Origin of the sequence: Nonomuraea sp. B19D2, assembly GCF_040137845.1 — a bacterium.
Lineage (GTDB): Bacteria > Actinomycetota > Actinomycetes > Streptosporangiales > Streptosporangiaceae > Nonomuraea.
This window is the reverse complement of record NZ_JBEFAK010000052.1, coordinates 1-55,969: the sequence shown is the minus strand read 5'-3', so window position 1 is coordinate 55,969 and position 55,969 is coordinate 1. Positions and strand designations below refer to the sequence as shown.

Genomic DNA, 55,969 nt, shown 5'->3' with positions numbered 1-55,969 from the left:
GGCGGAGAAGACGCCGGCTTCGCGAAGACGCTCGGCGACGCACGGAAGATCGTCGTGTCGCGCCAGCCCCTCGAGTTCACCTGGCGGAACTCCGAGCTGCTGCAGGGCGACCTGGCCGAGGCCGTGACCGCGTTGAAGAACGAGCCGGGCGGGCGCATCGCCATGAGCGGCTCGGTCTCGGTGGTCCGCCAGCTGCTGCAGGCGGGGCTGCTGGACGAACTGCACCTGCTGGTGCACCCGATCGCCGTCCGCAAGGGCGAGCGCCTGTTCGACGAGGGGGAGAACCCCGTCCCTCTGGAGCTGATCAAGTCCGAGACGTTCACGACGGGTGTGCTGTACCTGGTCTACCGGCCTGCCAAGGCGAGCGGCGACGCCTCCTACGACGACGCCAAGGCCCACCTGCCCCAGGGCGAGCAGTAGGGCCTCGTACACCCTGCGGCCGTCGACCCGCCAGGCCGTTGGCCGCCTTCCACGCTTTCGACTTCGACACGAGCAAGCGTGTGTGCGCCGTCTGCGGCACCTCCACCCGCGTGCTCGCGCTGCACGGAGCAACTGGGCGCGTGCGAGATCACGCCCGACTCCGCCCGCCTCGACCTCACGGTCTTCGACTCCCGTCCTTGACGGGACTCGAACCGAGGCCCACGGTCACGGCGGCGTGCGTCCTGGGCGTCGTCGTGTGGTTCGTCGGCGAGTACCCGGGCTGGGCCGCGGGGATCGGCCTGCCCGCTCGCTGTGTTGTTCGTAGGCGGGCTCGTCCTCCGGAACCGCATGACCCAGGCGGAGAGACGGCGGTTTCTGGCCGCCGACGTCGAACTAGGCCCTGGGCGCACGAGAGCCGCTGATCCTGGTCGAACGCGACCGTCTGGCGGGCTGGCCCGATGCGACGATGGTGATCACACGTTGCCCAGCACGCGCGTCACCTGGATCTCCACGACCACCCGCGACGGGTTGGGCCTGGGCGGCTTGTAGCGGGAGGCGTAGCGGCGCTCAGCGTCGGCCACCTGCTCCGGCTCGGTGCGCAGCACGGCCCGGCCCTCCAGCGTCGACCACCGGCGGCCGTCCACCTGGCAGAGTGCGACGAGCACGCCGGAGGCGCCGATGAGCCTGGCCTTGTACGACGACCCCGAGGTGATCACGCGGGCGATGCCGGAGGCCAGGTCCAGGGTCGCACCCACCGGCACCACGTGGGGCGGGCCGTCGGAGCGGGCGGTGGAGAGCGTGCACAGGTGCCGTTCCTGCCAGAACGCGGCGAATGCGTCGCCCAGCTTGACCAGGTCCACGGTCCTCCTCTGGTGAATGGCGAGGCACATCGTATATCCGCCCCCCTTGAGGACGGTGTCGAGGTTGGAGGCAAGCTCCGCCACATTCCGGACGCAGAACATCCGGAATAGGGCCTACGGTGGCGGACATGACCAACAGCGATCACTGGTGGGAACCGCCCCTCGCCGGCACCGAGGCCGAGCACCTCGTCGGCGCGCTCGACCGCCTGCGCACAACCTTCCGCTGGAAGGCCGACGACCTCGACGCGGCCGGGCTGCGGACCCGCATCGGCGCCTCCTCGCTGACGCTGGGCGGCCTGCTCAAGCACCTCGCGTGCGTCGAGGAGCAGATGTCCAGCACCAAACTCAGCGGCGCGCCGCTCGGCGCGCCGTGGAACACCGCGGACTGGGACAGCGACCCCGGCTGGGACTTCAACTCGGCCGCCCATGACACCCCCGAAGACCTCTACGCGCTCTGGGACGCCACCGTCGAACGGTCCCGGGCGACGTTCGGCGCGGCCCTGGCCGCCGGCGGACTCGACCAGCTCGTCCACGCCGCCTACTCCGACGGGCGCCACGTCAGCCTGCGCCGGCTGCTCTGCGACCTGATCGAGGAGTACGGGCGGCACACCGGGCATGCCGATCTGCTCCGCGAGGCCGTGGACGGGTTGGCCGGCGAGGACCCTCCGGCTGGATGGCACGCGAAGTCCGCCGGGCCACGCCGGCGCAGCTGACCGGCGTACCGCAGCGACGCCTTCCGCGCCATGTGGGGCGCCGACGGCGGCACGGAGCCGGGACGACGGCGGCACGGAGCCGGGACGGCGGCGGCACGGAGCCGGGACATCGCGGCCGAGGGCCGGTCTATGGGCGCAGGAGCACCTTGATGGCGCGGCGTTCGTCCATGGCCCGGTAGCCCTCGGCGGCCTGCTCGAGCGGCAGCTCGAGATCGAAGACCTTGCCGGGGTCGATCCGGCGGTTCCAGATCAGGTCGATGAACTCCGGCAGGTATTGACGGACCGGAGCCGGCCCGCCGTGCAGATGCACGTGGGAGAAGAACAGCTCCTCGCCAGGGAGTTCGACGCCGTGCGAGACGCCGACGAAGCCGACGTGCCCTCCGGGCCGGGTCGAGCGGATGGCCTGCATCATCGACTCCTGCGTGCCGACCGCCTCGATGACCGAGTGCGCGCCGAGCCCGCCGGTGAGCTCCTTGATCTTCGCCACGCCGTCGTCGCCCCGCTCGGTGACGATGTCGGTCGCGCCGAACTCGCGGGCGAGCCTCTGCCGCGGCTCGTGGCGGCTCATCGCGATGATCCGCTCCGCGCCGAGCTGCTTGGCGGCCAGCACCGCGAGCAGGCCGACGGCGCCGTCGCCGACGACTGCGACCGTCTTGCCGGGGCCCGCCTCGGCGGCGACGGCGCCGAACCAGCCGGTGCCCAGCACGTCAGACGCGGCCAGCAAGCTGGGGATCAGGTCGTCCGAGGGGGTACCCGGCGTGGCGACGAGCGTGCCGTCGGCCAGCGGGACGCGCAGCCGCTCGGCCTGGGCGCCGAGCGAGCCGATGGGCTCACGGCGGATGCAGGAGCTCTGGTAGCCGGCCTGGCAGATCTCGCAGGTGTTGTCCGAGGCGAAGAAGGACCCGATCACGAACTGGCCGGGCTTGATCGTCTTCACCTCGCTGCCGACCTCCTCGACGATGCCCACGTATTCGTGGCCCACCGGGGACGGCCCGTCGATGGCCTCGATCCCTCGGTACGGCCACAGGTCCGACCCGCAGATACAGGTCGCGGGCAGGCGGATGATCGCGTCGGTCGGCGCGACGATCTCAGGGTCCTGGCGCTCCTCCACGCGGACGTCGCCGGGGGCGTGCATCACGGCGCCACGCATGATGGGCCTCCTTGCTTGAGGCCCGCATCGGCCTTCGCCCGTTGCTCCCTCGTCATGACGCGAGCTTCTCACCGGGAGCTCCGTCACTGGGCCAGCCTGCGACCATGTGTCGGGAAAGCCCGCAGACCGGCCTCAGGGTGAGGCGTGGTGACGCGCCCTCACCCTGAGCCCGATGGCGTTACCTGCGGTAATTCTTCCCGATGGGCCTGCCGGGGATCGGCTTGGCGATGAGGGCGACGGGGATGAAGAAGCAGATCTGGCCGATCGCCATGGTGAGCGTCCAGAGCGCCTTGTCGTCGTAGTGGGCCGATGCCCTGGCGTACAACTCATCGGGGACGCGCTCCCCGAACGCGTTCGGAGTGAGGACGGCCTCCACGAGCTCCAGCGCGACCCGTTCGGCGTCGGTGAAGTAGGGGGCGTCCCGCCATGACGCCACGGCGGTGATGCGCTCCTCTGTCTCCCCGGCCTTGCGGAGCAGGCCGGTTTGCCGGACGGTGTGGTACGTGCTGCCGACGATCTGCCCGGCGCGCAGGTGCACCAGGCTGACGGTGGTCTGCGGGATCGAACCGTTCAGGGTGGCCTTGGTCATGGCCCCGGCGATCGTTCCCACCTCGGGAAAGAACTGGGCGGGGTCGGGCAGACGCGACTGAAGTCCGTCCTGCTCGGCCGTCGTTGATGTGGACATGGCGAGGTCTTCCTTTCTCGATTTGAGCGGTGTTCCAGGCCGGCGACCTGGTCGGGTGGGGCTCTTCCACCAGGCCGGGGTCGCTGAGCTTGCCTGCGTGCCGGATGCTGTCTCAGGGTCCGACGACACAACCGCTGGGAATGTGAGGCGGCCCGCCAACCTCACAGTTCGGCGCTCTTTCTCGTCGAACGGGTGAGAGCAACTGCACCGAGGGAGCCGACGACACCATGACCACCGCATCCGAGCCAGGACCCGCCCGGCCCGATCCCAGCCTGAGCGCGATCATCAGTGAGCGGCGTCACCTGATCAATCTCGCCTACCGGCTCCTCGGCTCCCTGGCCGATGCCGAGGACGTCGTGCAAGAGACGTACACCCGCTGGTACGCCATGTCGCGAGAGCAGCAGGAGGCCATCGAATCGCCCGGCGCCTGGCTGACGAGGGTCGCCGGTCGCATCTGTCTCGACCTGCTCGGCTCGGCACGGGCCCGGCGGGAGCGCTATGTGGGCGAATGGATCCCGGAGCCGCTGCCCGATCGTACGGAGTGGATCAGCGGGCGGCCGGGCGCCAGCACGCTCGACCCGGCCGACCGGGTCACTCTCGACGAGTCGGTCAACATGGCCTTCCTCGTGGTGCTCGAGTCGATGACCCCGGCCGAGCGCGTCGCGTTCATCCTGCACGACGTCTTCCGCTACTCCTTCGCCGAAGTGGCCGACATCGTCGGCCGTACCCCGGCCGCGTGCCGCCAGCTGGCCTCCTCGGCCCGCCGCCGCATTCGCGCCGCGCAGTCTCCCGCGACCGCCACAGCCCAGCAGGCCGGCATCGTCAGGGACTTCAAGCAGGCCTGGGAGGCCAAGGACATCGACGCCCTCATCGGCCTCCTCGACCCCGGCGCCACGGCGATCAGCGACGGCGGCGGCCTGGTCAACGCCGCGCTCCGCCCGATCGAAGGCAGCGAGCGGATCGCGCGCTACGCCATCGACATCGCCGACAGGGTACCCAACATGACGATCTTGGAGCGTACGGTCAACGGTCAGCCCGGCCTGGTGGCTCAGCAGGACGGCGTCACCGTGACGGTGATGGCCTTCGACGTCGCAGGCGACCGGATCACGCGCATCTGGGCAGTACGCAACCCCGACAAGCTCCGGCCGTGGACGGCGGGGCAGCCGCACTGACGCGCCGCCTCACATTCCCACCGGTTGCGTCGTCGGACCTGGGACAGCATCCAGCGCGCAGGTCACGACCGTGCACGTCCCGTTGGGCGTGCTGTTGTTCGGCGTGAGCGTCCTTCAGCTCAGCCAGGTCTGGGCCGGGCGGGCGAAGCGGGGCGCCGGTGCCCGGCGGCGATGAGTCAGGCGGCGGTGATCTTGGCGGGGTTCATCATCCAGAGCACCTGGTCGATGCCCTGGTCGGAGGCGGTGACGGTGAGGACGGTGAACACCTCGCCGTCGCGGCGCAGCAAGGCGGCCGCCTGCCCGTTCACGTCGCCCCATTCCACGTCGACCCCGGCCCAGAACCGGTCCGCGAACGCCCTGACGTACTTCGCCACCCGGAACGCGCCCACCACGGGGATGCGCGAGGCCCGGACGGCGCCGCCGCCGTCGGAGTAGCTGATCACATCTGCGGCGAGGAGTTCCTCCAGCGCGGCGAGATCGCCGGTGCGGGCGGCGGCGACGAAGGCCGTCAGCAGCCTGCGCTGCTCGGCTCCGCTCACCGGTGCGCGGCGCTCGGAGACGAGGCGTTTGCGGGCTCTGCTCACGAGTTGCCGCACCGCGACCTCGCTGGCCTGGATGATGTCGGCGATCTGCCGATAGGGGTAGTCGAACGCTTCCCGCAGCACGTACGCCGCGCGTTCGGTGGGGGAGAGCTTCTCCAGGAGGAGCAGGACCGCGAAGCCGAGTGCTTCGCCTCGCTCGGCGCCGAGGTGCGGGTCGGAGCCGGTGTCGACCGGCTCGGGAAGCCACGGGCCTGGGTACGTCTCGCGGCGGACCCGCGCGGACTGCAGGGCGTTGATGGCCAGCCGTGTGGTCGCCGTCGCCAGGAACGCCGCCGGGTCGGCGACGGTGCCGCGGTCGTAGGCCTGCCAGCGCAGCCAGACCTCCTGCACCAGGTCTTCGGCCTCGGTGGAGCTGCTCAGCATCCGGTACGCGATTCCGAACAGGCGCGGCCGCACGCTCGCGAAGACCGCCGCGGCCTGGTCCAGATCGTCCGGCCCACCGGAATGGTTCGCCGGTCCGGTGTCCCCCATGGAGATGGCCCCTGTTCCGCTGACGGATATAGCTGTCCAGCCTTTCACCTGCCCGTCCAGCGGCTTCGACGAGGGGGGTCGTCCAGCACGTTGCGAGCGCCCGGCAGTCTGCGCGCACGCCGGTACTCCACCAGTTACCCCACAGTGCACATAAGTGAATAACTCTATGTTGCCATTCAACTGCGCACGGTTACTATTGCGGTGGGCCGGGAGGGTCTTCCCGCCCCTTCCCCCGACCATGGAGTGCCGCATGGAGCGAACGGTTCTGGCCGCCGTCACCGAACGTCCCGACGCCGATTCGGCACTCGCCGAGCAGCTCCGCCGCGTGTGCGCGGCGATGGACGAGCTCGGGCTCCAGGTGCGCTGGACCCACCGGGCCGAGGACGCCCTGGCGGTGGTCGGGTCGGACGCGTCGCTGACGGCGGTGCTGGCGGCCTGGGCCGCACCGGGGGCCGAGGAGCTGCTGGGCGCGGTGGCCAGGCGGTTCCGCGGCCTGCCCGTCTTCCTGATGACGCAGGAACAGGAGCTTCCGCTCTGGGTGTACGAGGTCATCCAGGGCTACGTCTTCCCGCTGGAGGACACCCCGCAGTTCATCGCCGGGCGCATCGCCTACGCGGCCGACCAGTACGCCGAGAAGATCCTTCCGCCGTTCTTCGGCGCGCTGCGGCGGCTTCAAGATCACCATCGCTACTCCTGGCACACACCGGCGCACGCCGGAGGTGTGGCGTTCCTCAAGTCGCCGGTGGGACGGGCGTTCTTCGACTTCTACGGTGAACGACTGTTGCGCACCGATCTGTCCATCTCGGTCACCGAGCTGGGGTCGCCGCTCGACCACACCGGCCCGATCGGAGAGGCCGAGCGCAACGCCGCCCGCGTCTTCGGCGCCGACCGCACATACTTCGTGGTCAACGGCAACTCCACCGCCAACCGCATCGTCGGCCACCACGCGATCGCCCGCGACGACACCGTCCTGGTGGACCGCAACTGCCACAAGTCGGTCCAGCACGCGCTGGCCATCAGCGGTGCCCGGCCGGTCTACCTCGTGCCCGAGCGCAACGGGCTCGGGCTGGCGGGCCCGATCCCGCCCGCCGCGCTGGAGGCGGGCACGGTCCGTGAGCGGGTGGCCGCCCACCCCCTTGCCGCCGGCGGGCCGACTTATGCGGTGATCACGAACTCCACGTACGACGGGGTGTGCTACGACGCGGTGCGGGTCGGCGAGCTGCTGGGCGCCAGCGTGCCGCGGCTGCACTTCGACGAGGCGTGGTTCGCCTACGCCCGGTTCAACCCGCTCTACGCCGGCCGGTACGGCATGGCGATCGACGAGCGCACGCTGCCGGGCCCCGGCCGTCCCACCGTGTTCGCCACCCAGTCGACGCACAAGCTGCTGGCCGCGCTGTCGCAGGCGGCGATGCTGCACGTCCGCCCCGCGGAGCGGGCGCCGGTCGACTACGACACGTTCAACGAGACCTACCTCATGCACGCCTCCACGTCGCCGCTCTACCCGATGATCGCCTCCCTGGACGTGGCGGCGGCGATGATGGACGGTCCCTCGGGGCCGTTCCTCACCGGTGAGGCGATCGTCGAGGCGGTGCGGTTCCGGCAGGCGATGGTGCGGCTGGCCGCCCGCATCCGCGAGGACGGCCATCGGCCGCGTTGGTTCTTCGGCGTCTGGCAGCCCCCTGCGGTCACCGACCCGCGTACCGGCCAGACCGTCCCGTTCGCCGACGCCGACCCGGCGCTGCTGTGCGCCGAGCCCCGGTGCTGGACTCTGGAGGAGGGGGCCGCCTGGCACGGATTCGACGGGATGTCCGAGGGCTACTGCCTGCTCGACCCGGTCAAGGTGACGATCACCTGCCCGGGCGCCGACGCCGCCACGGGCACGCTCGAGTGGGGCATCCCGGCCCGCGTCGTGGCCGCCTACCTGCAGCGGCGCGGCATCGTGGTGGAGAAGACCGGCGACCACACGTTGCTGGTGCTGTTCTCCATGGGGATCACCAAGGGCAAGTGGGGCACCCTGATCGACGCGCTCACCGACTTCAAGAACGCCTACGACGGCGATCTGCCCCTGGCGGAGGTGCTGCCCGGCTTCGGGCCGGACGCGATCTCGCTGCAGAAGTTCTGCACCCTGGTCCACGAGAAGCTGCGTGACTCCGAGCTCGGGAAGCTTCTCGACCAGGTCTTCACCACCCTGCCGGAGGCGGTGTCGACTCCCGCCGACTGCTACCAGGCCATGATCCGGGCCCGCACCGAGCGTGTCCCGCTGGCCGACCTGCCGGGCCGGGTCGCCGCGGCCACGGTGGTGGTCACCCCGCCCGGGATCCCCATGCTGATGCCCGGCGAGGCGACCGGCCCGGCCGGCGGCCCGCTGATGACGTACTTGCGGGCTCTGGAGGACTTCGACCGGGCCTTCCCCGACCTGGCCACCGACATCCACGGCGCCCACCGTGACGGCGACGGCCGCTACTGGGTGGAGGTCGTCAAGGACTGAGCCCGGCGGCCATGTGCCCTGCGACTCTGTGCGGCGCCTTACGGAAGTTCCGCGAGGCGCCGCGCAGATCGCACTCCTACATCTTCTCGCGCGTCATCCTGATCTGCTCCAGCACGCTGGGCCGTACCTTGCGCTCTTCGAGCTTGTGCTGCAGCTCCTCCAGTTCCCGCCGTGCCTGGTCGGAGTTGTCCGCCGCGGCGAGCATGTCGGCCCGCTTGCTCACCAGGTTGTGGTAGGCGAGGTTGAGCCGTCGCTCGTCGCTGTTCCTGTAGTAGTCCAGCGCCGAGTTCGTGAGCTCGACCGCGAGCTGCGGCTGCGCGTCGCTCACCCGCTTGAACGTCCCCTGCTCGTAGTCGGTGATGCGGTTGAACGCCCGCCCGCTCGCCACGGGATCTTGATCTACGCGTGAGTCAGCGGATGAGTGCCCTTCCAGAACCGCACCTCGCCGATGATCGTCACGTTGCACCTGGTCCAGGTGACCTGCGGTGCGTCGATGATCCACGACTCGCGGTACCTGCGCCACGTGATGGGCGGCCGGTCCGGCAGGTGGATCGAGAAGACGTCGTAGAAGTCGCCGCTGAGGCGGTAGGTGGCCGGCGAGTTGACGCCGCGCGGATCGATGTCCACGCGGCAGTCCAGGCAGCTGGTCCGGTTGGCGCCCTGGAAGCCCTGGTACCTCCCGCTGACGGGCCCGAGCCGCACGCAGTGCCACGGGGGCAGCTCCGGCAGCGCCTGCTCCTGCTCGGCGTCGACGGTGCCGCTTCGGATGCCGGCGCGTACGCGGTCATCGGGTCGGGCATGCTCTGCCCGTACTGCGGCTCATCTGATGAGATCGACATGGAACCGTTCCTAAGGACTGAGCATGAGTTGCACATGCTCGGCCGAAGGCTCCGAACGGTGTTGAGCGTTCTGGTCGCCCGCGTTCGTGCCGCGTCCGGGCGGCACGGATCGTGTCCGTGGTCCGGGTACGTGGGGGCGGGGTCCCTCACGCCCGCAGGTTTGCGTTCCGGCCTGGACGGTCCGATGCCCCTGCCCATCACTCTGGTGGGCAGGGGGCGGTGCCGTCCGACGCCGGATCGCATGCCCTTGGGCGCGTCTGCCGATCGCCACGGCGGCTGCCTCGTGGCGCGTGGTCGTACGAGTCTTTGTGGTGAGGGGCTTTTGCCAGTGCCGGGCGCCCCACTTGGAGGTGTACGCCGGGTCGGCGGCGATGATCGTGATCCCGGTGGCGTCGGCCATCGAGATGAGCCGGGCCCGCAGCTTGCTCGTGGGCATGCCGGAGATGAGCTGGCGGAAGCGTTTGCGGCGGCCGTGCTTCTCCCGGGTCTTCTCGGTCTGGAAGTCGAGGTCTTCGATGGCGATGGCCTTCACTCCGTAGGTGCGTGCCCAGTGCAGCAGCCGGGTCAGGGCGTGGCGGACCTGGGCGTCACGGTGCTCGGCGGTGCCGGACAGGTCGTAGGTGAAGCGGCGGGGGTTGCCGATCGGGTTGCCGTGCACGTCCAGATGCCAGGCGGCCAGGTGGTCGGCGTTGGTGTCCACGCCGACCACCCCGGCGGCGAGCGCGGCCGCCATGGGGATGGCCGGGGCCGGTGGGATCTGCCAGGAGGCGGTGATGTACCAGCGTCCCCGTTGCACGTCCAGGTGGATGCGGTAGGCCACGGCCCGGTTGGCCTCGATCCGATCGCCCCATTCGGTGCCCCGGTGGGCGAAACGAATTCGGGCAGCGAGGACGTAGCGGCCGTGCGGCGCGTTCGCCAGGTGCGCCAGCGGGGCGGGCAGCTTGATCGACCTTGCCCGTCGGGGGTGATGCGGATGGTCTCGTTGCCGTACCGTTTACCGGACTCGCCGTCGGCGGTCAGGAACCAGCGTGCGGCTTCCCACCGCTGCCGCCACTCGTCCTGGGTGAGTCCTGCGGCGTCCAGATGGTGGCGGGCGCGGGCGAGCCGTTTGCCGCCGCGCACCGCGCGGACCCGCCCGTCCTGCTGGTCGGCCCGCAGACGCGCCAGCCGGTCCTGCAGGAGGTGCAGGCGGCGGGACTTGGCGAACCATTCCAACTGGGAGCGGTAGCCACCCGGAGCCTTGCGGGTCCCCTTCTTCCCGACGGGCAGGGACAGGCGGCGTGTGATCGTGGCGATGGCGGCCTCAAGGTCGCGGATGTGGTCGGCCTGGCAGCGGCGGGCCAGCGCCCACTGATCATGTGACGCTTTGGTGATAGCTCCCGCCCAGCGCGCCGACGACAACGCCGTCAGCTCACGCTTGCGGGCCGCCCAGGCGTCGGCGGAGTGACCAAGCCCGTCAGCGCACCTGGTTTTCAGGTCGGCCGAGGCCAGCGCGCCCAGATGCGCGCCGACCACGCGCAACACCTCGTCATCTGCGGCGGTGAGGTGCTTGAGCCTGCCGCGGACAGCGACACCGGACGGGCCGGGCACCACGAAGGCAGGGGCAATCGGACGCAACTCAGCCATGCTCGCCGACCTCCGCCGCGATGCCGGCGCGGTCGGTGGTCGACCGATATGCACGGGCGGTTCGCGCCTGTGGATCGCGGTCGAACGGGCACGCGGGCATGACTGACACTCACCCTTCCCGGGTTTCACGTTGCGTGGCCGTAACGATACCAAGAGTTGACCCTGCCGGGCAGAACATGTGCACGAGAGTGCCGCCGGATGCGCAACATAGCTCCACAGGCCGAGCCGGAATCCGAGCAAAGTGCGCACCGGCGTGACAGCAGCATGCGGGAGGAGCGCTATCCGCTGCGCGCCACATGCCGTCGAGTCCGCACGCTGGCGATGACGTACCAGAGTCACATCATGCACGGTCATGCACACTCAAACACCAACAGTTCCGAACCCCTCCCACCCCGGCGCCTTCGCCGGGCTGCGCGGCGCGGTCAGCCGAAGCCGAATTCCGTGCCTTCTGCTGAGACGACGTGGGACAGCGCGGAACCGTCAACCGAGACGGCGATCTGCCGCCGGCCGCCGACGTGCACGTCGAGGCGCGTACGGGTGTGGCGGCGGCCGGTCAGCCGGTGGAAGCTTTCGATCCGATCCAGCACGTTCTTGACGGTGCGGACCTGTGCTCCGGCCAAGGCCCGGACCTGAGGCGCGGGGAGCCGCAGCGGGTCGACCTTCTTGGTCGGGTCGCCGCCGCGGATCAGCCCGGCGGGGGCGTGCATGATGATCCAGGAGAACAGCGCCGACAGATGGGCGAGGTGATTGTTGACCGTGGTGGGCGCCATCGCAGCTGTGGCGCCGTCGCGGCCGAGGTTGCCTTGGGCGGCCAGATGGTCGCGCCATGCGGCGACTTCGCGGGGGGGGTGACGGACGAGATGCGGTCGTGGCCGTGGGCGGCGGTGAACCATGCGGTGAATCGGCTGAGGTGCCTGGCGATCTTGCCGGTCACCTCCTCGGAGCGGACGCCCCGAACCGCCAGGTCGAGGTAGCGCTGCGTCCAGACGGTGAGGCTGTCATCGGCTTCGGCCGATCCTCGGTCAAGATCGATTATCTTTCGTGAAGTGTTTTTGCGGCGATCCTGGTCACCTGGAACCGGTATGAGGGCGCTCATGTGGTCAATTGACTTACGGAAGGGCTGTTTCCTGAAAAGATCTCGGATGGACAGACACGTGTGTTCTTCTGAATAGGGGCGTGCGCCGATGGATCCGCTGCAGCCGGGTGACCCGCGCCAGGTCGGCCCGTACCGGCTGACCGGGCGGCTGGGCGCGGGCGGGATGGGCCAGGTGTTCTTGGGGGTTTCCCCCGGCGGCCGGAAGGTCGCGGTGAAGGTGATCCGGGCCGAGCACGCTTCCAGTCCGCAGTTTCGGGCGCGGTTCGCCCGGGAGGTGCAGGCCGCGCAACGGGTGGGCGGGTTTCATACCGCGCCGGTAGTCGATGCCGACCCCGATGCCGAATCGCCGTGGCTGGTGACCGCGTTCATCCCCGGCCCATCCCTGCACCAGGAGGTCAGCGAGCACGGCCCGCTGGAGCTGGGTGCGGTGCGCGGGCTGGGGGCAGGGCTGGCCGAGGGACTGGCCGCGATCCACGCCTGCGGAGTGGTGCACCGGGATCTGAAACCAGGCAATGTGATCATGGCCGAGGATGGGCCGCGGATCATCGACTTCGGCATCGCCCGCCCGGCCGACGCCAGCTCCCTGACCTCGACCGGCGTGGTCATCGGCACGTTCGCCTACATGTCCCCCGAACAAGTGCACGGCGAGCGGACCGGGCCGGCCAGCGACGTGTTCTCACTCGGATGTGTGCTGATCTTCGCCGCCACCGGGCAGGGGCCGTTCGACGCCGCGACCATTCCCGCGATCGTGCACCGCATCATCAGCGAGGAGCCCCGCCTGGGCGGCATCACCGGCGACCTCCGCGACCTGGCCGGCGCGTGCCTGGCCAAAACCCCCACCGACCGTCCCGGAGTTGAGGAAATCCTCACCCGGCTCGCGACCCGAGCCGACCCGACCGCCAAGGCGCCGGCGACGAAGGCGCAGACGACGCCACCGGCCGGTCAGCCGGCCACCGCAGGTAGGCCGACCACACTCCAGCCAGCCCGGCCGCCGCATCATCAGCCTGGGCCGCCGGCGCGGACAGCCACCCCCACCCGGCCACTGGCCGATGACGGCGGCGCCGGGCCGGTCGACCCGGCGCAGACACCAGCACCCACGCCCACCACGTTCCCGCGACGCGCCCTCATCCTTGGCGCGCTCGGCACAGCCGGCCTCGCCGCCATTTCTTACCCGATCATCCGTGTGCTCGAACCCGACAATCCTCCCACCGCCACCCTCACCGGCCACACCCGTAGCGTCGTCTCGGTGGCGTTCAGCCCGGACGGCCGCACCCTGGCGAGCGGCAGCGTCGACGAGACGGTGCGGCTGTGGGACGTGGCGACCGGACGTAGCACCGCCACCCTCACCGGCCACGAAAGCTCCACCAAGGTGGCGTTCAGCCCCGACGGCCGCACCCTGGCCAGCGGCGGCGACGATATGCGGCTGTGGGACGTGGCGACCCGACGCAATACCGCCACCCTCAACGTTCCCCTTGATACCGCCAACCCCCACAGCATCTACTCGGTGGCGTTCAGCCCCGACGGCAAGACCGTGGCTAGCGGCAGCTCCGACGCGACCGTGCGGCTGTGGGATGTGGCGACCGGACGCAACACCGCCACCCTCACCGGCCACAAAGACGGCGTCTTCTCGGTGGCGTTCGGCCCGGACGGCCACATCCTGGCCAGCGGCGGCCTCGCCACCGTGCGGCTGTGGGATGTGGCGACCGGACGTAGCACCGCCACCCTCACCGGCCACGAAAGCGCCACCGCGGTGGCGTTCAGCCCCGACGGCCGCACCCTGGCCAACGGCGGCGACGGGATGGTGCGGCTGTGGGACGTGGCGACCCGACGCAGCACTGCCACCCTCACCGGCGCCGATGACTTCGTCAACTCGGTGGCGTTCAGCCCGGACGGCCGCACCCTGGCCGGCGGTAGTACCGACATGACCGTGCGGCTTTGGAAGATCCCCTGATCTGTCTTCATCGTCTGGCGCAGAGGGTTACGCCGAGTTACGGCTTTCGGTGGATCGCCAGGTGTTCCAGAGAGGACTTGATGCGCACCATGGCTCGAAGCAGAAAGCGTGCTTGCTCGCTGAACTGTCACAACCAACACAGACCGCCTAGTCCGGAATGTGGTGTGACTCCCACCTTTTTCGTGTCATCGGACACGAACAAGCTTGATTGGCGAGGCTGATGCCCACGGCGAGAGATCGCAACGGAGCCTAGCACAAGAAAAGGACGGCAAGCCCGGAGAACCCGCTGGTGCCCGACGGCTCCCGTACCTGCACATGGGCGCCCTCGCGACCCCCGAGACGGGACCACGGTTCAGAGGGTGATCCACTCCGTGCTGGTGGTCACCTCGGCCAGCACGTCGGGGATCGGCTCCACGCCGAGGCCCGGCCCCGTGGGCACCTCCAGGTGGCCGTCGGCCAGCTCGAACGGCTCGGTGACGTCGGTCGCGTAGTAGCGCCGCGACGCCGAGGTGTCGCCGGGCAGGGTGAAGCCGGGCAGGGCGGCCAGCGCGACGTTCGCGGCCCGGCCGAGGCCGGTCTCCAGCATGCCGCCGCACCACACCGCCACCCCGTTGGCCCGGCACAGGTCGTGGATGCGCCTGGCCTCGAGGTAGCCGCCGACCCGGCCGGGTTTGATGTTGACGATGGAGCAGGAGCCGAGCGCGATGGCGGCGGCGGCGTGCTCGGCCGACTCGATGGACTCGTCCAGGCAGATCGGCGTCCTGAGCTGCCTGGCCAGCTTGGCGTGCTGGACGAGGTCGTCGTTGGCGAGGGGCTGCTCGATCAGCAGCAGGTCGAACGCGTCGAGGCGGGCCAGGCGGCGGGCGTCGGTCAGGGAGTAGGCGGCGTTCGCGTCGACCTGGAGGAGCAGGTCGTCGCCGAACCTCTCGCGTACGGCGCGGACCGGCTCGATGTCCCAGCCGGGCTCGATCTTGAGCTTGATGCGGACGTACCCCTCGTCCAGGTAACCCGCCACGGCGTCCAGCAGCTGCGGGACCGAGTCCATGATGCCGACCGACACCCCGCACGGCACGCGGGTGCGGGCCGCGCCAAGGAAGCGGCCGAACGACTCGCCCGCCGCCCTGAGCTGCGCGTCCAGCACGGCCGTCTCCAGCGCCGCCTTGGCCATGCGGTGGCCCTTGACCGGCTCGAGCGCGCGGCCGACGTCGTGCACGTCCAGGGTCTTCGGCAGCGCGGGCAGCAGGAAGCGGCGGATCACCTCGACCGCGCCGTCGGTGTATTCGGCGGAGTAGAGCGGCTCGGCCATCGTCACGCACTCGCCCCATCCCTCGGCGTCCGGCGTCACCACCCTGACCAGCAGGACGTCGCGGGCCGTCTCGGTGCCGAACGACGTGCGGAACGGCGCCACCAGCGGCATCGCGAGCCGCCGCAGCTCTACTCCGGTGATCTTCACACTCTCTCCACAACGTAGTAGTTCTTCCCGGCGAACCCCGTGACCGCGCGGCCCTCGGCCATCAGGCCACCCAGCACGTCGCGTACGGCGTGCCGCCACGCCTTGGCCGTTCCCGGGTCCGCGATCCGCAACCCTTCGATGTCCGCCGGCACGGCCACCAGCACCGTGTCGGCGTCCGCCGGACCGGGCACCGGCCGCCCGTCCTCGTCGGCGAGCGCGACCACCGCGCCGTCCGGCACCGGCGCCTGGTACGGCTCCCGCCGCACCAGCGCCTCCACGTGCGGGGCCGACAGCGGCCAGACGGCGAGCAGGCGGTCGGACTCGTCGCCCTGGTTGATCGCGTCGCTCATGACCCCGTAGCAGCAGGGCAGGTACTCACCCGGGCGGGCGCCCAGCTTGGTCAGGTTGAAGTGGGCGTTGCGGCGCACCAGCGGGTCGTAGGTCCACGTGACCCGTTCCAGGCCGCGCGCCAGGGCCCAGCGGCGCTGGTGCAGCTTGAGCTCGAACCCGATGCCGCGCCCCGCCGCCGTGCCGGTGACGTGGGAGTGCAGCGCGTCGTCCGCCGCGAGGAACCCGACCGAGCCGCCGACGAGCCGGTCGCCGTCGAAGGCGCCCGCCACGTAGCCGCCCGCGTGCGAGATCGCGACCAACCTGCCGCTCCTCCTCCTGCCGGACGACCGCCGGACGACCGCCGGACGTTCACTCGCGACAGTATGCGACCGCGCGGCGCCGGCGGCCTCCGGGGCCTAACGAGCCGTGATGAGCAGCCTGCTGGGCGCCTCCTGGCTGAGGCGGACCGACTCCAGGGGGACCGTGACCTCCGGGGTGCGATAGCGGCCGCCGGAGAAGCGGGCGACCAGGCGCGCGAGCACGGCCGTCGCCGTCACGTCGCCGTCGAGCGAGCCGCGGCCGTCGCGGGAGAGCTCGACCGCGCACGGCCCCGGCTGCGCGGCCAGGACCAGGCCCGCGACGGTCGCCCCGGCCAGCGCGCCCGGGTCGCTCCTGGTCCAGCCGTAGTGCCACATGCCCGCCGCCACCACCGGCGCGGCGGGGCAGCAGCCCGCCGCGGTGGCCACCACGTCCGCGCCCTGCGACAGGGCCGCGGCGATCTCCTCCGCGCAGGTCGCCACCTGGGCGCCGACGCTCAGCCCGGGGAACTCCGGCACCGGGCCGCCAACGCCGTAGATGAGCTTGATGCCCGTTTCGAGAGGACCGGGGCCGCCGTCGTGCCACCCGCAGGCCACGACGTCGGGCGACCGGGCAGACCTGGCAGACCTCCACGTGCCGATGCGCAGCATGTTTCGTTGACTACCCTTTGCCGTGAACCATCACACACTGTCACAGGTTTAAAGTTGCGCGAGTGGAAGATGAGATCTCGCGCGTGCTCGGCGGCGTCGACGTGGTCGTCGAGCCGCTCACGCACAACCCCAAGAACGCGGTCACGGGCGGCGTCTGGCGGGTGCGCAGGGGTTCGCGGTCGGCGGTGCTCAAGGTGCTGACCCGGCGGAAGGAGGGAGGCGAGGGCTGGGGGCACTCCGACGACCCGCGCCACTGGAACTACTGGCGCAGGGAGGCCGACGTCTACGCCGGCGGCCTGCCGGGGCTGTGGGCAGGCTCGGGGCTGACCGCGCCGAAGCTGCTGGAGCTCGTCGAACGGGACGACGGCGACCTGGCATTGTGGACCGAGGACGTGGCGGGACGGCCCGGCACCGCCTGGGACGTCGAGCGCCACACGCTCTTCGGCCACCAGCTCGGCCTGGCCCAGGGGGCGGCGGGCGAGGTGGAGCGGCCGTGGCTGAGCCGGTCGTTCCTGCGCGACTACCTGGGTTCGAAGCCGGTCCCGTACGAGCTGCTGGAGGACGACGCGCTCTGGCGGCACCCCCTGGTCAGCGAGAACTTCCCGCCCGGCCTGCGCGCAGAGCTGGTGCGGCTGCACCGGGACCGGGAGGAGTTCCTGGCCGTGCTGGAGTCGCTGCCGAGAGCGCTGTGCCACCTCGACGTGTGGCCGAGCAACGTGATCGACCGGGACGGGGAGAGCGTGCTGGTGGACTGGGCGTTCGCGGGCGACGGCGCGCTGGGTGAGGACGTCGGCAACCACATCCCGGACAGCGTGTTCGACCTCTTCCTGCCCGCCGACCTGCTGCCCGGCCTGGACGCGGCCGTGTACGGGGCCTACGTGCGGGGGCTGCGCGAGTCGGGGTGGCGGGGGGACGAGCGGCTGGTGCGGCTGGCGGTGTGCGCCTCGGCGGTCAAGTACGACTTCCTGGCGCCCATGATGCTGGCCGGAGTGGGGCACGCGCAGCTCGACTACGGTGGCGCCAGGCCCGTGGACGCGGCCCGGCGCTACAGGGAGCGGGGCAAGGCGCTGATGTTCCTGATGGGCTGGGCGGACGAGGCCCGCAGGCTGGCCGAATCCCTTTGACGCAGGGCTACCGCTCCAGCACGTGCAACGTGTGCGGGTACGTGCCCAGCGGGACCGGGCCCTCGTCCGTGCAGACCACCACGTCCGCCACCCGGGCCCCGAACAGGTCGGGCAGGTAAATGGCAGGTTCCAGGCAGAACGTCATTTCCGGCGCGAAGACGGCGTCCTCGCCGGGCCACGGCCCCTCGTCGTGGCCCAGCCCGACGCCCCGGCCCACGTGCGCCGCCGCGAAGCGCCCGTACCCGCTGCCGTCGATCACCTCGCCGACGGCCCTGGCCACCTCCCCGACCGCACCGCCGGACCGTACGGCGGCCAGCCCGGCCCGGTGCGCCGCCAGCACCACCGAGTACATGGCCTCGAAGTCCTCCGGCGGCTCCGCCACTGCGAACACCCTGGCCACCTCGGCGCAGTAGCCGTCCCACCGCCCGCACACCGACACCGCCAGCGCGTCCCCCGGGTTGATCACGCGCTCCCCGGGCACGTGCGCGGGCCTGGCCGAGTGCTCGCCGGCCGCCACCCGCAGCGACAGCAGCTCCTCGCACCCCGACTCGGCCAGCAGCACGCGCAGCCGGTGCGCCATCGCCCGCTCGGTCGCCCCGAACCAGGCCAGCTCCCGCGCCTGCCCCAGCACCCCTTCGGCCGCCGCCACCGCACGCCGGACGGCCTCGATCTCGTACGGCTCCTTGCGCAGCCGCAGCGGCCACAGCACGGAGGACGCGGGCACGAGCTCGGCCTCGATCGTCAGCCCGAACAGCTCACGCACCCGCATCTCCGGATCCACCCCGACCCGCCGCGCCCCCTCGGGCAGCACCCCGGCCGGATCGGCGGTCTCGGCGACGACGTGCCGCGTCACCACGAGGTACGCGCCCTCCCCGCCCCCGAGGAAGCGGAAGTCCGGCGAGGCGCGCAACACCAGCGCATCCACCCCGGCCTCGTCCATGGCCGCCCGCACCGCCGCCACCCGCGCCGCAACCTGCTGCGGCGCGGGTGCGTCGTGCGGCGCGGGCGTCACTTCGGCTCGTGCAGCCAGCAGGCGACCGGCCCGAACTCCGGCTCCTTCTCGCGGCACACATCCATCACGAACGGGCAGCGCGGGCTGAACCTGCACCCTCCCGGCGGATTCGCCGGATCCGGCACGTCGCCGGGCAGCTCCGCGGGCAGCACGCCCATCCCGTCCGGCTTGGGGATGGCCTGCAGCAGGGCCTTCGTGTACGGGTGCCGCGGGTCGGCCCACACTTCGGCCGTGTCGCCCACCTCGACGATCTTGCCGAGGTACATGACGGCGATCCGGTCGGCGATCAGCCGCACCACGGACAGGTCGTGGCTGATGAACAGCAGTCCCGCGCCCGAGTCCACGGCCAGGTCCCGCATCAGCCTGGCCACCTGCGACTGGGCCGAGGCGTCCAGTGCCGAGATGGGTTCGTCCCCGATCAGCAGCCGCGGCCGCGCGGCCAGGGCGCGGGCGATGGCGATGCGCTGCCGCTGCCCGCCGGAGAACTCGTGCGGATGCCGTCCGGCGAAGTCCCGCGGCAGGCCGACACGTTCCAGCAGGTCGGCGGGTGAGGTGGCGGTGTCGTTCGAGGTGCGCAGCCCGTCGGCGATCTGGTCGCCGACCCGCCGCCGCGGGTTGAGCGAGGCGTACGGATCCTGGAACACCATCTGGATGCCGGTCAGCTTCCTGCGGCGCAGGCCGAGCGGCGTGACCGGCTGCCCGTCGAACGCGATCGAGCCGGCGGTGATGGGGTTCAGCCCGCAGACGGCGCGGGCCAGCGTCGACTTGCCGCACCCGGACTCGCCGACCAGGCCGACGACCTCGCCCGGGTTGACCGCGAGGCTGGCCCCCGCCACGGCCCGCACGGCGGGACGGCCGGGGGAGCGGTGCTCGACGACCAGGTCGTCGATGGTCAGCAGGGTCATCGTGCCTCCGCGTCGGGAAGGGAGTCCAGCAGGGAGCGGGTGTAGGCGTGCTCGGGTTCGCGCAGCACGCGCCCGCGCGGACCCGACTCCACGACCAGCCCGTCCTTCATCACGCTCACCTCGTCCGCCACCGCCGACATCACCCCCAGGTCGTGCGTGACCAGCAGCACGGCCAGCCCCAGCTCGTCGCAGAGCCCGCGCAGCAGCCGCAGCACGCCCGCCTGCACGGTGACGTCCAGCGCGGTGGTCGGCTCGTCGGCGATCAGCACCTTGGGGGAGCAGGCCAGCGCGATGGCGATGGCGATGCGCTGCCGCATCCCGCCGGAGAACTGGTGCGGATAGCGTCCGTACGCCTCCTCGGCCCCCGGGATCCGCACCTTGCCCAGCAGCTCCACCGCCCTGGCCCGCGCCTCGGCCTTGCCCAGGCCGAGGTGGTGCCGCATGTGCTCGGTGAGCTGCTTGCCGATCGTCAGCATCGGGTGCAGGCTCGTCGCGGGGTCCTGGAAGACCATGGCGACCTCGCCGCCGCGCACCCGGTTCAGCTCCTTGGGCGGCAGCGCGAGCAGGTCACGCTCGCCGAGCCGTACCGAACCCGAGACGCGGGCGCCGTGCGGCAGCAGGCCGAGCACGGCCAGCCCCGTCATGGTCTTGCCCGAGCCGCTCTCCCCGGCCAGCCCGTGCACCCGGCCCGGCTCCAGCGCGAGATCGACGCCGCGCAGGATCTCCTTGCCGCCGATCGTCACCTTCAGCCCGGTGATGTCGAGCGTCGTCATAGGGCACGCTCCTTGATCGCGCGGGCGGTTCGGGGATCGAGCGCGTCGCGCAGCGTGTCGCCCAGGAAGTTGAAGGCCAGCACCACGGTCAGGATCGCCAGCCCCGGGAACGTCGCCACCCACCAGCTGTCGAACACCTCGACCCCCGAGGCCACCATCGCCCCCCACTCGGGGGACGGCGGCTTGGCCCCGAGGCCCAGGAACGACAGGCCCGACAGCAGCAGCAGGGCGGTGCCGATGTCCAGGGTGGCCAGGACGAGGACGGGGCCGGTCACGTTCGGCAGCACGTCCACCCGCAGCGACCGCCACACCGAGAAGCCCAGCAGCCGGCCGCTCAGCACGAACTCCCGCTCCCGCACGCCCAGCACCAGCCCGCGCGTGACCCGCGCGTAGGCGGGCCAGGCCACCACCAGAACGGCCAGCACGGCGTTGGTGAGGCTGGCGCCGAGCGCCGCGGCCACCACCATGGCCAGGATCACGGTCGGGAACGCGAACACCAGGTCCGCCACCCGCATGATCGTCTCGTCGACCCACCTGCCGAAGTAGCCGGCGCACGCGCCGAGCAGCCCGCCGATCAGCACCGACAGCGCGACCAGCAGCAACGTCAGCGGGATCGACACCCGCGCCCCGTACATGACGCGGCTGAGGATGTCGCGGCCGAGCTGGTCGGTGCCGAACCAGTGCCCGGGTCCCGGCGGCGCGAGCCGCGGCAGGTCCTGGGCGAGGGGGTCGTGCGGCGCCAGCGCGGGGGCGGCCAGCGCGACGAGCAGCCAGACCACCGCCAGCACGGCGCCGACCACGGCCAGCGGCTGCCGCCACGCCTCGGGCAGCCGCGAAAGCAGGCCCCTGCGGGCCAGGGGGTCCCGCCGTCTCATTGCAGCCTCACTCGGGGATCGATGACGCCGTACAGGACGTCCACGATCAGGTTGATGACCAGGTAGACGACGCCGACGACCAGGCCGACGCCCATGACGGCGGGCAGGTCGAGGGTGGTGGCGCTCTTGTACGCGTACTGGCCGACGCCGGGCCAGGCGAAGATCGCCTCGACCAGCACGGTGCCGGACAGCAGGCTGCCGAACGCCAGGCCCGCCACGGTGATGACGGGCACCAGGGCCGAGCGCAGCACGTACCGGAACAGGATCGTCCGGCCCGGCAGCCCCTTGGCCCTGGCGGCGCGCACGTAGTCCTGCCCCAGCACCTCCAGCACCGCCGAGCGCGTGAAGCGGGTGAGCAGGCCGATCGTGTAGAGCGCCAGCACCAGCGCGGGCGTCACGAGGTGCCCGACCGCGGAGGAGAACACGTCCCACCGGCCCGCCAGCAGCGCGTCCACCGTCTGCAGGCCGGTCACGGCCGGGACCGCGCCGTTGAGCGCCGCGTCCACCCGGCCGCTGCCCGGGGTGAGCTGCAGCCGGTAGAAGAACACGTAGAACGCCACCAGCGCCAGCCAGAAGGTCGGGACGGAGATGCCGATGAGGCTCAGCACGCGCAGCGCGTGGTCCGACAGCCGGTCCCGGCGCAGCGCGGCGATCACCCCGAACGCCACGCCCAGCACCAGCGACACCAGGATCGCCGCCCCGGCCAACTCCAGCGTCGCCGGGACGAACTCGGCCAGGTCCTCGCTGACCGGCCGGTGACTCTGCTGGCTGGTGCCCAGGTCGCCGTGGGTCAGGCCCTGGAGGTGGAGCAGGTACTGCTGCCAGAGCGGCTTGTCCAGGCCGTGCTCGGCCCGCCACTGCGCCACGATCGCCGGATCGCCCAGCGCCCGCTGGCCGAGGTTCGCGGCCACGGGGTCGCCGGGGACCAGGTTCGTCAGGACGAACGTGACGAGCGTGATGCCCCAGGCCATCAGGACCGCGAGCAGGATGCGCCGGATCAGGAAGCGGACGAGCGGATGCGCCGCCCGCCGCCCCGCTCGGGACGGGGGCGGCGCGCCCGGGATGTCGGACACCTTGGGAGGCTCCTTACTTCACGCCGAGGTCGGCGACGTCCACCGTCCACACCGGGTGGTACTCGAGCCCGGTCACCGACGCGGCCGTCACGATGTTCTGGCTGGGCTGGATCAGCGGGATGAACGGCCCCGAGGCGTTCAGCTTGGTCTGCACGTCCTCGTAAGCGGCCTTGCGGGCGTCGTCGCCGATCGCCACGGCGGCCTTGTCACCGGCGGCCTCGATGTCCTTGGCCGCCCCCGCCTTCCAGCCGGCCCGCAGGCCCACCGTCTTGCCGGGCAGGAACGCCAGGTAGTCGCTCGGGTCGGGGTAGTCAGGGCCCCAGTACCACAGGCCCATCTCCTCCTTGCCGTTGCGGTAGTTGTCCAGGGCCGTGGTGACCGGCGCGGGCTGCAGGTCCACCGTGATGCCGACCTCCTTGAGGTTGGCCTGGACGCGCTCGGCGAGCGGCTGGAACGACAGGCCGTTCACGGTCAGCTCGCTCGGGTACTCCAGCTTGACGGTCGGGTTCGTCTGGCCGCTCGCGGCCAGCGCCGCCTTGGCGCCCGCCACGTCCCGCTTGGCCGCCGCGGTGGCGGGCAGCGCGCCGAGCAACTGCGACGGGATGACACCGGGCGCCTGCGTCGCGCCCTCGCCGGCCAGCTCCAGCAGCCCGGCGTAGTCCACGCCCTTGCGCACCGCCTCCACGAACTTGGCGTTCGGCGTGGTCTTGCTGACCCCGGAGTCCTGGTTGGCCAGCAGGAAGATGACGTTCGCCGAGGCGGTCTTCTTGACCTGCAGGGTCGCGGGCATGCCGGTGACCTGGTCGCCCGACAGGTTGAGCGCGACCTGGCTGTCGCCGCGCTGGACGTTCAGCTTCTGCGTGGCGGCCTCGACGTTGCGGATGACGACCTTGTCGTAGGCGGGCTTGGTGCCGTAGTACTTCGGGTTCGCCTTCAGCGTGACCTGGCTGCTCACGTTGAACGACTCGATCTGGTACGGCCCCGAGCCGGCGGAGGCGGAGTTCAGGTACTGCTCGGCCTTGTCCTGGGCGTCCGCGGTGGCGCCGTGCTGCTTGGCGAGCTTGCTGTTGATGATGCCCAGCGCCGGGTTCGGCAGGATGTACGGCAGCGCCGGGTTGGCCGCCTTCGACGTCAGCGTGATCGTCGAGTCGTCGGCCTTGGCCACCTCGACGCCGTCCAGCAGGAACGACGGCGTGCCCTTCATGTCACGCACGCGGGTGAGCGAGAACACCACGTCGTCCGCCGTCACCGGCGAGCCGTCGGCGAACGTGGCGCCCTTCTTCAGCTTGAGCGTCAGCGTCTTGCCGTCCTTGCTCAGCTCGTACGACTCCGCCAGCGCGGGCACCGGCTTGGTCACGTCCGCTCCGTCGAAGGTCAGCAGCGTCTCGTAGACCGCCTTGCCGACGATGAGGCCCGTCGGCTCGTACGTGCGGCCCGGGTCGGCGGTCTTGAGGTCGAAGGACGTGTCGATGACGAGGGTCTTGCCGCCACCGCCGGAGGAGGCGGCGGGGGACTGGGAGCTGCCGCCGCTTCCGCAGGCGGCGAGGGCGAGTGCACCGGCGAGCAGCACAGCCGCCGTCTGCGAGCGGGTCGCCATGGTAGGTCCTCCAAGATTTGGACGTTCGGCAGAAGGATGTCGAGGATTGTCCGGCAGAACGTCCAGGTCCCGCGTGGTCCGCGAGACGTATATAAAGGTCGATGAGGTAATGATGAGTGAAATTTCTAGAAATGGTGCTGGCGGCGGCGGTCAGCCTGGACGGATCGGCATCGGTCTCGAGCTGGACGAGATCCACATGAAGATCCTCGAGGTCCTGCGCGAGAACGGCAGGATCTCGGTCGCCGCGCTGGCCGAGCGGGTCGGCATTTCGCGCGCCAACGCCTACACCCGCTTCGAGGCGCTGCGCGCCGACGGCGCGATCAAGCGCTTCACCGCCGAGATCGACCACGTGCGGGCCGGACTCGGCATCACCGCGCTGATCTTCGTGACCGTGCGGCAGCAGATGTGGAAGCAGTTCAGGGCCGAACTGGCCCGGATGCCCGAGGTGGAGTACTGCGCGATCACCACCGGGCAGCACGACGCCATGATCCAGGTGCGCGTGTCGGACGTGGCCGCCGTGCACACCATGGTGACCGACCGCCTGGCCAACATCCCGGCGGTCAAGGCGACGGAGACGGTGTTCATCCTGGACGAGGTGCTCAGGCGGCCGTACGTGCTGCCCAGCGACCGCGACCGCGACAGGGACCGGTCCCGCCCGTCACGGCGGGCCGCCCAGGAGGGGGACCAGGGCGGCGTGCCGCTCGGCAAGATGCGCTTCGTCGGCGCCGCCGAGGGCCGCGCCGCCCTCCGAAAGGACGGCTAGCGATGCCGTCGTCGTCGCGCGGGTACGACGCGGCGATCAGGCGACTTCCCGGCAGACGCTCACGTGGACCGTGTCGTCCCCGTCGAAGCTGAACTCCTCCACCAGCCGTAGCAGCCCGTCGTCCCCCGTCTCGATGCGGCTGCTGCTCTGCCCGGCCGCCGTCCCACCAGCCTTCAGCGCGTGCACGTACGAGATCGACACCAGGTCGCCGTCCCGCGTGCCGACGAAGCGCCCGTGGGTCACGGTGTCGCCGGTGTAGCTGCCCCACACCACCCCGCCGGACTCCTCGTAGCGGAACTCCGTAGGGCTGTCCTGGTCGACTTCGCTCGCCGTCGAGCTCACCATCACGAATTTGCGGCCGTTGAGATTCACGCCCGCCATGGTGCCCAACGTTTCCGAAATATCAGCATCTGGCTGGACAGATGGTGAGGGACCACGGTCAATGATCAGCAATCCGTCCAGCCAGGGGCAGAGCGGCGAGCCCGTACGGGCGCAGGTGTGCCTGCCCACCCACACCGGCGAGGGGGTGGGCGGGCCAGGAGAGTGCTGACGGTCAGGCGCAGGTGTATCCGGACGGAAGCGCGGTGTTGCCGTTCGGGCGGCCGGCCTGGAATCCGACGCTGGTGGTGGCGGCCCCGGGGGCGAGGGTGCCGTTGTGGTTAACGTTCCGGCTGCGGCGCCGAAAGTTTCTGAGCGGGCGGGGCGTGGCTGCCGGGCGCTTTACCGTTCCGTGCCTGACGCCATCATTGCACTGTGTGATAGTAATGTGACGTTACGTATCCGATGAGGCTCGGGAGATTCTTCATGGTGGCGTACCTGCTCTCGATCTTGGCGGCGGTGGGCGCCGTGGCGCTCACCGCGCTGGTGTTCAGGAAGGTCAAGAGGGCCGGCGAGGATCGCGATCCCAGCGGGCCGTCCGCCGCGCACGCGGGCGCGATGCTGTCGGCCATGTTCCTGCTGGTGTTCGCCATCGCGATCATCGTGCCCTGGACCACGACCGACGCCGCCCGCCTCAACACCCACACCGAGAGCCAGGCGGCGGTCGACGCGTACTGGGCGGCCGACGGCCTGCCGGGCACCGCGCCGCAGGACGTGCGCAGGGCGCTGCGCGACTACGTCACGTTCGTCGTCAGGGACGAGTGGCCGCTCATGGCCGAGGGCAGGATGGACCCGGTCGGCGCCGCCCGGGTGGACGAGCTGCGCGGCCGCGTCACCGACCTGCCGGTGAGCGGCGACCAGCAGGAGGGGGCCAAGGACGCTGTGCTGGGTCACCTCAGCGAGCTGTCCACCGCGCGGGCCCAGCGCACCGCCGACGCCGCCGCCACGCCTCCAGAAGGGCTGCTGATCCTGACCGTCCTCACCGGCGCGCTGGTCGTCGTCTTCCCGTTCCTGGCGGGGGCCAGGCCGAAGGGGCTGGCGATGCTGCCGCTGGTGGCCACGGCGGCGCTGCTGGGCTTCGGCACGTACCTGACCTGGGACATCTCCCGCGCCTTCGCCGGGCCGCTGGCCGTCGGGCCCCAGGCGTTCCAGGGGGCGCTGCAGGAGTTCGCGCGTATCGGCGGGGGGATGTGAGCGTGGGCGTCAGGCGAGCGCCGCTGCTGCTTGCCGCCGCCCTGGTCGCCGTGGCCGTCGCGGGTCCCGCGGCGGCCGACCGGGGGCCGTGGCCGCGCCCGGTGCCGCAGGTGTCGGTACGCCCGCCCGCGCCGCCCAAGGGCGTGACCGTCGGGCCCACGGTGTCCGTGCCCCGGGTGCGGGCCTGGCGGTCGCCGGTCCCGGGGGTGTCGATCTCGGTGCCGCCCCGGGAGCGGGGGGCGGCGCCCGCGGTCACGCTGCCCCGCGTGACGATCTACCCGGACGGGGTGTGCACCGGCCGGGTCCAGGTGGGGGAGTGCCCGCGCAAGGGGCCGCGCCGGCTGCGGCGGCCCGTTCCCTGGGTGACGCCGGTGCATGTGCCCAGCCCGGCCCCCACCCCGGCTCCCACGCCGAAGGCGACTCCCCGGGCGCCCTTCCGGCGCGCGGGGGCCGGGCCGTCCCGCCGCCAGAGCCCGTTGACCACCGTGCTGGTGATGGCCGTGCTGGTGTCGGCGATCACCTCGACGACGGCCGTGGCGTTCCGTTCCCGCCGCTGATCAACGTTTTATTCGCGTGCCGCGTCCGGCGCCGCGTGGCACACTGACCGCCGGGCCCGTCGATCATCCTTCGGGCTCGGTGGTCGTATGCGGTGATCGGGGGAGACGGCTGTGGCCGACGAAGAGGTGCTGACCGGTGGCGGCGTCAACCATGTGGTCCGGGTCGGCGACACCGTACGGCGGCCTGCCGGGGCCTGGACCCCGGCTGTGCACGCGCTGCTCGGTCACCTGGAGGCACGCGGGTTCGCCGGCGCGCCCCGCGGCCACGGGATGGACGGGGAGGGGCGGGAGATCCTGGACTTCGTCCCCGGCGACGTTCCCGTCTTTCCGCTGCCGGAGTGGGCGCTGACGGACGAGGCGCTGGTGGCCGTCGGCGGGCTGTTGCGGGAATACCACGACGCGACCGTCGACTTCCCGATTTGTTCAGATTTTTCGTGGTACTTCCCTCCGGTGGAGCCGGCGGAGGTGATCTGCCACGGCGACGTCGCCACGTACAACTGCGTCTTCCGCGCGGGGCGGCCGGTCGCGCTCATCGACTTCGACACGGCGCACCCCGGGCCGCGGGTCTGGGACGTGTCCTACGCCGCCTACCGATTCGTGTCGCTCAGCGACTCCCGGCACGAGGGGGTGGGCTCGTGGCCGGTGGCGGAGCAGGCACGGCGGCTGCGGCTGTTCGCCGACGCGTACGGGCTCGGGGACGCCGACCGGCACGCGCTGGTGTCCACCGCCCAGGCCCGGCTGGACCATCTGGTGCGCCACATGTACGACCAGGCCGCCGCGGGCAACGAGGCCTTCGCGAGCCACATCGCCCGGGGCGACGACCGCTTCTACCGCACTGACATGGCGCATTTGGCCCGCCACGAGGCCACGTTCCGCACTGCCCTCACGGCCTGACCCGCCAGGAGCAGCGCGCCCGGCAAGCCGTACCGGGGCATGCGCTTTGACGGGCCGTCGGGAAGACCACGGTCGCTTCGGTGGTTTCACGTGATCGTGGAGGAGACCGAGGTAGTGGTGATCGGCGCCGGGCAGGCGGGCCTGTCCAGCGCGTACTTTCTGCGCAGGTTCGGGTTCGAGCCGGTCGTGCTGGACGCGGGCGACGGGGCGGGAGGGGCGTGGCGCCACCGGTCCCCGTCGCTGACCATGGACAAGGTGCACGGGATCTTCGATCTGCCCGGCGTGCCCCGTCACCCGGATGTGGACGGCCGCCGCCCCGCCGCCGAGGTGGTCCCCGCGTACTACGCGGGCTACGAGGAGGAACTGGGGCTGGACGTCGTGCGACCGGTGAAGGTCACCTCCGTGCGGCGCGACCGGGACGGTCGCCTGGTGCTCGCGACGGACGCGGGGGAGTGGTCGGCCCGGGCCGTGGTCAACGCGACAGGCACCTGGACCCGTCCGCACTGGCCCTACTATCCGGGCGCGGCCGAGTTCGGAGGGCGCCAGCTCCACTACGTGAGCTACCGGGGGCCGGCGGAGTTCAAGGGGCGGCATGTGATCGTGGTGGGCGGGGGCGCCTCGGCGATGCACGTGCTGTCGGAGATCGCCGGGATCGCCGCCACCACCGCCTGGGTCACCCGGCGCCCGCCCGTCTTCCGGGACGACGACTTCGGCGAGAACGCCAGGCGCGAGGCCGTCGCCCTGGTCGAGGAGCGCGTCCGCGCCGGTCTCCCGCCGCAGAGCGTGGTGAGCATCACCGGCCTGGGCTACAGCACGGTCGTACGCGAGGCACTGGCGAAAGGCGTCCTGAACCGCCTGCCCATGTTCCACCGCATCACCGAACACGGCGTCACCTGGGCCTCGGATGAACACTCGCCGGCGGGCCGCTTCCTGGCCGCCGACACGATCGTCTGGGCCACCGGCTTCCGCTCCGCCCTCGACCACCTCGCGCCCCTGCACCTGCGGGAGCCGGGCGGCGGGATCATGGTGGACGGCACCCAGGCCGTCAAGGAGCCGGCGCTGCAACTCGTCGGCTACGGCCCGTCCGCCAGCACCATCGGCGCGAACCGCGCGGGCCGCACGGCCGCCCGCAACGTCCGCGGGTACCTGAGCACCCACCCGGCCCGGCCCGCCGCCTGACCGCCCGTCCGACCGCCTCAGGCCGGCTCACTTGGCCTCTCCCAGCACGGTCCTCTCGGGGATGCGATCCAAGGGCGCGCGGGCCGGAGTCTCGCCGGCGTCGCCGGAATCGTTGAACGTTCCTTCCCGGCGTACGGTGTGCCAGCGCAGCCGCACGCCCAGCACGGCCGTCGCGAGTGACTGGATGACCACGAGGTACATGAGCTGGCGGTAGACGAACTGCTGCAGCGGCAGCACCCAGAGCGCCGAGGCGCGCTCACCGTCCAAGCGGAGCGCGTACCAGCCGGTCAGCGCCTGCACCACCACGAAACCCGCCCACACCGCTACGACCGGGAGAGGCTCGCCCAGGACCGTGTTGTAGATCGCCATGAGGTCGACGACGGGAGCCAACAGGGGCAGCAGCACCTGGAACAACGTCAGGTAACCAAGGCAGCGGCGGCCGAACGGGCTGGGCTCGAGGACGGCGCGCCGATGTTTCCACATCGCCTGCAGCGTGCCGTAGCACCAGCGGTAGCGCTGCTTCCACAGCTGGCCGAGCGAGGCCGGCGCCTCGGTCCAGGCCAGCGCCTTCTCCTCGTAGACGACGCGCCATCCGGCCCGGCACAGCGCCATCGTGAGGTCGGTGTCCTCCGCCAGCGTGTCCGTGCTCACCCCGCCCAGTGCCATGAGCGCCGACCGCCGGAACGCCCCGATCGCCCCGGGTACGGTCGCCATGCAGTCGAGCAGCTCGAAGGCGCGCCGATCGAGGTTGAAGCCGATGACGTACTCGATGTGCTGCCATCGCCCGATCATGCCGCGCCGGTTGCCGACCTTGGTGTTGCCGCTCACCGCGCCGACCGCGGGGTCGGCCAGCTGGCGCACCAGGTGGCCGATCGTGGCGGGTTCGAAGACGGTGTCGCCGTCCACCATGATGAGCAGCTCATGGGCGGCCTGGGCGATGCCGGTGTTGAGCGCGGCCGGCTTGCCGCCGTTGGGCCGGCGGATCACCCGTACGCCGGGGAGTCCCAGCGCCTCCGCCAGCTCGGCGGTGCCGTCGGTCGAGCCGTCGTCGACGACGAGGATCTCGAGCTCGCCGTGGTAGGTGGTGTCGACCAGCGACCGCACCGTCGCCTGGATCCCGGCGGCCTCGTTGTAGGCAGGCACGATCACCGTCACCGGCGGGGGCGCGGACCACACGGGAGCCCGGCCCTTTCGCCGCTTCCCGCCTCTGGTACGTGCCGCGTGCACCCACGCGAGCACGGCGAAGAAGCCGAGCCGTCCCAAGGTGAGCGCCCCCGCGGCCAGCAGCACCCACGCCAGCGTGCCGGTGAACGCCTCCGAGGCACGCTGGACCAGGTTGAGCGCGGAGCCGACGAACCGTTCCACCCCGCCGGCCCGCTGGTGAGCCGAGGGCATGCCGAGCGCCCTGGTCACCGTGACGGCGCGGTAGCCCTTGCCGGTCAGCTCCCGCAGGACGGCTCCGACGGCCTCGACGGTCTGCCGCCGGTCGCCACCCGAGTCGTGCATCATCACGATGGCGCCCCGGCCTTTTTCCGGGATCGACGAGGCCGCGATCTTCGTGGTCCCGGGGCGACTCCAGTCCTTGGTGTCGAGGTCCGTCAACGCGATGAGGTAGCCCTCGGCGGCCAGTGCCCTCATCCCCGCCCACTGCGGCCCGGAGATCGCCGCGGGGCTGGAGGAGTACGGCGGGCGGGCCAGCGTGGTGTGCAACCCTGTCGCTCCGGCCAGCGCGCGCTGCGTCAGCGACAACTCCAGCTTGAGCCGCCAGCCGGGCAGCGTCTCAAGATCGGCGTGTGAATAGGTGTGGTTGCCCAGTTCGTGCCCCTCGGCGACGATGCGCCGCGCCAGCTCCGGGTATTTCGCCACCTTGGAGCCGACGGTGAAGAACGTTGCCTTGGCGCCGTACCTCTTCAGCATGTCGAGCACCTGGGGCGTCCACGCCGGGTCGGGGCCGTCGTCGAAGGTCAGCGCGATGGTCCTGCCCGGCAGGCGGGCGCTGGCGGGGCCTTTCGCCGTGATGTTGATGACCGGGCCGCCGCGCCGTACCTTCTCCAGCTCGGGGGACGGAGAGCCGGCGGCGGCCGGGGGTGCGTGCGTCTCGCCGACGACGTTGGTGACGTACCCGTTGAGCACCAGCGCGGCGGCGGCCAGCAGCAAGCAGACGGCGAGCGGGAACCAGTGGCCCTTGGGATCGGCCGGAGGTCTGGCGGCCGGTCCGGGCTGGTGCGCCGGCGGGTTCTGCGGTGGTTCGTTCCGCGGCTGGGCAGTGCGGAAGTCCTGCCAGGCAGGGACCGGCTTGGACGGCCAGATCAGCTTGTCGCGCGGAGAGGGGGCGCTCACCTCTTCGGGCCCTTCGTCCGGTCCGGATCGAGTCCCGGCGGCGTCTTGACCTGGCCGGGCGGCTCGTTGCCGGCATCCGTGGGCGCGGCGGTCGTGGGGTCCGCGGTCGGATCGGAGCTCTGCCCCGGATCCCTGCTGGACCGCGGCGTCGTCCGTTCCGGTTGCGGCGAGGTCAGCTCGGACGTCGCCGATGGCCGGACCGGGCGAGTGGCGCTGGTCGTCGGACGACGCGACGGCGAGACTGTCACCACCGGGCGCGTCGCGGAAGGGGTTGGCTGCTCGGACAGTCTCGGCCGAGACGTCGGCGTGCGATCCGGTGAAGCCGCTCCTGGTCGCTCGCCCGGCCAGCCGTTCACCGAGAGTGTCGTGCTGGACAACATTCCGCCGATCACGACGGCGAGCAGCGCGAGGGCCAGGACGCTCCCGGCGATCGAGCCGATCATGATCAGCTTTCGACGGCGACCGCTCTGGTTGACGAAGACGGCTGTCGTGCGGTGTTGCTCTGGGGACACGCTGGAATCGTAGTGACAGATGGGGACATATAGGAATTAGGGCGTGGTTGACCGTCTGTCGTCTTGGGCCGGGGAATGATCGGCGGGTTCTACTATGGGGAGTAGTAAAAATATCGATTGGGGCAGCAGGGTGATCACTCGCGTGAAGGGACTCGACACAGGGTGTGACCCCAGGTTAGCGTCCTGACATAAGGATCTTTATCCGGTCAGGAGGTCCCAGGATGGAAGTTCCCGGCTACACCGAGATCCGGGAACTCGGACACGGCGGGACAGGGCGGGTGATGCTCGCCGTACGGGACTCAGACGGGCAGTCCGTCGCGATCAAACATCTGTCCGAGCCGTTACGCGCGGACGACGAGTTCGTGGAGAGGTTCCGGGCGGAGGCGGAGGTCATCCGCGAGATCGACAGTCCCCATACCGCCCGGCTGCTGGAGTACGTCGAGGGTGACAACGACGCCGTCATCGTGATGGAACTGGTCGACGGCGTCACGCTGCGGCGGCTGCTGGAGCACGAGGGCGCGACGGGCGCCGAGTCGGCGCTCGTGGTCCTGAAGGGGGCGCTGCTCGGGCTGGCCGAGGCGCACAGGCGCGGGGTCGTACACCGGGACTTCAAACCCGAGAACGTCATCATCACCCAGGACGGCGAGAGCAAGCTGGTCGACTTCGGTGTGGCGGCGCACTTCGGGGAGACGGCCGCCCTCGTCGGCACCCCCTCCTACATGGCTCCCGAGCAGTGGGAGGACTCTCCGGCCAGCCCCGCGACCGACGTGTACGCCGCCACGCTGGTGTTCTACGAGTGCCTGACCGGCCACCGGGCCTTCCAGGGCGAGAACGCGGCGGCGCTCGCCTTCCAGCACCAGCACGTGTCGCCCCCGCTGGAGGACATCGACGAGCCGCTGCGCCCGCTGCTCGAACACGGCCTGGCCAAGGACCCGGCGGGGCGTCCCGGCTCGGCGGAGGCGTTCCTCACCGAGCTGGAGGACGTCGCGCTCACCGCGTACGGGGACGAATGGGATCAGCGCGGACGGGCCGGGCTTGGCGCCCTGGCCGTGCCGCTGGCCGCCTTGCTGTCGAGGGCGCAGGCGGCTGCCGCGGAGAGCACCACCAGCGTGTTCAAGACGACGCTGACGCCGGCGGGCAAGTTCGCGGTGACGGGCGGGCTGGTGCTGGCGACTGCGGCCGCGGTGACGTCGGCGTTCGTGATCTGGGCCGACTCCCCTGAACCGGGGCCGGGTGTCGCGCTGCCGCCCGCCACGTCCGCCCCGCCGCGCACCCAGGTGCCCGCCTCGCCCACGCCCACCGCGCCGACCTCTGCGGCGCCCACTTCTGCGGAGCCCACCCCGAGCGAGTCCATCCCGGGTACGCCGACCGTCACGTACGCCGGTGAGCCGAGTACGATCCCGACCGTTCCACCCGTGGTCCGACCGACCGGGGGCGGACCCAGCACCCAGCCCCCCACCTCCACCCGGGAGCCGTCCAACCGTCCGACGACCCGGCAGCCGACGGATTCCAGCCGGCCGAGCACGCGTCCGCCCACCACCGAGCCGCCGGCCACCCGGCCACCGACGAGCAGGCCGCCGGACACCGAGCCGCCGGCCACCCGGCCGCCGACCACGAGGGCGCCCGATCCGAACACGCCCCCTCCGGCCAGGAACAGGGAGCCGCTCATCTCCGTCTCCGTCAAGGTTTCGGTCAACGTGCCGCTCCTCAGCGGCGAGGGCGACGGGCTGCTGAACGCCGACGTCGGCGTCGGCCTGGGATCGAGCCTCCTGGGGCTGGTGGTCGTACCGGGCTCGGTGCTGGTCGGACGGCAGATCGCGGTGCGAAGGGCACGGCGACCGCGCGATACCGAAAAGTCGTAAGTTGTGTGCCGGGTGGCGTCATCCTCTACTATCAGCAGTCGGATAGAGGGCGCGCCCCCCGGCCTGAATAAAACGCTGACCGGAACCTGCCCTGCGGCTCGGGGTAAGGAGAAGTGTGGCGGTTGCGTCCCGTGCCGACCGGCTACGCGGTCCAGTCCGGACTCTCTCGGTGACGGCGCTCGGCGCGGTGCTCCTGATGGCCGGGGCTCCGGCGCAGGCTGAACCCAAGCCCACGGTGAAGCAGCTCAAGAAGGAGCTCTCCGCGCTCCAGAAGGACTCGGACAAGCTCATCACCGAGTACTACAACAGCAGAATCGCCCAGCAAAAAGCGGAAAAATCCGAAAAAGCCGCGCGCGAGAAGCTGGCCGCCGCCCAGGCCGTCTACGAACGCGAGTCCACCGAGCTCAGAGCCATGGCCGTCAGCCAGTACGTCGGTGGCGAACCCGGCCAGTTCGCCCTCCTCATCAGCACCCAGGACCCGGCATCGCTTCTCGGCCGGATGGCGCTCAACCAGCACCTGATCGGGCTCCAGGACGCCCGGCTACGCGGCTACGCCCAGGTCAGGGACGCCCACCAGCAGGCCAAGGACGAGGCCGACGCCCGCACCAAGGAGCTCTCCCGGACGGCCGACGACCTGGAGAAGCGCAAGAAGAAGGCCGAGAAGCAGATCGAGCGGATCAAGGACAAGATCGATCAGCTGTACACGGCGCCGGGGGTGCGGCGGCCGGACGGCACGTGGGTGCCGCAGCTGCCCGGCGGGTCCGACAACATCACGCCCAGGATGCGGCTGGTCAAGCAGCTCATCAAGGAACGGTTCGATGTTCCGAACGGCATCGGGTGTTACCGGGCGATCCAGGACGGCGGCGAGCATCCACTCGGGCGGGCCTGCGACTTCATGCTGAGCCGGGGCGGCGCGATGCCGTCGGCGGCGGAGGTCGAGCGTGGCAACCAGATCTCGGCGTGGGCCATCAAGAACGCCAAGCGGCTCGGGATCATGTACATCATCTACCGGCAGCGGATCTGGCACGCCAGGACGGGCTCCTGGCGCACCATGTCCGACCGGGGCGGCACGACGGCCAACCACTACGACCATCCGCACATCTCGGTCTATTGACGGCTGGAGTTCACAGCGCGCCGTTCTCGCGTCGGCGGGCGCGGGCTGCGGGCCGGTGCCGGATGACCGAACACCAGCCGCTTCCACGGGCCGGTCACCACCAGCGGGTCGATCAGCCGCAGCCTCATCTCGGCTCCTTCCAACCTGCCAATCAGGCAGGCTGCAGTCGCCATGCAAACGACAGCTGATCAACTACCGGCATCGGAACGGACAAGGTCAGCCGCCGGGCTCGCCCTTTCAGCGTGAGGAAAGAACAATGGCATCGACCGTCTTCGGGATAGTCGCCGTGGTTGCGATGATCGTGGGCGTGGTGCTGTTCCTCGTGTTGAGGCGGCGGCCACACACCCGGGTCGGGGCGTACGTCACGGGGGTGATCTTGTTCCTGGCCGCGGGGATACTCGCCATGGGCCACTTCTCGCTCGCGGGCCTGGAATCCGCTGCGCTGAGCACTTTCACGCCGGCGGAGCGCGCGGCGGCGCTGTCGTGCGACGCGGCGGTGCTGAAGGCCGACAAGACAGACAACAAACTCAACGGACGCTACGTCTGGTGGTTGCGGCTCCGGGTGACCCCTCGGGCCGGCAGCCCGTACGAGATCGAGCGTACGGCCCGGCCCGCCTCGTCCATGGAGGAGCGCTTGAAGCAGGGGAACGTCGTGCTTCCCTGCCTGGTGTCCCCCGCCGACCGCACCCGGATCGAGATCGCCGCCCTCGCCTGACAAACAGCAGTCTTTCTTTGGTGCGCTCTGGAGACGCATCGGGCGTCCGGCAACCGGGTGGGGGAGGCCGACACGCTCATCGCCCTCGGCGTGGTGCGGCACCGGTCCGGTGACTACGCGCGGGCGGTGGCGGACCTGACCCTGGCCATGAGGCTGCACGGCGAGATCGGCAACCGTCTGCGCGAGGCCAGCGCCCTGCACACTCTCGGCCACGTCCAGCAGCGGACCGGCGATCACCGGACCGCCATGGCCAGCCTGGTGCGGGCCCGCGAGATGTACTGCGAGCTCGGCGATCCGCTCGGGGAGGCGCACGCCTCGACGGCGATCAGCGAGCTGCACCGGGAGCTGGGCGACAACGAGGCGGCCCTGGCCGACCACGACCGGGCGCGGAAGCTGTTCGAGAGGATCGGCCACCCCAAGGCGGGCCGGATGACGCGGATAGGCACGATGACGAGCGGCCCCGTCCGGAATCCTCAGGCAGGGCCGCGGAAAAGCGCACGGCAACGGGTGGCCCCGCCAGGAGATCCGGGCAAGGGCAGGTAGTGGGGTCGCGGCGGCTATCGAGGTCCGCTGGGGATACGGATGCCTGCGGCGCGGAGCTTGGTCTCGACGAGCGCCACTCCCCGGGCCGTGGCCGATCCCTGCTCTTCGCCGTGGAGGGCGATCAGGTTGTATCGGGTCGCGGCCTCGGTGCGGGCCTGCAGACCGGTCACGATCTTCAGCAGCGCGGGGTTGGCGAGGAAGTGGTCGGCGACGGCGGTGGCGAGCTCGGCGATGCGCGGGTCGTCCGGTTCCCAGGCCGCGGCTTCGGCGCCGCGCTTGATCAAGGCGACGAACCGGGCGTCTTCGAGGGCGTGCTCGACATGGGTGAGGTAGTCGTCGAAGCCCTCTGGGACCAGGGCCCTGGCCAGCACCCAGCCCTCCCTGGCGGCCGCCACCTCCGCCGCGGGGAAGCCGAGGCCGGACATCCGCTCCAGCAGCGCCACAGCGCGGTCGGGCAGCAGAGCCCGGTCGCCATCGGCGAGCCGCTGCAGTGTGTCACGCCGCGCGATCAACTCCTCGATCCGTTCGGTGAGCTGCCGCTCGACGTCGGCGACCGCGGCGGCGAACAGCGCGGCGTCGGCGTCGAGCAGGGGCCGGATCTCGGCCAGCGGCACCCCGGCGGCGGCCAGCGTCCGGACCTGCACCAGCCGCAACAGATCGGCCGATCCGTACCGCCGGTAGCCGGAGCTGTCGCGGTCCGGCTCCTCGACCAGGCCGAGCTTGTGGTAGTGCCGCACCGTCTTCACCGTGACGCCGACGAATGCCGCCGCCTGCCCGATCGTGACTCCGTTCCTCATGTGCTCAGCCTGTCTTGTGCTCGAGCTCGGCGACCGCGCACACCACGGCCGAGCAGGTGGACGGGCCGCGCCGAGCCCGTTGAGCTCGGCGTGGCCCAGGTTCGCGTGCTACCTGATGCACGGCCGGAAGGGATCGCCCCTCGAGGCGTACGGGTCACAGGTGCTCAGGCTGGGCCGGATCGGCCTGCCCACCGCGGAACACCTCGTTGACGAGCCTTTGCTGGGCGTACCGGAATGCTGTTGCGATGGCCAAGTCGGCGTCGTCCACGCAGTTCAGCGCGGCGGTCAGGGTCTTGCTGCCGTCCGGCGTGCTGTACATCAGCGCCGCGTGGCCCGCCATGCCGCCGTTGTGGGAGATGACGGTGCCGCCGTCCGTGTTCAACACGAACACTCCCAGGCCGTAGTCCATGTTCGGGATGCCCGTCGGGTGTGGCGTGCACATCTCGGCCAGCAGCGGGGCCGGCAGGAGCTTGCCGCCCACCAGCGCGGAGATGAACGTGTGGAGGTCCTGGGTCGTCGAGATCATGTCACCGCCGCTGGAGATCCAGGAGGGGTTCTGGCGGGTGACGTCGGCCGTCTTCTGCTCGCCGGCGTCCTCGTACCGGTAGTAGGCGTGGGCGTGCGGCTCGGGGATCTCCGGCGAGGCGTCCGGCACCACGGTGCCCGACAGCCCGAGCGGCCCCAGGATCAGCCGCTGCATCTCCTCGGCGACCGAACGGCCGGTGACCTTCTCGATCAGCAGCCTGGCCAGCACGTAGTTGGTGTTGGAATAGCTCCAGCCCGCCCCCGGCTCGAACCGCGCCGGCTTGGACAACGCCAGCTCCACCAACTCCTGCGGCCGGTAGGTCTTGAACCGGTTGCCCACCCACTCTTTGCCCGTGGTGCCGTAGGGGGCGGGGATCCCCGGCACGACCGTCCCGTCGTCGTAGACCTCGCCGCTGAAGTTGAACACGCCGCTGGTGTGCTGCAACAGCATCCGCACCGTGATCCGCTCGTCCAGCCCGAACTCGGGCAGGTGGTCCGCCGCCGGATCGTCCAGCCCGACCTTGCCCTCGGCCACCAGTTGCAGCACCAGGGTCGCGGTGAAGGTCTTGGTGTTGCTGCCGATCCGGACATACCCGTTCGTCGGCGGCTTCGCGGCCCCGCCCAGCTCGGCCACCCCGGCGCTGCCGACCCACTCGCCCCGCTCATCGTGCACGCGCAACGACACCCCGGCGAAACCGGAATCGACGATCTCCTCGATCGCCTTCTGCAGCTCCGGGCGATCCTGCCCGGCAGCAGCCGCCGGCGCAGCCCCGCTGTCCGCAGTGGCCGCCCCGGCGGCGTCGAGAGCCGCGGTGATCTTGCGGGCCATCTCGGCCGTGGTGGTGCTGGGCTTGTCCTGGTGGACCTGGGCGGCTTCGATGGCGAGCAGGATGGTGCTGCGGAAGTTGCCGGCTTCTGCCGGAGCTTGCTTGCCGAGCAGCTTCATGGCTGCGGCCAGGGCCGGCAGTACCCGGTCGGCGAGTTCGGCGACGGTCTTGCCCTTCAGTTCGATGTCCTTGGCGTTCGCGGCGAGCACGTGCCCGACCAGACCGGTCGCCGACGTCAGGGCGATGGAGGCACTCGTGGCGGCCTTGTGGGGCGAGCCGGTGGCGGCGGCCATCAACGACACCGCGCCGTACGCGGCGGTCCGCAGGGTGCTCTTGTCCTGGCCGGAAAGGGCGATGGACATGGTGGTTTGCTCCTTCAAAGCTGTTATGTCCGGTCGGCGTCGTGCCGCTGCGCCGAGCTTCCACCCTGACCCAAGGTCAACCTCAACCGTGATCTGGCTCACAGCTGCTTTCTTGGGGTTTGGGACAGCTCCGGGAGCAGGACGCCGGCCCAGGTGCTCCGTTGTTCCCCCGAGGCCGGCCTATGGCGTCCCGGCCTCATGGTCGTGTGCACCGATCAGCCGTGGCGGCTGGGGCGTCCCGCCGGTCAGGGGCGGCCCGGTGGGGACGTGCGGGGACCGGTCCCGGGACGGCGCCGCTACCGTGCCGATATGCCGCGATCCGATCTCGATCAGCGTCCTCGGGGCGGGCGCTCCCCCCGAAAAGCCGGACTTGTGCTTGTACTTGCCGTGAGCCTGCTCAGCGCCGGGTGTTCGAACGGGCAGGCCGGTCCGCGGCCATCGTCCCCCCATCCAACGTCCTCGTCCTCCGCCCCCGCCTCGTCCTCCGCCCCCGCCGCCGCGCAGCCGGGCAAGTACACCCAAGCGCAGTTGGCGTCGCGGCCGTGCCTCGCTCTCGACGAGCACGACCTCGCGGCTCTCGGAATCAGCAGCCCGGGGAAACAGGAGTCCGGCAAGCACGGGGCGGCGTGCTCGTGGAATTTGGCGGGCCAGAACGTCAGCCTCGCACTGGATCTACCACTGTCCTACGCGCGGACCATGACCAAGAACGGGCGCGTCTCGCAGGTGCCGGTGGGCCTGCACAAGGCCGTGCAGGCCGAGTTTCAGCGGATCTGCTTCATCTTCGTCGCGGTGGACGATGTCGATCGCTTGATCGGCACGACGACCATTCCGGACCCCGGGGTGTCGCAGGATACAACGTGTCCCGCGGGGGCGTCGGTCGCCGCTGCTGCCCTGGCCCATATCCGATGACGTCTCAGCTTGCACGTGGTCTGCGGCGCCTTGTTCGCAGGTCTCGAAGTGGCTCGCCAAGCGATCCCGTCGGCGCCGAACTGGCGGGCACCCGGCGCAGCTACGATGCGCACACGGCTGCATACGGGGGTTGGCGCGGCCGTACCACGGCGGCGGTATCGGCGGCGGCGTCGGCCATCGCGCTGTTCGCCGCGGGATGCTCCGCACAGGACAACGCGTCTTCGGGCGCTCCTGCTGACGCCTCGGCCGGCGCCCCACAATCCGCGCCCAGCACGGTCTCCCTGTCCGTCACCCCCGAGGAGCTGCGGGGCGCCGACCCTTGCAAGCTGATCGACGAGAATGTGCTGGCGGAGTTCGGGAAGGTCGAGTACGACAGGGGGATCAGCTACGGCCAGTGCGACATCCTGCTGGACGGACCGGACGACGAGTCCGTCTCGGTCTTCGTGGACCTGCAGGCCGGACCGAGCGAGGTGGCCGTGGGCGATCCGGCACCGACACCCGTACAACGGGACGGCGTCACCGTCTACGAGAACGAGGGCGTCGGCGAGCTCACCGGCGACAAGGACTGCACGCGGGACGTGGTGGTGCGGGAACGGATCGCGACGGTCGCGATCGGCGTCTACGGAGACGAGTCGGGCTCTCGCGCCTGCCGGATCGCCGACACCGCCGCCGGTGCCGTCATCCGCCTGCTCAAGTCCGGCGATCTTCCCTCCGCCCGCCACGCCCCGGACTCGCTGGCAAACCAGGACGCGTGCGAGCTGGTCAAAAAGAGCGAGGCGGCGCGCGTCCCGGACATCGACCCTGGCGAGCGGCACGCCGAGTTCACCGGCCAGAGCTGCACCTGGGGCGGCAAGAGCATCGACGAACCGCACCTGTACGTCCTCTTCCAGCACCTCGACGACGCGCTGGAGGGACGCCCGCTCACGGTCGGGGGACGCCCCGCGGCGGTGAACTACCGCCCCGCCGACGAGAACAGCACTCTGCTCGGGCCCAGCCTGCCGAGCTGCGCGGTCGACGTCGAGTACGGCGAGGCCGGGCCGACCGCCAAGGGCCGTACCGAGGTGGTCTCAGTGGGAGTCACCGGCGACTCGTCGAGGCAGGAGCTGTGCTCCCTCGCCCAGAAGCTGGCCCCCAAGGCCCTCGCCCGCCTCCCCAAGCCGTAGGCGCGCGCCGCACTCGGGGTGGCTGAGGCCGCCACGGGCGACGCGAACCTCTTCCCCGCGCCGCGCTCAGCCTGGCCCATCTACCGCCGTGCCGGTAGATCCGCCGGCCTGCGTGCTCGCGGACGCCGAGGGCCCACGCGTAGTCGAGCCGCGTGCCGTCGTCCAGGCGGCCGGGCGTCTGCAGGAGCGCGGAGACGCCCAGCTCGTCGCGTTCCAGGGCCTGGTTCCAGCGGATGAGGTCCGTGGCTGTGGACCAGACCCCGCCGTCGCCGAGGGACAGCGGTGCCGGGTAGTGCGGGTCGAGGGGTACGGCTCCGGGCGGATGCCGGGCCGGGCCAGGCCAGTACCGGCTGCTCGCCATCCCGAGCGGGGCGAACACGTGCTCGCGGGCGAAGTCGGGCAGCGGCCGGCTCGCCGCGCGTTCGATGATGACGGCCAGGCAGACGTAGCCGGCGTTGCAGTAGCGGTATTCGGTCCCCGGTGTGCTGACGAGGTGGTCGAGCCGGGCAAGTGCGCCCGCGGTGATGCCTTGAGCTGCCACCACACCGCGGACAGGATGTCGCTGTAGCCGGCCGGTTCATGAACCATCGACGGATTGAACCTTTCGATCACCGGCTCATTATTGAAGTGCTCCCGGCGAGGTGTACATCGATTTAAAATCACCGGCATCCTTCGAGATCCTCCCGATCTCGTGGTCAGGCTCCGCCGGGTCCTGAGCCTCCGCCCCTCCATCAACGCCTGCCTCAGCTCTGACATACACAAGAAGCTTCGACGACGGACGCTTCGCGTCTCGAAGTCGAGCAACTCGGGCCCCGCCGGAGAGACAAAGACCTCGAGCAACGCCCGATCGCGCGCACAATCCATCGCCTCGAACAGCTCGTCCCAGAGCCGGCCGGGGATCGCTCGCGGCGGCCCGGTTGACGTAAGGGAAGTACGCCGGCGAGAGGTGGGGGCACAATTCATGAAAGCGGTTTGCAAGATTAGCCGCCCATAATTCGCTTATGCCGTCGATAACTGAGCTCAGAGCAGGGGATCCGGCTGGTCTCGGGGGCTACGAGATCCGGGGGCGACTGGGAGAGGGCGCTCAGGGCGTCGTCTATCTAGGCGTGGATGAACAGGGGAGACGGGCGGCCGTCAAATGGCTGCGGGCCGAGCTGGCCGGTGACGGGGCAGCGGCGGAGCGGTTCGCCGGCGAGGTGGCGGCGGCACAGCGGGTGGCTCCGTTCTGCACCGCGAAGGTGCTGGACACCGGCGTGCACCAGGACCGTCCGTACATCGTCAGCGAGTACGTCGACGGGCCGACGCTCCAGCGAGCGGTGCGCGAGGAGGGGGCCCGCACCGGGCCCGCGCTGCACCGGCTGGCCATCGGCACCGCCACCGCGCTCGCGGCGATCCACCAGGCCGGCATCGTCCACCGCGACTTCAACCCCGCCAACGTGCTGCTGGGCAGCGAAGGGCCCCGGGTGATCGGCTTCGGCATCGCCACCGCGCTCGACGCCACCTCCAGCGCGACCGTGCCCGTGAGCGGCTCGTTGTCCCTGGCGCCCGAGCAACTCCTCGGCGATCCCGTCGGGCCGGCGGCCGACATGTTCGCCTGGGCGAGCACGATCGTCTTCGCGGCCGGCGGGACGGGGCCGTTCCAGGCCGACACGGTGCCCGCGACCCTGCAGCGGGTGCTGAACGGCGAGCCGGACCTGGCCCGGCTTCCGGGCTTCCTGCGGGAGCTGGTCGCGGCCTGCCTGTCGAAGGACCCCGCCCGCCGCCCGACGGCCGAGCAGGTGATCCACCGCCTCCTGGAGCACCCGGCCCCGATCCCCGACGGACTCCACCAGGCGGCCGCCACGGTCGGCGGCATCCCCGCGGCGACGGCTCCTGCGGCCACGGCTCCTGGGGCCACGGCTCCTGCGGGTGGTGCACCGCCGGCGGGTGGCGCGCCTTCGGTGGGAAGCGGACCTCGGTGGCAACCGCCCGGCGGCGATCAGCTCTCCGGGTCCGGCCTGCAGCCGTGGCCCGGCCAGCCGCCGTACCCTCAGCCGTCGCACCTCCAGTACCGCCCGGTGGCAGGCGACCAGCCGCCGCCTCCCGCCGGGCGGCCGGTCTTCGAGCCTCCCGCCCCCTTCGAGCAGCCGGGAACGCCACCCTGGACCATTCCGTACGGCCCCCCGCCCCCACCCCCGTCCAACAGGAAGAACTGGTTGATCGGCGGCGCGATCGCGGGCGTGGCGCTGGTGGCGGCCATCGCCATCGTCGTGGTCACCGTCATCAACCTGCCGTCCAAGAAGCAGGGAGCACTCCCCACACCCGTTCCCGCCACCACCACGACCTCCCCGAGCCCCACCGCGTCCCCGGTCCCGAGCGCGAACCTCACCCCGATCAGGCTCCCCGGCACCGCCGCCACGTTCTACGAGAGCCCGGACGACCCGGTCAGGCTCACGACGTACACGGTCAGGGACGCCAAGAGCAAGGAATGGGTGTACTACGCCCGCGAGTCCCTGACGGGAGCGTTCAGGAAGTATCAGGACCAGTGGGAGGCCATGCTCTCGCCCGACGGCCGCTACCTCGCCCAGCGCGGCAAGACCTTCATCGACCACTACGACACCGTGGAGATCACCGACAAGACGACGGGCGAGCAGTTCTCGGTCAGGACTACGAAGCAGCCGCTCAGCGCGTACATCCAGGCCTGGTCGCGCGACAGCACCCGCCTGCTGCTCAACGTCGGCAACCCGGTCAAGGACGTCTGGCAGTCGACCGGCTTCGCCATCCTGGACGTGGCCGCCAGGACGGCCACGATCGCCTCCCTCAGGGAGGGCTCGCTGAAGGACATCAGGTACGGCTTCGACGGCGCGGACACCGGCGTGGTCGCCATGTCGAACGACACCGACCAGCAGGCCCTGCGTTTCTTCGACGCCGGCGGCACGCGCGTCCGCCGCATCCCGAACGTGGGCGCCGGCATAGCCGACGCGCTGTTCTCCCCGTCGGGCGGGCTGTTCGTCACCGACTGTCCCGGCCTGAACAGCGGCAACAACTGCGTGTACGACGCGCAGACCGGAGCCGAGGTCAAGCGGATCGAGTCGCCCTGCAACGGCCTGGCCACCTGGTTCGACGACGATCATCTGGTCTGCTGGGTGAGCCCGGACGGCACGGGCGAGCGGCAGCAGATCCAGGTGATCGACTTCACCGGCAAGGTGGTGCGCCTGCTGGCCGAGGTCCCGGTCGGGGCCGCCGACCTCAGCGTCGTCTACACGTACCGGAGCTAGCGCACCCGCCCGCGCGGCTTCAGCCGGGTGGCCGGCAGGACGGGCGCGGGGAGCGGCGCGCCGTCGAACCCCTCGACGGCGCCGAACCCCTCGCCCTCCATCCAGTCCTTCCTGAACGCGGCGATCTCCTCGTGGGAGCGGCCCACGAAGTTCCACCACATGACGATCTCCTCGCCGAACGGCTCCCCGCCGATCAGCAGCACCCGCCCGCGCCCCGACAGCCGCAGCCCGGACCGCCCCGGCGGCAGGTACGTCAGCGACCCGGGCGACACCTGCTCGACCGCGCCGTCGAGCAGCAGCACCCCGTGCTCGAACCCGGGTGAGAGCGGCACCTCGCACGCGCCGTCGACCGCGATCTCGGCCCCGACCAGCGGGCTGAAGGCGGTGGCGGGGGAGGAGACCCCGCCCAGCGACCCCATGATCACGGTCGCCTCGAAACCGGGCCTCGCCAGCGTGGGCAGCACCGGATGGTGCTCGAACGCGGGCCCGGTGTGCCGGTGCTCGCCGGGCAGCGCCACCCACAGCTGCACCCCGTGCAGCACGGTCTCCGGCGACTCCTCCGAATGCGAGATGCCGCGACCGGCGGTCATGAGGTTGAGCTGCCCGGGGCGTACCTCCTGCAGGGTGCCCAGGCTGTCGCGGTGCAGCACCTCGCCCGCGACCAGCCAGCTGACGGTCTGCAGGCCGGTGTGCGGGTGCGGCGGCACCCGCATCGTCGCCCGCTCCGGCCCGAAGGCGTCCACGAAGCACCACGCGCCGATCATGCGCCGGTGCGCGCCCGGCAGAGTCCTGCTCACGGTCATCGCGCGCGGCCCGCCCAGCGGCACCGCGCGCCCCACCAGCAGCTCGCCGGCGGCCTCCACGTCGGGGCCCGCGTCGGCGCCGCAGCGGATCTCCTGCGGGTCAAGCTCGAGGTTGCTCACCCCAAGACTGTACGGGGGGGTCCTCGGCCCACGCCCAGGCCGCCCCGCCACGCCGGACCGCCCGACCGGCCGACCGGCCGAGCGGGAGACCCGGCGACAGGTCTCCCGCTCAAAGCAGGTCAGTGGGAGACGCGGCGACAGGCCGCCCACTCGAAGCGGGTCAGCTGAGGATCTCCCACCAGCCCTCCACCGCCTGGGCGTCGGAGGTCTCGACGGCCTCACCGGGCCGGGGTACGACGATCTTGACGTCCCGGGCCTTGGCCTCCCGCCACAGCCGTTCCACCGGCTCCGCCCACGGGTGCAGCGCCAGCGTGAACGTCGCCCAGTGGACGGGCAGCAGCAGCTGGCCGCCCAGGTCGAGGTGGGCGTTGACGGCCTCCTCCGGGTTCATGTGGATGTCCGGCCAGGCGGGGCTGTAGGCGCCGATCGGCATCAGCGTCAGGTCGAACGGCCCGTGCTCCGACCCGATCCCGCGATAGCCCTCGAAATAGCCGGAGTCGCCCGCGTAGAAGACCCGCTTGTTCGCCCCCGCCACCACCCAGGACCCCCACAACGTGTCATTGCGGGTGAAGGCCCGGCCGGAGAAGTGCCGGGCCGCCGTGGCGACGAAGCGCAGCCCCGCCACCTGGGCCTCCTCCTCCCAGTCGAGCTCGATGATCCGGTACGCCGGCACGCCCCACCGCTCGAGGTGCGCCCCGATGCCCAGCGGCACCAGGAACGGGGCCTTCTGCGTCCTGAGCAGGGAGCGCACGGTCGCCAGGTCGAGGTGGTCGTAGTGGTCGTGCGAGATGACGACCGCGTCGATCACGGGCAGCTCGCCGATCTCGATGGGCATCGGGTGGTGCCGCTTGGGGCCGACGAGCTGCGACGGGGAGGGGCGCTTGCTCCACACCGGGTCGAACAGCACCCGCTTGCCCTCGATCTCCACCAGCGTGGAGGCGTGGCCGTACCAGACCGCGCGGACGCCCTCGGCGGGTGGCGGATCGGACGGCGGGACGCGCAGCGGGACGATGCCGCCGGGGCGGCGCTGCTCCTTGTTCCTGGCCAGTTCGCCGAGCAGGCCGGCGGGCGGGGTGGTCATCAGGTTGGTCGGCTCCGGCATCGGGTTGACGAACGTGCCGTCCCTGAACTGCGGCGAACGCCGCATCCTCGCCACCCGGTCCGGCCCCGAGGCCAGAGGCCGCACGCCCAGCTCGGCGGGGACCTCGCGCAACGCCCAGCCCGCCGCGGCCAGGGTCACGCCACCCACGAGGATCCGCCGTGCCGTCCGCATTCCTGCCATCGCCCACACTCCCCTGGAAAGTCTGTCCATCCCGCCCAACCGAACGGGATTCCCCTGTGTTCCCGGCTATACGATATATCGCGATAGGTCAGACCGCGCAGATTGTCCCCGCCGTTTGTTGCTCCCGGCGTCGGGCGACAGCCGCGTCACCAGAGCGGCGACCTGTTCCGGTCCGATGAACCTACCGGTCATCGCTCCCGCACCCGACGGCAGCCCCTGCCGGCGACCGCGCGTGCCGGGGGTGTAGTGCTGGCAGGAACCGTGGCCCACAGCCCAGGTCCGGCTGGAAGGGACAGCCGGTTGACATAAAGCTGGATATAGAGCAGTGCAACCTGCGAAACCGCTAGAATCGCGTTCTCGTGCCGCATCCCACGGCCTGATTCCACGTGACTTTACGATGCTCACGCGGCAAAGTACGGCCGCGCCAACCCCGATCTCCTGCGCAAACGCGTCCTGCCCGACTGGCGAGGGTTCGATCACGGAATGTGCGCCTGATGCAGTATTCACGCGCCGTCGACAACGCTCCTTACGGTGGTGATCCACAAGGAGATTCCGCCGGGCGACGTACAGGGGAAGCGGCATGAAACCCACTAATCCCAAGAGCGGTAAGTCTCGGGCACGAAAAAGACTTGGCGCCCGCGGACTTGCTCCAGCGCCGCCGACCTCGATCGCCTCCTTGATCAGCTGACCGGCGCGAGCACCGAGGCCAAGGCCGAGGGCGGCACGACGCTGACCAAGACGAAGCGGGACCTGCAAGTCAAACTCACTCCGACGCCCATGACGACCGACCGGCCATCCCCTCCCGAAGTCCACCCCATGGTTTTGGCCAACCGGTCCGAGATGATCACGCGCATCGTCGAGGCGCTGGACAAACGGGACCCCAGAATCGACCTCGGCATGATCAAGGCGAAAGACTTGGAGGCCCGCACGGCCAAGGACGAGATCTTCGGCGAAGCCCTGGGAGTTATGGAATGGCTAGGCCTGGATGAGCCAGTGACGCGGGCCATGTCGGCGATGGCCACCCACCCGCTGGAGCGGCGCGCCATCCTCGACGGCATGGCGGAGGCCGTCAGAACGGGGAACGTCAACGAATACATGGCGTGGATGGAGCAGCTCGACCTACAAGGCAGGCTGGCTGGGCACGAGGCCGCCCGCCAGATCCGCGAGCGCAAGATCGAGGAGTTGCAGGCGCTGTCCCTCGAGGCCAAGCGCAACCTGCTCCGCGACCTCCTCTCTGCCGGGGTGAACATCGACCAGGCCGAGCGCGTCGAGGCCCTCAGCCGCCTGTATCCGCTGATGGAGCTCGATCCGGGATTCGAGCAGCGGGATCAGGGCATCCGGCTCAAGGTCGTCAACAGGATTCGCGAGGAGTTACGCGGTGACATGCGCCGCTGGCACCGCCTGACGGACGAGGAACGGCAGAGCGCCCTCGCGCGGGCCGCCGCCATCCACGCCGAGGAATTCAGCATGTCCCACCGGACACCGAAGATCACTCTCAGCGACACGAAGAGCGGGTCGGGTGTACGGGACTACGGCGCGTACGATCGGCTGGAGGGCGAGATCAAGGTCAACCACAGACACAGGGGGTGGAGCGACCTCGACCAAGCCCTCGACACTGCCATCCACGAGGACACCCACAACTATCAGGAGTGGCTCGGGACGAAGCTGACGGACCAGAGCATCAAGCCCGGCCACCCCGACTATCTGCAGGCATCGCTCTTCGCCCTGAACGACGGGCTCGCGTACGTCGACGGCGTGAACTTCCCGATCTACAAGAGCCAGCCCATGGAACGCCACGCCTGGCTGGCGGGCGGCGAGGTACGGAACCTGTGGCTGGCGGAGGCGCAGGCCGAGGCCCAGGCCGTGCTGAACGAGCTCAGACTGGGCGGGCTCGAGCGATACCGCTATTGGGAACAGCTCGAGGATGCCGTGACGGGCAAGAACACCACATCGATCTTCAGAGACATCGACGACGCCAAGAAGTTCCTGGAGGACGAAAGGAAGGCCAAGGAGGACGAAGCGTTGCGTCAGCGGTACATCGACGAGCTGAGGATCATCCAGGCCCACCCCAAGATCCAGAGCGAAGCGTACAAGATCGACACGCTGGTCACCTTGACGCTGAGGTACCGCATCTCGACGGAGGAACTCCAGCAGGAGGTTGAGGCCTGGCGGGCGAAGACGACCGCCGAATCGACGTGACCAGGCGAACCCACCCCGCGTCCCGGACCGGCTGCTCGCCCGGGCCGGGCGAGCAGCCGGAGCAAAGTGCGGGGAGCGCTCCTTGTGCGGCCGCTGATTTCCACAAGGGTTACGTGATCCCGGTGATGGCGTCCGGTGAGGGCTTGACGTAGCGCCGCAGGTTCTCCGGTTCGTTGTGCCGGGATTCGGCCATCAGCATCAGCAGGCTCGGAGCCGGCGGCGTCGGTGTCGCGGGCGGCCTGGATCAGGTCGGGCTCGACGTCGGCCAGCCAGTCGCGCAGGTCGGCCAGCAGGGCCAGGGCGGCCAAGGCCTCATCACCGGAAGGCCGGTGACTGCCGGGGGAGCGGTGCGGGTCGGTCAGCATGTGTACATTGGTGATCTTGCCTACGTCGTGCACGGCGCACCCAGACGGCACGAACCGGGTCAGCGATGACGGATCGGTCATCGCCACGATGGCAGATGGGCATGCAGTTCGGCGCGCATCCGCTCGCGTTCGGCGTCGGCGCGGGAGGGGTCCCGGTCATCGTTGGGATGATGAATGCCATGACGGCTTTACGCGCGCTGGCTGGCGGAAGGGATGCTCCTCCTCCCAGGGAGAAGGAGGTCGAGGTCCGGTCCGCTAGAAGGAGGGCCGAACAGGTACTCGTTGCGGCCCTTGGACTATTGGCCGCCTCTTGTTCGGCATCAGGCAGATGGGCGCGCTCGCTGGCGCCGGTCGCCGCCACCGTGCTGCTGGCCGCCTGCTCCTCTGACGAGCCGCACACGCTCACCTTCGATGTCACGGGCGAGGGGAGTTTCGCCATCACGTACGTCATCAACGGCCGCTCCACGACCGAGCCCCAGGTGAGGCCTCCCTGGCGGAAGGACATCACCCTCGCTGAACAGGGCGAGGACACCTGGAGCCTTTCCATACGGCGCCTGGGCGCCGGCTCGGTGAGCGCCGTTGCCTACGTCGACGGCCAGCTCATCACTAGCACCGCAGGCTCGGGATCAAGCGGCGGCGGCACCAGCAGCCTTAGCGGCTCCGTCGGCTGACCTACCCTCCCGAACCCACTGAACGCTGACGTCCCTGACAGGCCCTTGGCCCAGATACGCCCAGAACCCGCATTGAGTGGATCTTGGTTCGCGTTTCCCCTGGTCAGGGCGCGGCCAGAATGCGTGGTGATGACGCTCCGCCTCAGCAGTCGCGCCATGGGCGTGATGATCAACGGCCGGTGGCATGCCGAGGGTGGGGAGAGGGCCTGGACAGGGGACGGCATTCGCCCGCCTGCCGTCCGAGCGACGGCCGAACCCCTGGTCGTATGCACTCTTGAGCTGGGCAAATGAGAGTTGGCGGGAAGGGCGGCAAGGTGGCTGTATGCGCCGGGTCTCAACGGAGTCGAAGGTACGGCCGGTCGTCGTCGTCCGGCGGCTCGTGGTCACCACGGTGGCGCTCGGCCTGGTGTCGTGGGGGCTGCAGATGTTCGCCGACGATCTGGGGATCGCTCCGACGACGTTGGAGACTCACCGATGGGTGGCCTCTCGCATGCTGTGGCATCCCTTCTCCGCGGGTGCCGGGTAAGATCCGGGAGTTTGAAGCGAGCCGTGGTCCGGGATGAGAGCGCCGCGGCCCGCGAGTGTGGCGAGCGCATTCGCGAGACCGTCCGAGGGGGCACCACATGACGCAGCAGGGGACCATCGCGATAGAGCGCATGGACGGATCAGCCGCCGCGCAGGCCGAGGACGCGTTCAGGCTGATCTATGCCGAAGCGTTCGCCGAGCCTCCCTACAACGAGACCGAGGACGACGTCGCCGCCGCCTTCCGCCGTTTCCCCTCCCAGGCCCGCAAGCACAACTTCCGCGCTGCCTTGGCCCGTACCGAGGACGGCAAGCCGGTCGGCATGGCGTACGGCTACCCGCTCGACCCCGACACGGGCTGGTGGGACGAACTGACCGAGCCGGTGCCCGACGAGATGCGACGGGAGGACGGACACCGCACCTTCGGGCTGATGGAACTTGCCGTGCGCGGACCGTGGCGCGGGCAGGGCATCGCGCGGCGTCTGCACGAGACGCTGCTCGACGGCATTGAGGCCGAGCGGGTGCTGTTGAACGTCCACCCGGGCAGCAAGGCGGCGTCGGCTGCCTACCGGGCCTGGGGATACCGCAAGATCGGCGAGGCGCGGCCATGGGGGACAGGCGCGGACCTCCATGACGTGATGCTGCTCGACCTGCACTGAAAGCAGCCTTATGAACGGAGCCTGTGGTCTCGCCGGCTGCAGGACCACAAGCCGTCGAGAACAGGCACTCAGTCCTGCCCGCCCTCGTCGTCCTCGTCCAGCTCACGCGCCGAATCAGCCGCTTGAACCGCGGATACGCCGTCCGCTCGATCGAGGTCACCCGCCGCCGCCCTTCTCCCCAAAGCCCGGCCTCACCCCCCGATCCACCGCGCTCGCCGTAGCGGCGGTCTCATCCCACCCGCCCCGAAGTCACCGAACCGCAACCCGGGCACCTTCAAGATCGCGATTGTGGCTTTTGGGCTTACCTTGGTTACACCCCTGCCGCGGTCATCGCTGCCGATCTTCGTTTTCGCCCGCTGTGCGGTCAGGGAAGGGCCACGGGTTGGGGCGGCAGCGGCCCAGCGACTTCGACTGCTGGGTCATGACGGGGGCCAGGCGCCCGGGCCCCGGGCAGGAGCGGTGCTCGTGGCCCAGGCTGTGGCCGACCTCGTGGCTGATCAGATAGTTCCGGTACGCGGCCAGGTCGCCGCCGTACTGCGGGACGCCCTTGGCCCAGCGCCGGGCGTTGATGATCGAGCGCTCGCCGTTCCAGCAGGACAGTTCGCCACCCGTGCGGAGGGGACGGCACTGGCGGACGGTGAGCCCAGGGCTCGACAGGGCGACTCGAACGTGCACCGGGCCGTGGTCGACGCGCTCGAAACGCGCCCAGCCGCGCGAGTCGTTGAGCGTGCGGTGCACCTGAGCGGCGAACGCGTCCGGATCGAACGGCAGGCCGAGCTCCACCTCGACCAGGTACCGCACCACCTCCCCGCGTCCCCGCCTGGGCGGCGCGCCGCCGGGCACGACCTCGTAAACGCCCGCGGCCTCGTACGGGACCTTCACCTCCGCGGCCGGCCGCTTGACTGGATGCCTTCTGGGCGCGGGGGGAGGCTTCGGGGGCACGGTCGGCGGGGAAGGCAGGGGAGGCGGCGGCGGGGGCGGCGCGGTGGCGCAGGACACCAGCAGGAGCAGCATCAAGAGTGCGAGCAGCGGCAACGCGGCCTCCCCACGGGCTCATGGTGGGGAGGATTCCGATGTTACGTGCACGCTTGTCGAGCTTTTCCGTCAGGGGCGGCTCAGGCGGGGGCGTAGGGCGTGATGTCGATGGGCGGCTCCTCGCCGAGGGCGAGCGCGGCGGCGATCTCGCCGGTGAACGGGCCCGCCGTCAGCCCGTACGCGCTCAGGCCCGTCGCCACCACCACGCGTCCGCCCAGCCGGCCGATGAGGGCCCGGCCGGGGGCGTACACGGGGCGCAGGCCGACCCTGGCCTCGGTCACCGTCGCCGCGAACAGCCCGGGCGCCACTCGCAGCCCCGCCCTGATCACCTCGTCGAGCCCGCCCATGGTGACGCGCGGCGCGAACCCCACGTCCTCCACGGTCGCGCCGATGACGACGCGCGAGTCGGGGAAGCCCAGCAGGTACGGGCCGACCCTCGGCAGCACCATCGGCCACCACGCGGTGTCGACGCCTTCCATGGTGACGTGCAGGATCTGCCCCCGCCGGGGGAAGACCGAAAGCTCCACACCCAGGGGCCGGCACACCTGGCCCGTCCACGCCCCCGCGGCCACGATCACGCCGTCGGCCTCGAGCCGTACGCCCTCGTCGGCGAACCGGGGAGCTCTCGTGGACGTGGGTCCCTGCGCCGCCGCGGGCGCCAGCGGCGCGCCCTTTCGCCAGGACCCGCCCTGCCCCGCGGCTTCCCCCGGGGCGCCCTCAGGGGGCGGGGGTGCGGCCGGGGCGGTCTCCGTGACGGCCTCGCGGGCCAGGGCGTGCAGGTAGACCTCGCCGTCCGGGGTGAGGGTCGCGGCACCCGTACGCACCTCCGCGCCATGAGCCACGGCGGCGCGCAGCAGCGCGTCGCGCACCGAGCAGCCGTCCACCCGGGCGGCGCCCGGCACGAGCAGCGCGCTCAGAGTGTCGGACAGCGGCGGGAACAACTCGGACGGGGTGTCCACGTCGATGACCTCCCCCATCTCCGGCGCGCCGGGATAGCGGCGGCGCAGCAGACCGCGCACCGGCTCCAGATCGGCCGGGTCCTCGGCCACCAGCAGGGCGCCCACCTTGGCGTACCCGATGTCCTCGCCCAGCGCCTCCACCAGCCCGGGGTAGTGGCGGGCGCCCTCGCGGGTGAGCCGGTACCAGTCGTCGTCCTCCGGATGGTCCACCCAGGGACACACGATGCCCGCCCCCGCCTGGGTCGCCTCGCCCCGGTACCCGCCGTCCACCACGGTCACCGCCGCCCCGCGCAGGCTGAGGTAGTAGGCCGCGCTCGCTCCGACGATGCCGCTCCCGATGACCACAACACGCATGCGTACAATGATCGCAGCCTCGCTGACCTCGTCTGATGCCGGGATCCCTCCGCGGCCGGGCACCCCTGTAGGGCACCTGGATTTCCGGCGGTTATGGTCGGCGCATGGACGTCGCCGTCACAAGGATCGAGCTGCCGAGCCCAGTCCGGGCGGCCGCGTCGGACGGCACCTCGGTCTGGTGCGCGGGGGCCGGCGGGGTGCGTGCGTACACGACGTCCGGCACGCCGCTGGACGCCGGGGACGAGGCCGGCGAGCTGCCGGAGTTACGGTCGCTGGCGGCGGTGCCGGGCACGGTGTCCGGCACGGCGGGCATGCCCGGGGCGCTGGCGGGGACCGTCGTGATGCCCAGGACGTTCGCCACGGCCCCGCCCGTGGACTCCTTGCCGCAGGGCTCCCTGGCGGGGGCCTCGGCCGACCGGGTGTACTGGCTCGACCAGCGCGGCGTGCCGGTCGCCAGCGCACGCTTCAACGGCAGGGTGCTCGCGGGCGGCGGCGAGATCTGGGCGGTCGGCGCCGGCCAGGCCCGCAGGCTCATCGAGCCCGGCCACCTCGGCGAGCCGGTGGCGTTACCCGGCCTGGACCTGTGCGCGGTCCAGGGCGAGCGCCTGTGGTGGACGTCGAAACGCGACACCCTGCTGCGCGGCGGCCCCAGGGAGGTGGACCTGGGCACGCGCGAGCGCGGCAGCATGATCGTGTGCGCGGGCTCCCTGTGGATCAGCGTGGCGGGCGGGCTGCTGCGGGTCTCCGCCTGGTCGGGCGAGCCCCGGCGGTTCGTGGGCGTTCCCGCGGGCCTGGTGCCGTTCCTGGCCTGCGCCAACGGTGTGCTGGCCGGTGGGGGACGTGACCTGTTCGCGCTCGCCCCGGCGGCCGGCGCTGCCGTCCGCGTGATCCGGCTGGGGCTCAAGGCGCCGCTCAGGCTGATGATCGCGGCCGGCAAGCACGTCTGGGCCTTTCCCAGGGGCCGCCCTCAGGCCCTGATCGTGCCGATCGGAGATCTAGGACCTGTATGAGGTTTAAATCATGAAGTTGTTCAGCGCTGATCATTCAGCTTGGTGGGTCATCGCTGGATCAGAGCCTCCCGCGCCCCAGCTCGTTCCCCTATGGGATGCTCTGCGCCATGGAGATTAGAAACGGCAAAATTGACGACGTTGTCCCTATCGTTGCTCTGCACGTAGACAGTTGGCGTTCGGCGTATGCGGGGATCATGCCCGACAGCTTCCTGAACGGGCCCCTGACCGATGACCGGCTCACGCTGTGGCGGGAACGGCTGGCTTCGCCTGTGCAGGGTTCAGGGCTGTTCGTCGCTCACGACGATGGAGAGCTGCTTGGCTTTGTCTACCTGTTTCCGGCTCCCGATGAGCGGATCCTGCTTGACAACCTCCACGTGCGGCCGGTGAGCATAGGCTCAGGCATTGGAACGCAACTGCTACGGCGGGGGCTGGCGTGGGCGGCGGACGAGCACCCCGGCAGGGAGGTCTATCTGGAGGTACTCAGTGCGAACACGCGCGCCATCGCCTTTTACGAACGACACGGCGCACGCCGCACGGACGAGCGGATATGCCGTTTCCAGCAGGGTTTCGAGCTGCCCGAGTTCGAGTACGCCTGGCCGATGAACTGATCGGTTGGATGCACCCTCGGGCCTGCACGGGACTTCGGATCTTCAGATGGGTTGAAGGCTTCGGATCCACAAGATGGCTCCGCGTAGATGAAGGCCGGCGAGGTAGCTTTCGGGGGTCTTGTCGAAGCGGAAGGCCAGTCCTCGCCACTCCTTGATCCGATTAATGCAGCGTTCCGCCGTGTTGCGCTGCTTGTAGAGATCTGGATCATGGCTGATCGGGCGGCCACCGCGGGAGCCGCGCTTCTTGCGGTGTGCCGCCTGGTCGCTCTTCTCCGGGATGACCGCCTTGATGCCGCGTCGGCGCAGGTAGGCGCGATTGCCGCGGGAGGAGTAGGCCTTGTCAGCGGCCACCGCTCCCGGGCGGGTGCGCGGGCGGTCGACAGGCAGGCGGACCCTGATCCGGGACAGCACGGCGCGAAACTGCGGGCTGTCGCCGGCTTGGCCCGGGGTCAGCACGAAGGACAGCGGACGGCATCGCCGGTCGGCGGACAGATGGACCTTGCTGGTCAGCCCACCCCGCGACCGGCCCAGCTCGGCCGCCTTCAGCCGTATTCTGCGCCGCAGTCGTAACCGCCGGCGTCCGCCCCCATCCCCCGTCCCGGTCTTCGTCGGGTCCGCCGCCCCGGCCGTCTTGGGGGTTTTGCCCCTTTGGCGTAGCCCCTTTTCCTGCTTGGTGGCCTCCTCCAGCGCCTTCACCAACTCTCCGTCCAGGACCATCCCGGCGGCGTGGTGGTGGGCACGGGCGGTGGTGGAGTCCACACTGACCAGGTCAAGGTCGACCTGCCCTCGGGCAGCGGCCTCGGCGATCATCGCCTGCATCAGTTGCTCGAAGAGGCCCGTCTTCGCCCACGACCGGAACCGGTCATAGGCAGTGGACCACGGCCCGTACTCGGCGGGCAGATCCCGCCACGGGCTGCCGGTACGGAAACGCCACATCACCGCATTGAACTGCTGCCGCAGATCCGGGATTGAGCCCCGCTCACCCAGAGGCAGGTGAGGCTCGATCAAGAACCATTCCTCATCGGTGAGGTCTCCACGGGCCATGGCGATGGCCTACCAGGATCCCGGCCAAGGCGCAGGCGAATCCCCCTGATCTCAACTCCGTACAGGCCCTAGGAGTGTCCTGAAGATCTTGGTGGCCTTTTCAGACTGGAATCGGGGATTCACACTCGGGTCATGACGGGCCGTTGGAGGGTTCCGGCCGGGCCTGAGGTGTGGGTCGTGTGCCGAGAGCTGATCCCGGCCGGGAGCGTGTTCGCGTTCCTGGCCGAACACCGGCGAGCGTTGTTCCCGCCGGAGGCGTTCGCG

The 55,969-nt window shown here is 70.7% G+C and carries 54 protein-coding genes (1 of these 54 cut by a window edge); 25 read left to right on the top strand and 29 right to left on the bottom strand.

Annotated elements, in window-relative coordinates; genetic code table 11:
- Window positions 1-420: the 3' portion of a dihydrofolate reductase family protein gene (locus tag ABN273_RS50075; protein ID WP_349456746.1), read on the top strand. It extends 189 nt beyond the left edge of the window; the window shows 420 of its 609 coding nt (coding positions 190-609); the start codon falls outside the window, past its left edge; it ends in the stop codon at window positions 418-420.
- 473 nt (window positions 421-893) lie between these two features.
- Here ABN273_RS50075 and ABN273_RS50070 read toward each other — a convergent pair whose 3' ends face one another.
- On the bottom strand, window positions 894-1,310 hold the full coding sequence (locus tag ABN273_RS50070) for a pyridoxamine 5'-phosphate oxidase family protein (RefSeq protein WP_502911276.1): 417 nt from the start codon (window positions 1,308-1,310) through the stop codon (window positions 894-896).
- 98 nt (window positions 1,311-1,408) lie between these two features.
- Here ABN273_RS50070 and ABN273_RS50065 point away from each other — a divergent pair, with 98 nt between their 5' ends.
- Window positions 1,409-1,993 carry a mycothiol transferase gene (locus ABN273_RS50065; protein WP_349456744.1) on the top strand — a complete coding sequence of 195 codons (585 nt, stop codon included), beginning with the start codon at window positions 1,409-1,411 and terminating at the stop codon, window positions 1,991-1,993.
- 127 nt (window positions 1,994-2,120) lie between these two features.
- Here the strand turns inward: ABN273_RS50065 and ABN273_RS50060 are convergent, their stop codons facing one another.
- Window positions 2,121-3,143 (bottom strand): zinc-dependent alcohol dehydrogenase family protein, encoded by a 1,023-nt coding sequence (locus tag ABN273_RS50060; RefSeq protein ID WP_349456743.1) that lies wholly within the window; start codon window positions 3,141-3,143, stop codon window positions 2,121-2,123.
- A 178-nt stretch (window positions 3,144-3,321) separates the two neighbouring features.
- The gene (locus ABN273_RS50055; protein WP_349456742.1) at window positions 3,322-3,828 is read right to left on the bottom strand and encodes a carboxymuconolactone decarboxylase family protein; all 507 of its coding nucleotides are present in this window, start codon (window positions 3,826-3,828) and stop codon (window positions 3,322-3,324) included.
- Window positions 3,829-4,055: 227 nt separating this feature from the next.
- Between ABN273_RS50055 and sigJ the strand changes: the two genes are divergently transcribed.
- On the top strand, window positions 4,056-5,000 hold the full coding sequence (gene sigJ / locus ABN273_RS50050) for an RNA polymerase sigma factor SigJ (RefSeq protein ID WP_349456740.1): 945 nt from the start codon (window positions 4,056-4,058) through the stop codon (window positions 4,998-5,000).
- A 176-nt stretch (window positions 5,001-5,176) separates the two neighbouring features.
- Here sigJ and ABN273_RS50045 read toward each other — a convergent pair whose 3' ends face one another.
- Complete coding sequence (locus tag ABN273_RS50045) at window positions 5,177-6,073, bottom strand: RNA polymerase sigma-70 factor (protein ID WP_349456739.1); 897 nt, start codon at window positions 6,071-6,073, stop codon at window positions 5,177-5,179.
- A 250-nt stretch (window positions 6,074-6,323) separates the two neighbouring features.
- Between ABN273_RS50045 and ABN273_RS50040 the strand changes: the two genes are divergently transcribed.
- Window positions 6,324-8,561 (top strand): Orn/Lys/Arg family decarboxylase, encoded by a 2,238-nt coding sequence (locus ABN273_RS50040; protein ID WP_349456738.1) that lies wholly within the window; start codon window positions 6,324-6,326, stop codon window positions 8,559-8,561.
- A gap of 76 nt (window positions 8,562-8,637) precedes the next feature.
- On the opposite strand, the gene ABN273_RS50035 is transcribed toward ABN273_RS50040, so the two are convergent.
- The 3 genes from ABN273_RS50035 to ABN273_RS50025 all read right to left on the bottom strand — a co-directional run bounded on the left by ABN273_RS50035 (window position 8,638) and on the right by ABN273_RS50025 (window position 10,220).
- Window positions 8,638-8,949, bottom strand: a complete 312-nt coding sequence (locus tag ABN273_RS50035; protein WP_349456737.1) for a hypothetical protein — start codon at window positions 8,947-8,949, stop codon at window positions 8,638-8,640.
- Between the two features lie 11 nt (window positions 8,950-8,960).
- Complete coding sequence (locus ABN273_RS50030; protein ID WP_349456736.1) at window positions 8,961-9,263, bottom strand: hypothetical protein; 303 nt, start codon at window positions 9,261-9,263, stop codon at window positions 8,961-8,963.
- 147 nt (window positions 9,264-9,410) lie between these two features.
- Window positions 9,411-10,220 carry a hypothetical protein gene (locus ABN273_RS50025; RefSeq protein ID WP_349456735.1) on the bottom strand — a complete coding sequence of 270 codons (810 nt, stop codon included), beginning with the start codon at window positions 10,218-10,220 and terminating at the stop codon, window positions 9,411-9,413.
- A 131-nt stretch (window positions 10,221-10,351) separates the two neighbouring features.
- Between ABN273_RS50025 and ABN273_RS50020 the strand changes: the two genes are divergently transcribed.
- Window positions 10,352-10,762: a hypothetical protein gene (locus ABN273_RS50020; protein WP_349456734.1), complete on the top strand. Its 411-nt coding sequence runs from the start codon at window positions 10,352-10,354 to the stop codon at window positions 10,760-10,762.
- Window positions 10,763-11,448: 686 nt separating this feature from the next.
- Here the strand turns inward: ABN273_RS50020 and ABN273_RS50015 are convergent.
- On the bottom strand, window positions 11,449-11,796 hold the full coding sequence (locus ABN273_RS50015) for a site-specific integrase (RefSeq protein WP_349456733.1): 348 nt from the start codon (window positions 11,794-11,796) through the stop codon (window positions 11,449-11,451).
- 414 nt (window positions 11,797-12,210) lie between these two features.
- Here ABN273_RS50015 and ABN273_RS50010 point away from each other — a divergent pair, with 414 nt between their 5' ends.
- Window positions 12,211-14,073: a WD40 repeat domain-containing serine/threonine protein kinase gene (locus tag ABN273_RS50010; RefSeq protein WP_349456732.1), complete on the top strand. Its 1,863-nt coding sequence runs from the start codon at window positions 12,211-12,213 to the stop codon at window positions 14,071-14,073.
- A 352-nt stretch (window positions 14,074-14,425) separates the two neighbouring features.
- Here ABN273_RS50010 and menC read toward each other — a convergent pair whose 3' ends face one another.
- From menC to ABN273_RS49995, 3 genes are all read right to left on the bottom strand, one after another.
- The gene (gene menC / locus ABN273_RS50005; protein ID WP_349456730.1) at window positions 14,426-15,526 is read right to left on the bottom strand and encodes an o-succinylbenzoate synthase; all 1,101 of its coding nucleotides are present in this window, start codon (window positions 15,524-15,526) and stop codon (window positions 14,426-14,428) included.
- Window positions 15,523-16,176, bottom strand: coding sequence for a GNAT family N-acetyltransferase (locus ABN273_RS50000; protein WP_349456729.1), 654 nt, complete (start codon window positions 16,174-16,176; stop codon window positions 15,523-15,525). The genes menC and ABN273_RS50000 overlap by 4 nt, the downstream gene beginning before the upstream one ends.
- A 96-nt stretch (window positions 16,177-16,272) precedes the next feature.
- A complete protein-coding gene (locus ABN273_RS49995) occupies window positions 16,273-16,824 on the bottom strand; it encodes an acyclic terpene utilization AtuA family protein (protein WP_349456728.1) in 552 nt (183 codons plus the stop codon).
- A 62-nt stretch (window positions 16,825-16,886) separates the two neighbouring features.
- Here ABN273_RS49995 and ABN273_RS49990 point away from each other — a divergent pair, with 62 nt between their 5' ends.
- Window positions 16,887-17,948 carry a hypothetical protein gene (locus ABN273_RS49990; RefSeq protein WP_349456726.1) on the top strand — a complete coding sequence of 354 codons (1,062 nt, stop codon included), beginning with the start codon at window positions 16,887-16,889 and terminating at the stop codon, window positions 17,946-17,948.
- 7 nt (window positions 17,949-17,955) lie between these two features.
- On the opposite strand, the gene ABN273_RS49985 is transcribed toward ABN273_RS49990, so the two are convergent.
- The 6 genes from ABN273_RS49985 to ABN273_RS49960 are packed head-to-tail and all read right to left on the bottom strand — an operon-like array spanning window position 17,956 to window position 24,183.
- Window positions 17,956-18,960 carry a M24 family metallopeptidase gene (locus tag ABN273_RS49985; RefSeq protein WP_349456725.1) on the bottom strand — a complete coding sequence of 335 codons (1,005 nt, stop codon included), beginning with the start codon at window positions 18,958-18,960 and terminating at the stop codon, window positions 17,956-17,958.
- Window positions 18,957-19,865, bottom strand: coding sequence for an ABC transporter ATP-binding protein (locus ABN273_RS49980; RefSeq protein ID WP_349456724.1), 909 nt, complete (start codon window positions 19,863-19,865; stop codon window positions 18,957-18,959). Before ABN273_RS49980 ends, ABN273_RS49985 begins: the two co-directional genes overlap by 4 nt.
- Window positions 19,862-20,638 (bottom strand): ABC transporter ATP-binding protein, encoded by a 777-nt coding sequence (locus tag ABN273_RS49975; RefSeq protein WP_349456723.1) that lies wholly within the window; start codon window positions 20,636-20,638, stop codon window positions 19,862-19,864. Before ABN273_RS49975 ends, ABN273_RS49980 begins: the two co-directional genes overlap by 4 nt.
- Complete coding sequence (locus ABN273_RS49970) at window positions 20,635-21,513, bottom strand: ABC transporter permease (protein ID WP_349456721.1); 879 nt, start codon at window positions 21,511-21,513, stop codon at window positions 20,635-20,637. The genes ABN273_RS49975 and ABN273_RS49970 overlap by 4 nt, the downstream gene beginning before the upstream one ends.
- Complete coding sequence (locus tag ABN273_RS49965) at window positions 21,510-22,586, bottom strand: ABC transporter permease (RefSeq protein ID WP_349456719.1); 1,077 nt, start codon at window positions 22,584-22,586, stop codon at window positions 21,510-21,512. Before ABN273_RS49965 ends, ABN273_RS49970 begins: the two co-directional genes overlap by 4 nt.
- Before the next feature lie 13 nt (window positions 22,587-22,599).
- Window positions 22,600-24,183 carry an ABC transporter substrate-binding protein gene (locus tag ABN273_RS49960; RefSeq protein WP_349456718.1) on the bottom strand — a complete coding sequence of 528 codons (1,584 nt, stop codon included), beginning with the start codon at window positions 24,181-24,183 and terminating at the stop codon, window positions 22,600-22,602.
- A gap of 109 nt (window positions 24,184-24,292) precedes the next feature.
- On the opposite strand from ABN273_RS49960, the gene ABN273_RS49955 reads away from it, so the two are divergent.
- Window positions 24,293-24,946: an Lrp/AsnC family transcriptional regulator gene (locus ABN273_RS49955; RefSeq protein WP_349456752.1), complete on the top strand. Its 654-nt coding sequence runs from the start codon at window positions 24,293-24,295 to the stop codon at window positions 24,944-24,946.
- 36 nt (window positions 24,947-24,982) lie between these two features.
- On the opposite strand, the gene ABN273_RS49950 is transcribed toward ABN273_RS49955, so the two are convergent.
- Window positions 24,983-25,318, bottom strand: coding sequence for an avidin-fold protein (locus ABN273_RS49950; protein ID WP_349456717.1), 336 nt, complete (start codon window positions 25,316-25,318; stop codon window positions 24,983-24,985).
- Between the two features lie 411 nt (window positions 25,319-25,729).
- Here ABN273_RS49950 and ABN273_RS49945 point away from each other — a divergent pair, with 411 nt between their 5' ends.
- From ABN273_RS49945 to ABN273_RS49930, 4 genes are all read left to right on the top strand, one after another.
- Entirely contained in the window at window positions 25,730-26,518 is a 789-nt protein-coding gene (locus tag ABN273_RS49945) for a bestrophin-like domain (RefSeq protein ID WP_349456716.1), read from the top strand.
- Window positions 26,519-26,520: 2 nt separating this feature from the next.
- Entirely contained in the window at window positions 26,521-27,075 is a 555-nt protein-coding gene (locus ABN273_RS49940) for a hypothetical protein (RefSeq protein WP_349456715.1), read from the top strand.
- A gap of 111 nt (window positions 27,076-27,186) precedes the next feature.
- A complete protein-coding gene (locus tag ABN273_RS49935; protein ID WP_349456714.1) occupies window positions 27,187-27,969 on the top strand; it encodes a phosphotransferase in 783 nt (260 codons plus the stop codon).
- Window positions 27,970-28,059: 90 nt separating this feature from the next.
- Complete coding sequence (locus ABN273_RS49930; protein ID WP_349456712.1) at window positions 28,060-29,148, top strand: FAD-dependent oxidoreductase; 1,089 nt, start codon at window positions 28,060-28,062, stop codon at window positions 29,146-29,148.
- 27 nt (window positions 29,149-29,175) lie between these two features.
- Here ABN273_RS49930 and ABN273_RS49925 read toward each other — a convergent pair whose 3' ends face one another.
- Together ABN273_RS49925 and ABN273_RS49920 are read right to left on the bottom strand one after the other, a co-directional pair.
- Window positions 29,176-31,488, bottom strand: a complete 2,313-nt coding sequence (locus ABN273_RS49925; RefSeq protein WP_349456711.1) for a bifunctional polysaccharide deacetylase/glycosyltransferase family 2 protein — start codon at window positions 31,486-31,488, stop codon at window positions 29,176-29,178.
- Complete coding sequence (locus ABN273_RS49920) at window positions 31,485-32,000, bottom strand: hypothetical protein (RefSeq protein WP_349456709.1); 516 nt, start codon at window positions 31,998-32,000, stop codon at window positions 31,485-31,487. Before ABN273_RS49920 ends, ABN273_RS49925 begins: the two co-directional genes overlap by 4 nt.
- Window positions 32,001-32,221: 221 nt before the next feature.
- Between ABN273_RS49920 and ABN273_RS49915 the strand changes: the two genes are divergently transcribed.
- Together ABN273_RS49915 and ABN273_RS49910 are read left to right on the top strand one after the other, a co-directional pair.
- A complete protein-coding gene (locus tag ABN273_RS49915; protein ID WP_349456708.1) occupies window positions 32,222-33,862 on the top strand; it encodes a serine/threonine-protein kinase in 1,641 nt (546 codons plus the stop codon).
- A 115-nt stretch (window positions 33,863-33,977) separates the two neighbouring features.
- Window positions 33,978-34,976 (top strand): coiled-coil domain-containing protein, encoded by a 999-nt coding sequence (locus ABN273_RS49910; protein WP_349456707.1) that lies wholly within the window; start codon window positions 33,978-33,980, stop codon window positions 34,974-34,976.
- Here the strand turns inward: ABN273_RS49910 and ABN273_RS49905 are convergent.
- Window positions 34,970-35,104, bottom strand: coding sequence for a hypothetical protein (locus ABN273_RS49905; RefSeq protein ID WP_349456706.1), 135 nt, complete (start codon window positions 35,102-35,104; stop codon window positions 34,970-34,972). The two genes, ABN273_RS49910 and ABN273_RS49905, sit on opposite strands and share 7 nt — an antisense overlap.
- 128 nt (window positions 35,105-35,232) lie before the next feature.
- Here ABN273_RS49905 and ABN273_RS49900 point away from each other — a divergent pair, with 128 nt between their 5' ends.
- Window positions 35,233-35,691: a hypothetical protein gene (locus ABN273_RS49900; RefSeq protein WP_349456705.1), complete on the top strand. Its 459-nt coding sequence runs from the start codon at window positions 35,233-35,235 to the stop codon at window positions 35,689-35,691.
- Window positions 35,692-35,748: 57 nt separating this feature from the next.
- Complete coding sequence (locus ABN273_RS49895) at window positions 35,749-36,234, top strand: tetratricopeptide repeat protein (RefSeq protein WP_349456704.1); 486 nt, start codon at window positions 35,749-35,751, stop codon at window positions 36,232-36,234.
- Between the two features lie 14 nt (window positions 36,235-36,248).
- On the opposite strand, the gene ABN273_RS49890 is transcribed toward ABN273_RS49895, so the two are convergent.
- Entirely contained in the window at window positions 36,249-37,031 is a 783-nt protein-coding gene (locus ABN273_RS49890) for a MerR family transcriptional regulator (RefSeq protein WP_349456703.1), read from the bottom strand.
- A gap of 154 nt (window positions 37,032-37,185) precedes the next feature.
- Window positions 37,186-38,745 (bottom strand): serine hydrolase domain-containing protein, encoded by a 1,560-nt coding sequence (locus ABN273_RS49885; RefSeq protein ID WP_349456702.1) that lies wholly within the window; start codon window positions 38,743-38,745, stop codon window positions 37,186-37,188.
- A 198-nt stretch (window positions 38,746-38,943) separates the two neighbouring features.
- Here ABN273_RS49885 and ABN273_RS49880 point away from each other — a divergent pair, with 198 nt between their 5' ends.
- The gene (locus ABN273_RS49880; protein WP_349456701.1) at window positions 38,944-39,654 is read left to right on the top strand and encodes a DUF3558 family protein; all 711 of its coding nucleotides are present in this window, start codon (window positions 38,944-38,946) and stop codon (window positions 39,652-39,654) included.
- Complete coding sequence (locus ABN273_RS49875; protein ID WP_349456700.1) at window positions 39,651-40,817, top strand: DUF3558 family protein; 1,167 nt, start codon at window positions 39,651-39,653, stop codon at window positions 40,815-40,817. Before ABN273_RS49880 ends, ABN273_RS49875 begins: the two co-directional genes overlap by 4 nt.
- Here ABN273_RS49875 and ABN273_RS49870 read toward each other — a convergent pair.
- Window positions 40,732-41,361 (bottom strand): serine hydrolase domain-containing protein, encoded by a 630-nt coding sequence (locus tag ABN273_RS49870; protein ID WP_349456699.1) that lies wholly within the window; start codon window positions 41,359-41,361, stop codon window positions 40,732-40,734. The genes ABN273_RS49875 and ABN273_RS49870 overlap by 86 nt on opposite strands.
- A gap of 457 nt (window positions 41,362-41,818) precedes the next feature.
- Here ABN273_RS49870 and ABN273_RS49865 point away from each other — a divergent pair, with 457 nt between their 5' ends.
- The gene (locus ABN273_RS49865; protein WP_349456698.1) at window positions 41,819-44,074 is read left to right on the top strand and encodes a protein kinase domain-containing protein; all 2,256 of its coding nucleotides are present in this window, start codon (window positions 41,819-41,821) and stop codon (window positions 44,072-44,074) included.
- Here ABN273_RS49865 and ABN273_RS49860 read toward each other — a convergent pair.
- Complete coding sequence (locus ABN273_RS49860; protein ID WP_349456696.1) at window positions 44,071-44,997, bottom strand: pirin family protein; 927 nt, start codon at window positions 44,995-44,997, stop codon at window positions 44,071-44,073. The two genes, ABN273_RS49865 and ABN273_RS49860, sit on opposite strands and share 4 nt — an antisense overlap.
- Window positions 44,998-45,157: 160 nt before the next feature.
- The gene (locus tag ABN273_RS49855) at window positions 45,158-46,279 is read right to left on the bottom strand and encodes an MBL fold metallo-hydrolase (protein WP_349456695.1); all 1,122 of its coding nucleotides are present in this window, start codon (window positions 46,277-46,279) and stop codon (window positions 45,158-45,160) included.
- Window positions 46,280-47,119: 840 nt separating this feature from the next.
- Between ABN273_RS49855 and ABN273_RS49850 the strand changes: the two genes are divergently transcribed.
- The 4 genes from ABN273_RS49850 (at window position 47,120) to ABN273_RS49835 (ending at window position 50,695) form a co-directional block, all read left to right on the top strand.
- Window positions 47,120-48,478 carry a hypothetical protein gene (locus tag ABN273_RS49850; RefSeq protein ID WP_349456694.1) on the top strand — a complete coding sequence of 453 codons (1,359 nt, stop codon included), beginning with the start codon at window positions 47,120-47,122 and terminating at the stop codon, window positions 48,476-48,478.
- Window positions 48,479-48,938: 460 nt separating this feature from the next.
- Window positions 48,939-49,514, top strand: a complete 576-nt coding sequence (locus ABN273_RS49845) for a hypothetical protein (RefSeq protein WP_349456693.1) — start codon at window positions 48,939-48,941, stop codon at window positions 49,512-49,514.
- Window positions 49,515-49,836: 322 nt separating this feature from the next.
- A complete protein-coding gene (locus ABN273_RS49840; protein ID WP_349456692.1) occupies window positions 49,837-50,040 on the top strand; it encodes a hypothetical protein in 204 nt (67 codons plus the stop codon).
- 97 nt (window positions 50,041-50,137) lie between these two features.
- Complete coding sequence (locus ABN273_RS49835; protein ID WP_349456691.1) at window positions 50,138-50,695, top strand: GNAT family N-acetyltransferase; 558 nt, start codon at window positions 50,138-50,140, stop codon at window positions 50,693-50,695.
- Between the two features lie 327 nt (window positions 50,696-51,022).
- Here the strand turns inward: ABN273_RS49835 and ABN273_RS49830 are convergent, their stop codons facing one another.
- Together ABN273_RS49830 and ABN273_RS49825 are read right to left on the bottom strand one after the other, a co-directional pair.
- Complete coding sequence (locus ABN273_RS49830; RefSeq protein ID WP_349456690.1) at window positions 51,023-51,730, bottom strand: DUF3152 domain-containing protein; 708 nt, start codon at window positions 51,728-51,730, stop codon at window positions 51,023-51,025.
- 80 nt (window positions 51,731-51,810) lie between these two features.
- Window positions 51,811-53,043, bottom strand: a complete 1,233-nt coding sequence (locus ABN273_RS49825; RefSeq protein WP_349456689.1) for an NAD(P)/FAD-dependent oxidoreductase — start codon at window positions 53,041-53,043, stop codon at window positions 51,811-51,813.
- A gap of 104 nt (window positions 53,044-53,147) precedes the next feature.
- Between ABN273_RS49825 and ABN273_RS49820 the strand changes: the two genes are divergently transcribed.
- Entirely contained in the window at window positions 53,148-54,053 is a 906-nt protein-coding gene (locus ABN273_RS49820; RefSeq protein ID WP_349456688.1) for a hypothetical protein, read from the top strand.
- Window positions 54,054-54,247: 194 nt separating this feature from the next.
- The gene (locus ABN273_RS49815; RefSeq protein WP_349456686.1) at window positions 54,248-54,661 is read left to right on the top strand and encodes a GNAT family N-acetyltransferase; all 414 of its coding nucleotides are present in this window, start codon (window positions 54,248-54,250) and stop codon (window positions 54,659-54,661) included.
- A gap of 42 nt (window positions 54,662-54,703) precedes the next feature.
- Here the strand turns inward: ABN273_RS49815 and ABN273_RS49810 are convergent, their stop codons facing one another.
- The gene (locus ABN273_RS49810; RefSeq protein WP_349456685.1) at window positions 54,704-55,705 is read right to left on the bottom strand and encodes an IS5 family transposase; all 1,002 of its coding nucleotides are present in this window, start codon (window positions 55,703-55,705) and stop codon (window positions 54,704-54,706) included.
- Window positions 55,706-55,969: the final 264 nt, after the last annotated feature.

What these genes read in the sequence shown, in the direction of transcription:
- ABN273_RS49840 (WP_349456692.1), top strand. Translation starts at nt 49,837, where the DNA reads ATGCGCCGGGTCTCAACGGAGTCGAAGGTACGGCCGGTCGTCGTCGTC.
- ABN273_RS49875 (WP_349456700.1), top strand. Translation starts at nt 39,651, where the DNA reads ATGACGTCTCAGCTTGCACGTGGTCTGCGGCGCCTTGTTCGCAGGTCT.
- ABN273_RS50015 (WP_349456733.1), bottom strand. Translation starts at nt 11,796, where the DNA reads ATGGCGCCCACCACGGTCAACAATCACCTCGCCCATCTGTCGGCGCTG.
- ABN273_RS49855 (WP_349456695.1), bottom strand. Translation starts at nt 46,279, where the DNA reads ATGGCAGGAATGCGGACGGCACGGCGGATCCTCGTGGGTGGCGTGACC.
- ABN273_RS49880 (WP_349456701.1), top strand. Translation starts at nt 38,944, where the DNA reads ATGGTCGTGTGCACCGATCAGCCGTGGCGGCTGGGGCGTCCCGCCGGT.
- ABN273_RS49810 (WP_349456685.1), bottom strand. Translation starts at nt 55,705, where the DNA reads ATGGCCCGTGGAGACCTCACCGATGAGGAATGGTTCTTGATCGAGCCT.
- ABN273_RS49850 (WP_349456694.1), top strand. Translation starts at nt 47,120, where the DNA reads ATGATCACGCGCATCGTCGAGGCGCTGGACAAACGGGACCCCAGAATC.
- ABN273_RS49915 (WP_349456708.1), top strand. Translation starts at nt 32,222, where the DNA reads ATGGAAGTTCCCGGCTACACCGAGATCCGGGAACTCGGACACGGCGGG.
- ABN273_RS49820 (WP_349456688.1), top strand. Translation starts at nt 53,148, where the DNA reads ATGGACGTCGCCGTCACAAGGATCGAGCTGCCGAGCCCAGTCCGGGCG.
- ABN273_RS49975 (WP_349456723.1), bottom strand. Translation starts at nt 20,638, where the DNA reads ATGACGACGCTCGACATCACCGGGCTGAAGGTGACGATCGGCGGCAAG.
- ABN273_RS49815 (WP_349456686.1), top strand. Translation starts at nt 54,248, where the DNA reads ATGCCCGACAGCTTCCTGAACGGGCCCCTGACCGATGACCGGCTCACG.
- ABN273_RS50070 (WP_502911276.1), bottom strand. Translation starts at nt 1,310, where the DNA reads ATGTGCCTCGCCATTCACCAGAGGAGGACCGTGGACCTGGTCAAGCTG.
- ABN273_RS49885 (WP_349456702.1), bottom strand. Translation starts at nt 38,745, where the DNA reads ATGTCCATCGCCCTTTCCGGCCAGGACAAGAGCACCCTGCGGACCGCC.
- ABN273_RS49835 (WP_349456691.1), top strand. Translation starts at nt 50,138, where the DNA reads ATGACGCAGCAGGGGACCATCGCGATAGAGCGCATGGACGGATCAGCC.
- ABN273_RS49960 (WP_349456718.1), bottom strand. Translation starts at nt 24,183, where the DNA reads ATGGCGACCCGCTCGCAGACGGCGGCTGTGCTGCTCGCCGGTGCACTC.
- ABN273_RS49980 (WP_349456724.1), bottom strand. Translation starts at nt 19,865, where the DNA reads ATGACCCTGCTGACCATCGACGACCTGGTCGTCGAGCACCGCTCCCCC.
- ABN273_RS50060 (WP_349456743.1), bottom strand. Translation starts at nt 3,143, where the DNA reads ATGCGTGGCGCCGTGATGCACGCCCCCGGCGACGTCCGCGTGGAGGAG.
- ABN273_RS49865 (WP_349456698.1), top strand. Translation starts at nt 41,819, where the DNA reads ATGCCGTCGATAACTGAGCTCAGAGCAGGGGATCCGGCTGGTCTCGGG.
- ABN273_RS49905 (WP_349456706.1), bottom strand. Translation starts at nt 35,104, where the DNA reads ATGAGGCTGCGGCTGATCGACCCGCTGGTGGTGACCGGCCCGTGGAAG.
- ABN273_RS49995 (WP_349456728.1), bottom strand. Translation starts at nt 16,824, where the DNA reads ATGCTGCGCATCGGCACGTGGAGGTCTGCCAGGTCTGCCCGGTCGCCC.
- ABN273_RS49970 (WP_349456721.1), bottom strand. Translation starts at nt 21,513, where the DNA reads ATGAGACGGCGGGACCCCCTGGCCCGCAGGGGCCTGCTTTCGCGGCTG.
- ABN273_RS50040 (WP_349456738.1), top strand. Translation starts at nt 6,324, where the DNA reads ATGGAGCGAACGGTTCTGGCCGCCGTCACCGAACGTCCCGACGCCGAT.
- sigJ (WP_349456740.1), top strand. Translation starts at nt 4,056, where the DNA reads ATGACCACCGCATCCGAGCCAGGACCCGCCCGGCCCGATCCCAGCCTG.
- ABN273_RS50010 (WP_349456732.1), top strand. Translation starts at nt 12,211, where the DNA reads ATGGATCCGCTGCAGCCGGGTGACCCGCGCCAGGTCGGCCCGTACCGG.
- ABN273_RS49945 (WP_349456716.1), top strand. Translation starts at nt 25,730, where the DNA reads ATGAGGCTCGGGAGATTCTTCATGGTGGCGTACCTGCTCTCGATCTTG.
- ABN273_RS49890 (WP_349456703.1), bottom strand. Translation starts at nt 37,031, where the DNA reads ATGAGGAACGGAGTCACGATCGGGCAGGCGGCGGCATTCGTCGGCGTC.
- ABN273_RS49955 (WP_349456752.1), top strand. Translation starts at nt 24,293, where the DNA reads ATGATGAGTGAAATTTCTAGAAATGGTGCTGGCGGCGGCGGTCAGCCT.
- ABN273_RS50055 (WP_349456742.1), bottom strand. Translation starts at nt 3,828, where the DNA reads ATGTCCACATCAACGACGGCCGAGCAGGACGGACTTCAGTCGCGTCTG.
- ABN273_RS50045 (WP_349456739.1), bottom strand. Translation starts at nt 6,073, where the DNA reads ATGGGGGACACCGGACCGGCGAACCATTCCGGTGGGCCGGACGATCTG.
- ABN273_RS49845 (WP_349456693.1), top strand. Translation starts at nt 48,939, where the DNA reads ATGGGCATGCAGTTCGGCGCGCATCCGCTCGCGTTCGGCGTCGGCGCG.
- ABN273_RS49825 (WP_349456689.1), bottom strand. Translation starts at nt 53,043, where the DNA reads ATGCGTGTTGTGGTCATCGGGAGCGGCATCGTCGGAGCGAGCGCGGCC.
- ABN273_RS50065 (WP_349456744.1), top strand. Translation starts at nt 1,409, where the DNA reads ATGACCAACAGCGATCACTGGTGGGAACCGCCCCTCGCCGGCACCGAG.
- ABN273_RS49900 (WP_349456705.1), top strand. Translation starts at nt 35,233, where the DNA reads ATGGCATCGACCGTCTTCGGGATAGTCGCCGTGGTTGCGATGATCGTG.